At 62.4% G+C, this 56,237-nt stretch carries 55 protein-coding genes and 1 pseudogene (2 of these 56 only partly in view); 27 read left to right on the top strand and 29 right to left on the bottom strand.

Going from position 1 to position 56,237, the window contains the following annotated elements:
* The 5 genes from CO666_RS10580 to CO666_RS10560 form a co-directional block, all read right to left on the bottom strand.
* Positions 1–560, bottom strand: the 5' portion of a protein-coding gene (locus CO666_RS10580; RefSeq protein WP_097612024.1) for an ABC transporter ATP-binding protein. It extends 211 nt beyond the left edge of the window; 560 of the gene's 771 nt are visible here — the first part of the coding sequence; its start codon is at positions 558–560; its stop codon lies off the left edge, out of view.
* Between the two features lie 9 nt (positions 561–569).
* On the bottom strand, positions 570–1,553 hold the full coding sequence (locus CO666_RS10575) for an ABC transporter substrate-binding protein (protein WP_097612023.1): 984 nt from the start codon (positions 1,551–1,553) through the stop codon (positions 570–572).
* Between the two features lie 36 nt (positions 1,554–1,589).
* Positions 1,590–2,441: an ABC transporter permease gene (locus CO666_RS10570; protein ID WP_097612022.1), complete on the bottom strand. Its 852-nt coding sequence runs from the start codon at positions 2,439–2,441 to the stop codon at positions 1,590–1,592.
* A gap of 10 nt (positions 2,442–2,451) precedes the next feature.
* Positions 2,452–3,804, bottom strand: a complete 1,353-nt coding sequence (locus CO666_RS10565; RefSeq protein ID WP_097612021.1) for an LLM class flavin-dependent oxidoreductase — start codon at positions 3,802–3,804, stop codon at positions 2,452–2,454.
* 377 nt (positions 3,805–4,181) lie between these two features.
* Positions 4,182–4,967, bottom strand: a complete 786-nt coding sequence (locus CO666_RS10560; RefSeq protein ID WP_097612020.1) for an IclR family transcriptional regulator — start codon at positions 4,965–4,967, stop codon at positions 4,182–4,184.
* A gap of 221 nt (positions 4,968–5,188) precedes the next feature.
* Between CO666_RS10560 and CO666_RS10555 the strand changes: the two genes are divergently transcribed.
* Genes CO666_RS10555 through CO666_RS10520 form a run of 8 tightly spaced genes read left to right on the top strand, consistent with a single transcriptional unit; the run spans position 5,189 to position 13,389 of the window.
* The gene (locus CO666_RS10555) at positions 5,189–6,259 is read left to right on the top strand and encodes an ABC transporter substrate-binding protein (protein ID WP_097612238.1); all 1,071 of its coding nucleotides are present in this window, start codon (positions 5,189–5,191) and stop codon (positions 6,257–6,259) included.
* Between the two features lie 34 nt (positions 6,260–6,293).
* A complete protein-coding gene (locus CO666_RS10550) occupies positions 6,294–7,808 on the top strand; it encodes a sugar ABC transporter ATP-binding protein (RefSeq protein WP_097612019.1) in 1,515 nt (504 codons plus the stop codon).
* Positions 7,805–8,767 carry an ABC transporter permease gene (locus CO666_RS10545; RefSeq protein WP_097612018.1) on the top strand — a complete coding sequence of 321 codons (963 nt, stop codon included), beginning with the start codon at positions 7,805–7,807 and terminating at the stop codon, positions 8,765–8,767. The genes CO666_RS10550 and CO666_RS10545 overlap by 4 nt, the downstream gene beginning before the upstream one ends.
* Positions 8,764–9,705 (top strand): ABC transporter permease, encoded by a 942-nt coding sequence (locus tag CO666_RS10540; protein ID WP_097612241.1) that lies wholly within the window; start codon positions 8,764–8,766, stop codon positions 9,703–9,705. The genes CO666_RS10545 and CO666_RS10540 overlap by 4 nt, the downstream gene beginning before the upstream one ends.
* Positions 9,702–10,658 carry an amidohydrolase family protein gene (locus CO666_RS10535; RefSeq protein ID WP_097612017.1) on the top strand — a complete coding sequence of 319 codons (957 nt, stop codon included), beginning with the start codon at positions 9,702–9,704 and terminating at the stop codon, positions 10,656–10,658. Before CO666_RS10540 ends, CO666_RS10535 begins: the two co-directional genes overlap by 4 nt.
* Complete coding sequence (locus CO666_RS10530; RefSeq protein WP_097612016.1) at positions 10,651–11,961, top strand: alanine racemase; 1,311 nt, start codon at positions 10,651–10,653, stop codon at positions 11,959–11,961. The genes CO666_RS10535 and CO666_RS10530 overlap by 8 nt, the downstream gene beginning before the upstream one ends.
* A gap of 37 nt (positions 11,962–11,998) precedes the next feature.
* Positions 11,999–12,343, top strand: a complete 345-nt coding sequence (locus CO666_RS10525; protein ID WP_097612015.1) for a RidA family protein — start codon at positions 11,999–12,001, stop codon at positions 12,341–12,343.
* Between the two features lie 32 nt (positions 12,344–12,375).
* Complete coding sequence (locus CO666_RS10520) at positions 12,376–13,389, top strand: succinylglutamate desuccinylase/aspartoacylase family protein (protein ID WP_097612014.1); 1,014 nt, start codon at positions 12,376–12,378, stop codon at positions 13,387–13,389.
* A gap of 15 nt (positions 13,390–13,404) precedes the next feature.
* On the opposite strand, the gene CO666_RS10515 is transcribed toward CO666_RS10520, so the two are convergent.
* The 7 genes from CO666_RS10515 to CO666_RS10485 all read right to left on the bottom strand — a co-directional run bounded on the left by CO666_RS10515 (position 13,405) and on the right by CO666_RS10485 (position 19,361).
* Positions 13,405–14,589, bottom strand: coding sequence for a hypothetical protein (locus CO666_RS10515; protein ID WP_097612013.1), 1,185 nt, complete (start codon positions 14,587–14,589; stop codon positions 13,405–13,407).
* A gap of 147 nt (positions 14,590–14,736) precedes the next feature.
* A complete protein-coding gene (locus tag CO666_RS10510; RefSeq protein WP_097612012.1) occupies positions 14,737–15,411 on the bottom strand; it encodes a 4-carboxy-4-hydroxy-2-oxoadipate aldolase/oxaloacetate decarboxylase in 675 nt (224 codons plus the stop codon).
* A gap of 88 nt (positions 15,412–15,499) precedes the next feature.
* On the bottom strand, positions 15,500–16,336 hold the full coding sequence (locus CO666_RS10505) for an ABC transporter substrate-binding protein (RefSeq protein WP_097612011.1): 837 nt from the start codon (positions 16,334–16,336) through the stop codon (positions 15,500–15,502).
* 31 nt (positions 16,337–16,367) lie between these two features.
* Positions 16,368–17,132 carry an amino acid ABC transporter ATP-binding protein gene (locus tag CO666_RS10500; RefSeq protein WP_097612010.1) on the bottom strand — a complete coding sequence of 255 codons (765 nt, stop codon included), beginning with the start codon at positions 17,130–17,132 and terminating at the stop codon, positions 16,368–16,370.
* On the bottom strand, positions 17,129–17,887 hold the full coding sequence (locus tag CO666_RS10495; protein WP_097612009.1) for an amino acid ABC transporter permease: 759 nt from the start codon (positions 17,885–17,887) through the stop codon (positions 17,129–17,131). Before CO666_RS10495 ends, CO666_RS10500 begins: the two co-directional genes overlap by 4 nt.
* The gene (locus tag CO666_RS10490; RefSeq protein WP_097612008.1) at positions 17,884–18,591 is read right to left on the bottom strand and encodes an amino acid ABC transporter permease; all 708 of its coding nucleotides are present in this window, start codon (positions 18,589–18,591) and stop codon (positions 17,884–17,886) included. The genes CO666_RS10495 and CO666_RS10490 overlap by 4 nt, the downstream gene beginning before the upstream one ends.
* A complete protein-coding gene (locus tag CO666_RS10485; protein WP_097612007.1) occupies positions 18,588–19,361 on the bottom strand; it encodes an SDR family oxidoreductase in 774 nt (257 codons plus the stop codon). Before CO666_RS10485 ends, CO666_RS10490 begins: the two co-directional genes overlap by 4 nt.
* Positions 19,362–19,593: 232 nt before the next feature.
* Here CO666_RS10485 and nac point away from each other — a divergent pair, with 232 nt between their 5' ends.
* A complete protein-coding gene (nac, locus tag CO666_RS10480; protein WP_097612234.1) occupies positions 19,594–20,499 on the top strand; it encodes a nitrogen assimilation transcriptional regulator NAC in 906 nt (301 codons plus the stop codon).
* A gap of 11 nt (positions 20,500–20,510) precedes the next feature.
* Here nac and CO666_RS10475 read toward each other — a convergent pair whose 3' ends face one another.
* From CO666_RS10475 to CO666_RS10445, 7 genes are all read right to left on the bottom strand, one after another.
* Complete coding sequence (locus CO666_RS10475) at positions 20,511–21,713, bottom strand: pyridoxal phosphate-dependent aminotransferase (protein WP_097612236.1); 1,203 nt, start codon at positions 21,711–21,713, stop codon at positions 20,511–20,513.
* A 172-nt stretch (positions 21,714–21,885) separates the two neighbouring features.
* Entirely contained in the window at positions 21,886–22,653 is a 768-nt protein-coding gene (locus tag CO666_RS10470) for a 5-oxoprolinase subunit PxpA (protein ID WP_097612006.1), read from the bottom strand.
* 21 nt (positions 22,654–22,674) lie between these two features.
* Complete coding sequence (locus tag CO666_RS10465) at positions 22,675–23,670, bottom strand: 5-oxoprolinase subunit C family protein (protein ID WP_097612005.1); 996 nt, start codon at positions 23,668–23,670, stop codon at positions 22,675–22,677.
* Positions 23,667–24,374, bottom strand: coding sequence for a 5-oxoprolinase subunit PxpB (gene pxpB / locus CO666_RS10460; protein ID WP_097612004.1), 708 nt, complete (start codon positions 24,372–24,374; stop codon positions 23,667–23,669). Before pxpB ends, CO666_RS10465 begins: the two co-directional genes overlap by 4 nt.
* Complete coding sequence (locus CO666_RS10455) at positions 24,371–24,796, bottom strand: biotin/lipoyl attachment domain-containing protein (RefSeq protein WP_097612003.1); 426 nt, start codon at positions 24,794–24,796, stop codon at positions 24,371–24,373. Before CO666_RS10455 ends, pxpB begins: the two co-directional genes overlap by 4 nt.
* On the bottom strand, positions 24,793–26,187 hold the full coding sequence (locus CO666_RS10450; RefSeq protein WP_097612002.1) for an acetyl-CoA carboxylase biotin carboxylase subunit: 1,395 nt from the start codon (positions 26,185–26,187) through the stop codon (positions 24,793–24,795). The genes CO666_RS10455 and CO666_RS10450 overlap by 4 nt, the downstream gene beginning before the upstream one ends.
* A complete protein-coding gene (locus CO666_RS10445) occupies positions 26,187–26,618 on the bottom strand; it encodes an acetyl-CoA carboxylase biotin carboxyl carrier protein (RefSeq protein ID WP_097612001.1) in 432 nt (143 codons plus the stop codon). Before CO666_RS10445 ends, CO666_RS10450 begins: the two co-directional genes overlap by 1 nt.
* 373 nt (positions 26,619–26,991) lie before the next feature.
* Between CO666_RS10445 and CO666_RS10440 the strand changes: the two genes are divergently transcribed.
* Positions 26,992–27,246: a type II toxin-antitoxin system Phd/YefM family antitoxin gene (locus CO666_RS10440; protein WP_097612000.1), complete on the top strand. Its 255-nt coding sequence runs from the start codon at positions 26,992–26,994 to the stop codon at positions 27,244–27,246.
* Complete coding sequence (locus CO666_RS10435) at positions 27,243–27,665, top strand: type II toxin-antitoxin system VapC family toxin (RefSeq protein ID WP_097611999.1); 423 nt, start codon at positions 27,243–27,245, stop codon at positions 27,663–27,665. Before CO666_RS10440 ends, CO666_RS10435 begins: the two co-directional genes overlap by 4 nt.
* Before the next feature lie 144 nt (positions 27,666–27,809).
* Here the strand turns inward: CO666_RS10435 and CO666_RS10430 are convergent, their stop codons facing one another.
* From CO666_RS10430 to CO666_RS10405, 6 genes are all read right to left on the bottom strand, one after another.
* Positions 27,810–28,958 carry a VWA domain-containing protein gene (locus tag CO666_RS10430; protein WP_097611998.1) on the bottom strand — a complete coding sequence of 383 codons (1,149 nt, stop codon included), beginning with the start codon at positions 28,956–28,958 and terminating at the stop codon, positions 27,810–27,812.
* The gene (locus tag CO666_RS10425) at positions 28,955–31,285 is read right to left on the bottom strand and encodes a DUF5682 family protein (RefSeq protein ID WP_097611997.1); all 2,331 of its coding nucleotides are present in this window, start codon (positions 31,283–31,285) and stop codon (positions 28,955–28,957) included. The genes CO666_RS10430 and CO666_RS10425 overlap by 4 nt, the downstream gene beginning before the upstream one ends.
* A 3-nt stretch (positions 31,286–31,288) precedes the next feature.
* A complete protein-coding gene (locus tag CO666_RS10420) occupies positions 31,289–32,371 on the bottom strand; it encodes an ATP-binding protein (RefSeq protein WP_097611996.1) in 1,083 nt (360 codons plus the stop codon).
* Positions 32,364–33,776: a DUF5691 domain-containing protein gene (locus CO666_RS10415; protein ID WP_097611995.1), complete on the bottom strand. Its 1,413-nt coding sequence runs from the start codon at positions 33,774–33,776 to the stop codon at positions 32,364–32,366. Before CO666_RS10415 ends, CO666_RS10420 begins: the two co-directional genes overlap by 8 nt.
* Complete coding sequence (locus CO666_RS10410) at positions 33,773–35,152, bottom strand: SWIM zinc finger family protein (protein WP_097611994.1); 1,380 nt, start codon at positions 35,150–35,152, stop codon at positions 33,773–33,775. Before CO666_RS10410 ends, CO666_RS10415 begins: the two co-directional genes overlap by 4 nt.
* Before the next feature lie 167 nt (positions 35,153–35,319).
* Positions 35,320–36,390: a LacI family DNA-binding transcriptional regulator gene (locus CO666_RS10405; RefSeq protein ID WP_097611993.1), complete on the bottom strand. Its 1,071-nt coding sequence runs from the start codon at positions 36,388–36,390 to the stop codon at positions 35,320–35,322.
* Positions 36,391–36,613: 223 nt separating this feature from the next.
* Between CO666_RS10405 and CO666_RS10400 the strand changes: the two genes are divergently transcribed.
* The 11 genes from CO666_RS10400 (at position 36,614) to CO666_RS10350 (ending at position 49,799) form a co-directional block, all read left to right on the top strand.
* Positions 36,614–37,567 (top strand): sugar phosphate isomerase/epimerase family protein, encoded by a 954-nt coding sequence (locus CO666_RS10400; RefSeq protein WP_097611992.1) that lies wholly within the window; start codon positions 36,614–36,616, stop codon positions 37,565–37,567.
* Between the two features lie 58 nt (positions 37,568–37,625).
* Positions 37,626–38,858 (top strand): ABC transporter substrate-binding protein, encoded by a 1,233-nt coding sequence (locus CO666_RS10395; protein WP_097611991.1) that lies wholly within the window; start codon positions 37,626–37,628, stop codon positions 38,856–38,858.
* A 100-nt stretch (positions 38,859–38,958) separates the two neighbouring features.
* Complete coding sequence (locus CO666_RS10390) at positions 38,959–39,846, top strand: carbohydrate ABC transporter permease (RefSeq protein WP_097612233.1); 888 nt, start codon at positions 38,959–38,961, stop codon at positions 39,844–39,846.
* Positions 39,846–40,730, top strand: coding sequence for a carbohydrate ABC transporter permease (locus CO666_RS10385; RefSeq protein WP_097611990.1), 885 nt, complete (start codon positions 39,846–39,848; stop codon positions 40,728–40,730). The genes CO666_RS10390 and CO666_RS10385 overlap by 1 nt, the downstream gene beginning before the upstream one ends.
* Before the next feature lie 7 nt (positions 40,731–40,737).
* Positions 40,738–41,820, top strand: a complete 1,083-nt coding sequence (locus CO666_RS10380; protein WP_097611989.1) for an ABC transporter ATP-binding protein — start codon at positions 40,738–40,740, stop codon at positions 41,818–41,820.
* Between the two features lie 84 nt (positions 41,821–41,904).
* Entirely contained in the window at positions 41,905–43,557 is a 1,653-nt protein-coding gene (locus CO666_RS10375; RefSeq protein ID WP_097611988.1) for a GMC oxidoreductase, read from the top strand.
* 749 nt (positions 43,558–44,306) lie between these two features.
* Entirely contained in the window at positions 44,307–47,462 is a 3,156-nt protein-coding gene (locus CO666_RS10370) for a putative Ig domain-containing protein (protein WP_179869655.1), read from the top strand.
* Positions 47,463–47,531: 69 nt separating this feature from the next.
* Positions 47,532–48,101, top strand: a complete 570-nt coding sequence (locus tag CO666_RS10365; protein ID WP_245436767.1) for a phage tail protein — start codon at positions 47,532–47,534, stop codon at positions 48,099–48,101.
* 36 nt (positions 48,102–48,137) lie between these two features.
* A complete protein-coding gene (locus tag CO666_RS10360; protein ID WP_097611986.1) occupies positions 48,138–48,665 on the top strand; it encodes a phage tail protein in 528 nt (175 codons plus the stop codon).
* A 28-nt stretch (positions 48,666–48,693) separates the two neighbouring features.
* Positions 48,694–49,227: a phage tail protein gene (locus CO666_RS10355; RefSeq protein ID WP_097611985.1), complete on the top strand. Its 534-nt coding sequence runs from the start codon at positions 48,694–48,696 to the stop codon at positions 49,225–49,227.
* A complete protein-coding gene (locus tag CO666_RS10350; protein WP_097611984.1) occupies positions 49,227–49,799 on the top strand; it encodes a GNAT family N-acetyltransferase in 573 nt (190 codons plus the stop codon). The genes CO666_RS10355 and CO666_RS10350 overlap by 1 nt, the downstream gene beginning before the upstream one ends.
* On the opposite strand, the gene CO666_RS10345 is transcribed toward CO666_RS10350, so the two are convergent.
* Positions 49,792–50,175: a DUF6916 family protein gene (locus CO666_RS10345; protein ID WP_245436766.1), complete on the bottom strand. Its 384-nt coding sequence runs from the start codon at positions 50,173–50,175 to the stop codon at positions 49,792–49,794. The genes CO666_RS10350 and CO666_RS10345 overlap by 8 nt on opposite strands.
* 122 nt (positions 50,176–50,297) lie before the next feature.
* Here CO666_RS10345 and ppk2 point away from each other — a divergent pair, with 122 nt between their 5' ends.
* A complete protein-coding gene (gene ppk2 / locus CO666_RS10340; protein WP_097611983.1) occupies positions 50,298–51,212 on the top strand; it encodes a polyphosphate kinase 2 in 915 nt (304 codons plus the stop codon).
* 109 nt (positions 51,213–51,321) lie between these two features.
* On the opposite strand, the gene CO666_RS10335 is transcribed toward ppk2, so the two are convergent.
* On the bottom strand, positions 51,322–52,197 hold the full coding sequence (locus CO666_RS10335) for an aldo/keto reductase family oxidoreductase (RefSeq protein WP_097611982.1): 876 nt from the start codon (positions 52,195–52,197) through the stop codon (positions 51,322–51,324).
* Positions 52,198–52,293: 96 nt separating this feature from the next.
* Between CO666_RS10335 and CO666_RS10330 the strand changes: the two genes are divergently transcribed.
* Positions 52,294–53,205: a LysR family transcriptional regulator gene (locus CO666_RS10330; RefSeq protein WP_097611981.1), complete on the top strand. Its 912-nt coding sequence runs from the start codon at positions 52,294–52,296 to the stop codon at positions 53,203–53,205.
* Between the two features lie 62 nt (positions 53,206–53,267).
* Here CO666_RS10330 and CO666_RS10325 read toward each other — a convergent pair whose 3' ends face one another.
* Positions 53,268–53,462: a hypothetical protein gene (locus CO666_RS10325; RefSeq protein ID WP_097611980.1), complete on the bottom strand. Its 195-nt coding sequence runs from the start codon at positions 53,460–53,462 to the stop codon at positions 53,268–53,270.
* A 58-nt stretch (positions 53,463–53,520) separates the two neighbouring features.
* Positions 53,521–53,610, bottom strand: a pseudogene (locus CO666_RS34525) (30S ribosomal protein S21); the annotation flags it as partial.
* Between the two features lie 413 nt (positions 53,611–54,023).
* Between CO666_RS34525 and rapA2 the strand changes: the two are divergent.
* The 3 genes from rapA2 to CO666_RS10305 form a co-directional block, all read left to right on the top strand.
* Positions 54,024–54,740, top strand: coding sequence for a calcium-binding lectin RapA2 (gene rapA2 / locus CO666_RS10320; RefSeq protein WP_097611979.1), 717 nt, complete (start codon positions 54,024–54,026; stop codon positions 54,738–54,740).
* Between the two features lie 184 nt (positions 54,741–54,924).
* Complete coding sequence (locus tag CO666_RS10315; RefSeq protein WP_097611978.1) at positions 54,925–55,113, top strand: hypothetical protein; 189 nt, start codon at positions 54,925–54,927, stop codon at positions 55,111–55,113.
* A gap of 574 nt (positions 55,114–55,687) precedes the next feature.
* Positions 55,688–56,237: the 5' end (the start) of a DUF4153 domain-containing protein gene (locus CO666_RS10305; protein ID WP_097611976.1), read on the top strand. Its footprint extends 947 nt past the window's final position; only the first 550 of its 1,497 coding nucleotides appear in the window; its start codon is at positions 55,688–55,690; its stop codon lies beyond the right edge, outside the window.

Below are 56,237 nucleotides of genomic sequence, written 5' to 3'. Positions count from 1 at the left end.
CGGGCGAGTTCCTGCTGCATGCCGATCTTGGTCATCGCGTCGAGGGCGCCGAGCGGCTCGTCGAGCAGCAGGATTTCCGGCTGGACGGCAAGTGCCCGGGCGATGCCGACACGCTGCGCCATGCCGCCGGAGAGCTGTCGGGGATAGGCGGTCTCGAACTGCTGCAGGCCGACGAGCTTGACATAGTGGCGCGCCCGTCCCCTCGCCTGCTCGCGCGACAGGCCCCTGGTTTCCAGCCCGAAGGCGACATTGTCGAGCACATCAAGCCAGGGCAGAAGCCGCGGCTCCTGGAAGATGACGGCGCGCTCGGCGCTGACGCCGCGTATCGCCTTGCCGTCAACGAGGACGTCTCCGCTATCGGAATCCTCCAGCCCGGCGAGAACCCTGAGCAGGGTCGTCTTGCCCGAACCGCTGGCGCCGACGATGGCGAGGCTTTCGCCAGAGCGGATATGGAGATTGATATCCTTCAGAACCTGCAGCGGCTTGCCGTTCAGCCTGTAGGATTTGGAGAGGCGACGGATCGTCACCTCCCCGCGGCGAATGTCCTCAGCGACGCTCATCACGCTTCCTCAATTGCTCGCCGGTTTGGCGTCGGCGGTAAACAGGATATCCTTGGCCGCCAACTGGCCCTGCTTCAGCTTGCCTTCGCGAACCAGGACGTCGATCCAGAACTGGATATCACGCTCGACCGGCAGACCGCCGGCGCGCACGCCATAGCCACGGAAATACTGTGCGATATCAGCGTTCTCGCCACGTTCGGCGAGCGCTTTGGCGAAAATCTTCTTGGTTTCTTCGGGATGCTCACGGGCATAGTCGAGGGCGCGAGCCGACTGCTCGACGAAGATTTTCGACGCTTCCGGATGCTGTTTGATGAAATCGCGGCGCAGGACCACGAAGCCGCCGGCGATGTCGCCAAGCACGTCGGTATCATCGAAAACCGCACGCAGGCCGCCATTCTTGAGCGCCGCGCCCTCGAAGGTCGTCTGCCAATAGCCGAAGGCGGCAATATCGACCTGCTTGGAGCGCAGCACCTGCTCGAGCTGCGGTCCCGGAACGACGACCTGGTTGGCGGAGTCGCTCGGCAGGCCGACGGAATGCAGGGCCTCGCGGATGGTGTAGTCGAGATGCGCACCGAGCGTGTTGACCGCGATGCTCTTGCCGACAATGTCCTTGATGCTTTTGATCGGGCTGTCTTCCAGCACGTAGAAGGTCGACTGCACCTCATCATTGATGCCGTTCGACGGATAGGCGGCGACGAAGTCGTTGCCGCCGATGATCGAATTCAAGACGGCTGAGGTGGCGGCGCTGCCGATCTCGACATCGCCGGAGGCCAGGGCGATCAGAGAGGCCGGGCCGCCCTGGGCATAGCCGACATTCTCCAGCGTGATGCCGGTGTCCTTGAAGTAACCGAGTTCCTCGGCAAGCTCATGGGCGGCAAGGCCGCCTTGGCTGGCGAGGTAGCGCAGCTTCACCGTGTCGGCGGCTGCGGCCGGCGTGGCAAGACCGAGAGCGATCGCGGCCGGCAGGAAAAGATTGCGGAGATGGAATGTCATGGGGGAGTCCTTTCAGAGGAAAATTGGTGGAGGCAGTCAGCGGCTCGGCTGGGACCAGCGGCAGAGACGGCGCTGCAGAAGAACGAGCAAGGCATTGGCGGCAAGCCCGAGGAAGGCGAGCAGCAGGATCGCCGCAAACATCAGCGGGATCTGGAAATTGTACTGGGCGTTCATGACCTGGAAGCCGATGCCCTTGTTGGCGCCGATCATCTCGGCGGCGATCAGCAGCAGAAGCGCTGTTGTGGCCGAAAGACGCAGGCCGACGAAGATCGCGGGGACGGATGCCGGCAGAATGACGCGGCGGAAGACGGTGAGCGGCCCGGCGCCATAGGTGCGGGCCATCTCGATGAGCTTCTGGTCCACCTCCTTAACGCCGCTGATCGTGGCGAGCAGGACCGGAAACAGCGTCGCCCAGAAGATAACGAAGATCTTCGATGTTTCGCCGAGGCCGAGCAGCAGGATGAAAACCGGATAGAGCGCCAGCGCCGATGTCTGGCGGAAGAGCTGCAGGATAGGATCGAGCGCCTGCTCGACCAGGCGAAACTGACCCATGAACAGGCCAAGCGGAATGCCGATCACGACGGCAAAGGCGAAGGCGGTTCCGGCTCGCTGCAGGCTGATGGCAATGTCATCGAGCAGCGCGCCGTTGGCAAGGTTGGTCCAGAGAGTGGACAGGATCACGTTCAAGGGTGGGAAGACGGCAGGATTGACCCAGCCCCTGGTGCTCGACACCTGCCAGAGCACCAGGAAGCTGATGAGCAGGCCGTAGCGCGGCAAAAGCGATGCGAGCACGCCGCGCAGCTGGAGTGCGAGAAGGAAAGTCGTGCTTTCGCCGTTTTTCAGGCGGCCGAAGCTTCTCGGAAGGGTCTGGTTGATTTCATAGGCCATGGTCCGCTCCTCACTCTGCTGCCTGGAGAGCTGCATGTCCTGCAGCCCATCGATTGCTCGGGAAAGGCAGGCCGAGGTTTTCCCTCAGCGTCTTGCCCTCATAGGCCGTGCGGAACAGGCCGCGGCGCTGCAGTTCCGGAATGACCAGATCGACAAAATCGTCGAGCGCCGTCGGCAGCCAGGGCGGCAGAATGTTGAAGCCGTCGGCCGCCTCGTTCTCGAACCATGTCTGCAGCGTGTCGGCAATCTGCTCGGCCGTGCCGACGATGGTGTAGTGGCCACGGGCCGATGCGATCCACTGATAGAGCTGGCGGATGGTGAAGTTGTTTTCGTCGGCGATCTGGCGGATCAGCGCCTGGCGGCTCTTCATGCCTTCGGTCGGCGGTGCGGGCGGAAGGGGCCCGTCCAGATCATAGCCGTGCAGGTCGAGCGTGCCGCCGGTCAGGCCGTTGAGCAGGCCGATCCCGTCTTCTTCGACGATCAGCGAGGTCAGGCGGTCGTATTTCTCGCGTGCCTCGGCTTCGGTCCTGCCGACGAAAGCGGAGACGCCGGGCATGACCAGGATGTGATCGGGGTTGCGGCCGAGACCGCGGGCGCGCGCCTTGATATCCCGGTAGAATTCCTGGGCGGTTTCGAGATGCTGATGGGCGGTGAAGATGACTTCGGCCGTTGCCGCGGCGAGCCCGCGTCCGTCCTCGGACTGACCGGCCTGGACGATGACGGGATGGCCCTGCGGCGAGCGCGAGACGTTGAGCGGGCCACGCACGCTGAAATGTTCGCCGCGATGGTCGGTGTCGTGCAGCTTCGCCGGATCGAAGAACACGCCCGTTTCCTTGTCGCGGATGAAGGCGTCGTCCTCGAAGCTTTCCCAGAGTTTGCGGACGACGTCGACATGCTCGGCGGCACGGCGATAGCGCTCGGCATGCGGCAGCTGGGTATCGCGGTTGAAATTCTGCGCCGTGAGGTCGCCGGTCGTGGTCACGACGTTCCAGCCGGCGCGGCCGTCTGAGATCAGGTCCAGCGAGGCGAACTTGCGGGCGGTCGTGTAAGGCTCCTCATAGGTGGTCGAGGACGTCGCGATGAAGCCGAGATGCGTAGTCAGAGGCGCAAGGGCGGAGAATAATGTCACGGGCTCGAAGCCGGCGACACGGGCATTGCCGCCTTCGCGTGCCCCGCCGAAACCGACAGCCAGTCCGTCGGCCAGGAAATAGGCGTCGAAGAGGCCGCGCTCGGCCGTCAGCGCCAGCTGCTTGTGAAATTCGAAACTGGTGGCGCCGTCGGCCGGTTGGTCGGGATGGCGCCATGAGGCGACATGCTGTCCGCCACCGGGAAGAAATGCTCCAAGCCTGATTTTCCGTGTCATCTGGCGTCCTCTCCGTTTGCCTCAACAGCCCCGCTCCTCCACGAGGGCAGGTATAAATTCGTCTATCGAGCCGTCAGGATAGGTTCTCCATAGATTTTATAGAGAAACTTAATTTCATAGTTTGGGGAGAAGAGTGAATAGATTTTCGAGATCGGGAGAAAATTGGAAATCAACGATGGCGCTCGCCAACCGGCGGGCAACTGGTCTTGCGCCTGATCGCCGATGTCTTTGATCGGGCCGGCGGATACGCAGCACCCGCCAGGCCCGGCGAAAAGCCGGGCGAGCGTGCCACGATTTGAGGGAGCATGCCGGGGGATGACCGGTTCAGGCACGACGTCCGTGCCGCCGGGATCGATGCCTGGGTTTCTACCGGGGCGTCAGCCCCGTTTTGGCCGGGCCGGGGCATGCTCCAGGCCGGCGGCGGCCTTTCTCAGGCAGTCGAGATAGCGATCGCGGTTGGCAATGCCGTCATCGCGGGGCGTGACAAGGCAGAGCGTTGCGGCGGCATGGCCTTCCTCGCCGCGCACCGGCACGGCAAAACAATGGGTGAAGCTGTCGACGATGCTGTTGAAGGTGAAGAGACCTTCACGCTCGGCTTGGCGCACCTCGGCGATGAACGTTTGCGGATCGAGCCATTCGCCCCCCGGCAGGCGGAAATCCTGCGGCGGAATGAAGTTCAGGATCTCCTGGTCCGACAGATGCGCGACGAGCAGGCGGCCCGACGCCGTCCACGGGATCGGCACCGACTGGCCGACATCCGTCGAAATGCGAAAGGGCCGCGCACCTTCGCGCATGCGCACCACCGTGTACCTGTTTCCATCCAGCATGCAGAACTGCGCCGTTTCCCGCGTCTCGTCGGCAAGCTGTTCCAGCGCCGCCTCGCATTCGCGGGTGAAATCGAAATGATTTTCATAGGCGGCGCCGAGGAAATAGAGTTTGCGGCCGAGATAGACCCGCCCGTCGCCGCCGGTGAATTCGAGAATGCCGTTGCTCAGCAGCAGGTTGACGAGTTCGTAAACCGACGAGCGCGGCGCGCCGATCTGCGCGGCGATTTCGTTCGGCTTCAGGGCCTGGCGCTTCTGGCGCAGGAAATCGAGGATTTCGAAGGCGCGGTCGAGCCCGCGGGCGCGTTTGCCGGCTGCTTCGTCCTGAACTGCATCCATTGCTGTCGATCCCAATTTCTGTTCGGCCAAGCTTTTCAAATCCTCCGTCGCATCTGTCAACCGACCTCCGTCATTCCCAGCGGACGAAATTTTTTTTCATCCCTCTTGCGAGGCTGAAAAATCGGCATAAGATCACTTCGTCCGGTATACGGATCATATGTACATTATATTGGACATTGATGGCAAGCCTTCAAGGCTGCCGCACAAAAAAGGGGATCGACATGAAGAATTTTGACAGCAGCATTTCCGCTTCACTGCGCCGCCGCCTTCTTGCCGGCGCCGCCGCCGCCGCGGCCCTCCTCGTCTTTTCCGCGGGCACGGCCTCGGCCGCTGCCAATTGCATCAAGGGCGACAGGAAAGCGCCCTACACGATCGGCTGGGCGAACATCTACTCGGTACCGACCTGGATGAAGCAGACCGAAGGCACCATCAGCGCTGAGGTGGAGGAGCTGAAGAAGGCGGGCCTGGTGAAAAACCTGATGATCACGGACGCGCAGGGCAATGCCCAGACGCAGATCCAGCATATCCAGTCGATGATCGACGCCAATGTCGACGCCATCGTCGTCATCGCCGGCTCCTCCAACGCGCTCGACCGCGTCATATCGGATGCCTGCGACAAGGGTATCGCGGTCGTCAATTTCGACAGCCTCGTCAACACCGACAAGGTGACGGCGAAGATCAACACCGATTCCAGTCAATGGGGTGCAACCGCAGCCAAATGGATGGTCGCCCAGCTTGGCGGCAAGGGCAAGATCATCATCATGAACGGCCCGGCCGGCATTTCGGTGAGCGACGACCGCCGCAAGGGCGCCCAGCCGGTCCTCGATGCCAATCCGGGTCTCCAGGTGATCACCGAGACGAACACCGAATATAACGTCGCGCCGGCACAGGAAGCGATGACCAGCCTGCTCTTCGCCAACCCCGAAATCGACGGCGTTCTGTCGCTCGGCGGCGCGCTGTCGGCCGGCTCCGTCCTCGCCTTCGAGCGCCAGGGCCGCGACCAGGTGCCGACAACAGGCGAAAACGCCAGGCAGTTCCTGGAACTCTGGAAGGAGAAGGGCCTGAAGGGCTGGGCGACGATGCAGCCCAACTGGCTCGGCGCGCTTTCCGTCTATACCGCCGTGCAGGCGCTGCAAGGCAAGGACGTGCCCGCTTTCGTCAAGGTGCCGCTGCCCGTTATCGACGACAGCACCATCGGCAGCTACCTCGCCCGCGCCGACAAGTTCCCGGCTGACGGCTATATCTACTCGGATTACGACCAGGCGCTCTTCGACAAGCTGCTTGCCAAGTAATCCACCTAAGTAGTCTCGGGCTGAGGAAACCGTCATGACGGAAGAACGGCCCCTGCTGGAAGCCCGGCAGGTGTTCAAGGGATTTTTCGGCAATCCCGTTTTGAAGGGCGTCGACATTGCCCTTCTGCCGGGCAGGGTTCACGCCCTGCTCGGTGAAAACGGCGCCGGCAAGTCGACGCTGATCAATCTTCTGTCCGGCGCGCTCCACCCGGACAGCGGGTCCATCCTCGTCGACGGCAGGCCCGTCGGGCGTTTCAGTCCGGCGGCGGCGCGTTCGGCCGGCATCGCCGTGGTTCAGCAGGAACTCAGCCTGACGGCCAGCCTGTCGATTGCCGAAAACATCGGAACCGGCGCCTTTCCGCGCCGGTTCGGCCTCATCGATTACAGAGCGCTTCACCGCGGCGTGCGTGAGGTCTGCGACATGGTCGGGCTCACCGAACCGCTCGACATGCCGGTCGCCGATCTCGCGCTCGGCCGCCGTCAGATGGTGGAGATCGCCAAGGCGCTGTTCCGCAAGCCGCGCGTGCTGATCCTGGACGAGCCGACCTCGTCGCTTTCCGCCCACGAAGCCGGCATCCTTGCTCGCCTGATCGAAACGCTCAAGGGGCGCGGCACCGCCCTTCTCTATATTTCCCACCGCCTGAACGAGGTGCAGGCGCTCTGCTCGCATGTCACGGTGCTGAAAGACGGCTTGGTCACCGCCGACCAGTCGTTGTCGGGCATCGACGGCGAGGGCCTGGTGCGGCTGATGGTCGGCCGCGAGACCGGCGACCTGTTCCCGCCGCGCGCCGCTACGAAGCCCGGCGAAACACGCATCAGCGTCGAGGGTTTCTCCGCCGGCATGGTGCGCGACATCGGCTTTTCCGCCCGCGCCGGCGAGATCGTCGGCATCGGCGGGCTCGTCGGGCAAGGCCAGGAAGACCTGCTGCTCGGCCTCTACGGTGCGATTCCAGCCTCGGCCGCCCGTGCGGAAGTATCCGGCAAGTCAGGCCTGCCGGCTAATGTCGGTGCGGCGAATGCCGCCGGTATCGTCTATGTCCCGGCCGACCGCAAGCACGAGGGGCTGGTGCTGTCCCACTCCATCGCCTCCAATCTCACCCTTCCCTCGCTCGGCCGGCTCGCTCGCAAGGGCTTTCGCGACCGGCTGACAGAAAGCGGCCTGGTCGCCGATCTCGCACGCCGGCTGACGATCAAGGGTGATACCGCTCGTCCGGTGCAGGCGCTGTCCGGCGGCAACCAGCAGAAGGTGGCGCTCGCCAAATGGCTGCCGCTCGATCCGTCGGTGCTGTTGCTCAACGACCCGACGCGCGGTGTCGACATCGAGACCAAACGGGAGATCTATCTGATGCTGCGCGCCTTTGCCGCCGAGGGGCGGCTCGTCATTCTCGCCAGTTCCGATACGCCGGAGCTCGTGCATCTCTGCGACCGCGTCGTGGTTCTGCGCGAGGGGCGCATCGCGGCAACACTCTCGCAGGATGCCATCAGCGAAGGGGCGATCGTCGGCGCGGCCATGGGCATAACAGCCGCGACGCAGGGAGAGGCGGCATGAGCACGATTTCGTCACCCCGGCTCTACGGCTCGATCCAGCTCCGCCGCAACCGCGGCCTTGCCGGCCTCTATCTGGTCGTCGCCGCCTTTCTCATCCTCTATGCGCTGCTCTTTCCCGGCATCCTTTCGATCGGCGGCTTCTCCAAGTTCACGCAGAACTGGTTCCCGCTCGCGCTCGTCACCATGGCGCAGGCGCTGCTGATGCTGAATGGCGGCATCACGCTGGCGATCGGCCCGCTCGTCAGCCTTGGCGCGGTGATCGCGGCGACGACGATGCAAGGGGCGCTCGGCGTGCCGGGCGGTATTCTTGCGGTCGCACTCGCCGGCCTTGCGATCGGCGCCGTCATCGGCGCGATTGTCACGCATCTCAGATTGCCGGCGATCATCGTCACGCTTGCCGGCTCCTTCATCATCGGCGGGGTGGCGCTCATTCTGCTGCCGCGGCCGGGCGGGTTCATTCCCGACTGGCTGTCGACGGCGCTTGCCGGCCACACGCCCGTCGCCTTCCTGCTGCTCGTCGTGATCCTCGTGCTCTGGAAGGTCTTTCTCGCCACGCCGCTCGGCCTCGGCATCTATGCGGCCGGCGACAATCCGGTCGGCGCATTTCGCTCCGGTGTCCCGGTCGAACGGGTAAAGGTCGCAGCCTTTGCGCTCTCCGGTCTGCTTGCAACGCTGACCGGCCTTTTCGTCGCGGCGCAGACCGGCTCGGGGGATCCGGTGATCGGCACGCCCTTCACACTGAACTCGATCGCCGCCGCCGTGCTCGGCGGCGTGGGTTTTCTCGGCGGCAAGGGCACGATGCGCGGGGCGATCTGCGGCAGCCTGCTGCTCTCTGTCATGATCAACGTCATGTTCTTCCTCGGTTTTCCGCCGGTCGCGCAATATGTCGCGCAGGGGCTGATCATCGTCGGCGCAGTCGCCGTTCCGGAACTTCTCGGGCAATGGAGGGCAAGGCGATGAATATGATCAGGTCCGCCTTCCGCAATCCGCCGCTGCTGACCTTGCTTCTGGTCGCGCTCGTCTGGATCGTCGCAAGCGTCATGCTGCGCGGTTTCGGCGCCTATGGCCACCTGCGCTATCTGCTCGAACTCGCCGCAGTGATCGGCATTGTCGCCGCCGGGCAGACGCTCGTCATCCTGATGGGCGGCATCGATCTGTCGGTCGGTGCTGTGATCACCGTCACGGCGATCCTGCTGCCGTTGATTTCGCCGGCCTGGGACCCGACCGGCCTCGCCGGCATCGCGGCGGCGCTTGCCATCGCCACCGGCATCGGCCTGATGAACGGCGCGGGTGCTGCCTATCTTCGTGTGCCGCCGATCATCATGACGCTTGCCATGGCGACCTTCCTGCAGGGCCTGCTCGTCATCGTCGCCGGCGGCAGCGCGGTCACCGTCAGCAATCCGGCGGTGATCCTGCTCGGGCAGGCGCGGCCGTTCGGCATTCCCTCGGGTATCCTGCTGTGGCTCGTCGTCGCAATCGTCGTCCTGCTGCTCGTCCACCGCATGCCGATCGGCGCCCGTTTCCTGGCGCTCGGGGCAAACCCGCTGGCGGCCCGGCTGTCCGGCGTCAGCGTCACCCGCAACACGCTGGTCGCCCATACCCTGTCGGGTTTTTTCGCCGGTCTTGCCGGTATTCTCGTGCTCGGCATGAACCGGCAGGGCTATGTCGGCATCGGCGACCCCTATCTCTTGACCTCGATCGCCGCCGTCGTGCTGGGCGGCACCTCGATCCTCGGCGGTCGCGGCACCTATGCCGGGACCATTCCCGGGGCGATCCTGCTCGTCACCACAACGGCGCTGATCACCGTCGTCAATGCCTCGCCAGGCTGGCGGTCGATCATGTTCGGCACGCTGATCCTTGCCCTGCTGCTCGTTTCCGGCCGCGAGGCGCGCCGATGACGGAGCGCTATGACGGGCCGGTGATCGACCCGCACCATCATCTCTGGGACCTCAAGCTGCAACGCCACCCCTGGCTTCAGAAGGCGCGGACATCCGGCGAGGAGATGGTGTTCGGCAGCCTGGCGCCGATCCTGCGCGACTACGGCATCGACGATTATCGCGCCGACGCCGCGCGCCAGAACGTGGTTGCGACGGTGCATGTGGAGGCCGGCTGGTCCGTTGCCTACCCGCTGGAAGAGAGCCGCTGGCTGGATGGCCTCGACCGCAGCTCCGGCGTGGCGCGCCGTTATGTCGCCCGCGTTCCCCTCGACGGGCCGGATGCCCGGCGCCTGCTCGAAGCCGAAGCTGAAAATCCCAACGTCGTCGGTATCCGCGATATTCTGAGCTGGCATCCCGATGCGGCGAAGCGTTTTGCACCGCGCCCGGATCGCATGGGCGATCCCGCCTGGCGGGCGGGGCTTGCCCATGCCACGCAGCTCGGGCTGGTCTTCGACCTGATGCTCTATCCCTGGCAGATGGTCGAGGCGCTCGATCTGGTGCAGGCCTTTCCCGAAACGCTTTTCGTGCTCAACCACGGCGGCAGCCCTGCCGACCGGACGAAGGACGGCATAGCGCTCTGGCACCGCGGCCTGCGGGCGCTCGGCGGCGCGCCCAACGTGCGCGTGAAGATTTCCGATCTCGTTGCCTATGACCATGCGTGGACGCTCGAAAGCCTGCGGCCGGTGATCGAGCATTGCCTCGATTGTTTCGGTCCTGAACGTTCGATGTTTGCGAGCGACTTTCCGGTCGCGGGCCTGCATGCGTCGTTCGACGAGGTCTATCAGGTTTTTCGCGCGGTCGCCTCGCGGCTCTCTTACGACGAACAACGGGCTTTGTTCTTTGCCACCGCCAACGACACCTATCGCCTCGGTTTGGCCGATCCGGCCGGGATCGGGAGAGGCCGCCATGTCTGACCTTCATGCCGCAGCGGAAAATGGGCTGATCGACGAGCGGGTGCGCGGCTTCCCACCAGGCCACCCGCCGCTGCCGCTTGCGGAGATCGGCCAACAGGGATGGAGACCTTATGACGGCAGGATGGCCCTGCCGCTGATCTCGCTCGACCGGCAGGCCTTCGCCTGTAATGTCGACCTGATGATGGCCTATGTCAAAAGCCATGGCGCCGAAATCGCACCGCACGCCAAGACCCCGATGTCGACGGCGCTGTCGGACGCGCTTCTTTCGGCCGGCGCCTGGGGCACGACGGTTGCCGACATCCGCCAGGCAGCCGTGCTGCTCAAGGCGGGACAGCGCCGGTTGATCCTCGCCAACGAGATCGGCGGGATCGCCGCCGCCCGCCGGCTTGCGGCTCTGCTCGGCCATTATCCCGACGTGGAATTGCATGTCTTCGTGGATTCGACGGCGCTCGTTGCGGCGCTTCGCTCCGCCTGGCAGGAGCGCTCGGATTTGCCGCCTCTCGGCCTGCTGCTGGAGTTCGGTGCCGGCCGCGCCGGTATTCGCAGCGCCGAAACCGCGGCGGCAATTCTCGACGCGATCCTGGCGGTGGAGACGCCGGCCTTCCGGCTGACCGGCATCGCCGCCTATGAGGGTGCGGCCGCAACCGGTAACGCTGATGAGACGATGCTTCGCATCGACGCTTTGATGGCGATGACATCGGATTTTCTGCCGAAGATACGCGCCCGCATCGGCCAGGAGCGTCCGCTTCTCGTCACGGCGGGCGGTTCGGTCTTTTTCGACGTCGTGGTGGCGCGACTTTCACCCGCCGTCGCGGCCGATCCCACCTGCCGGCTGGTGCTGCGCAGTGGCGCGATCTTCTTCCACGATCACGGCATCTACGAGCGCGGCCTTGCCGGCCTCGATGCGCGCGGCGGCTTGCGCATCGCCGGCAAGACGGTTTCGGCGGCGGCCGGTTTCCGGCCGGCGCTGCGGGTCTGGGCCGAGGTTCTCTCCCGGCCGGAGCCGCGGCTTGCGATCTCAGGCATGGGCATGCGTGACGTAGCGATGGACCAGGGCCTGCCGCGGCCGTTGGCCATCTATCGCAATGGCGTGCATTTTGCCGACCTCGGGGGCGCCGAAGTTTTTCGCCTCAACGATCAGCACGCCTTCGTCGCCCTTGCCGAGTGCAGCGACGTTTCGGTCGGCGACGTCATCGAGTATGGCATCTCGCACCCCTGCACCTGCCTCGACCGGCATGCCATCCTCTACGGCCTCGATCCGGACCACGTGGTGACGGCGGCCTATCTCACCAGCTTCGGCTGACCTCTCCCTCCAAAAGCAAGAAAAGGAAAACCCGCTTATGATCCAGCGTTACCAGAAGGGCTCGCGTATGAGCCAGGCCGTCAGCTATGGCGGTCTCGTCTATATTGCCGGCCAGGTCGCGGAAAATCGCAAGGCTGGCATCGAGGAGCAAACCCGCGATGTGCTCGCCAAGATCGACACCCTTTTGAAGGAAGCCGGCACGGACCGCTCGCGCCTCCTCGCCGTCGACGTCTTCCTGCCGGCAATTACCGATTTCGAGGCGATGAACGGCGTCTACGACAGCTGGATCGACATCGACAATCCGCCGGCTCGCGCCTGCACCGAAGCACGCCTCGCCGATCCCGATCTGCGCGTCGAAATGACCGCGGTCGCGGCGCTCTAAACGGCACGGCAACCGCCGGCACTGGAGAGATCATGCACAGCGGCCTCATCAACCCGATCGACTTTTCGCGCGAGGGCCGGCAGGCCGGCCACCTCGCCATTCCCTATTCGATCGACCGTTCGCCCTATCATCAGATCCGTATTCCGATCCTTCGCCTGCAGAATGGCGAGGGACCGTCCTTGCTACTGATGGCCGGCAATCATGGCGATGAATATGAAGGCGAACTGCAGCTCGGCCGGCTGATGCGGCTGCTGGAGGTCGCCGACATCCGCGGCGCCGTCACCATCCTGCCGATGGCGAACCTGCCGGCGGTGATGGCGGCCAAACGCTGCTCGCCTTTCGACGGCGGCAATCTCAACCGGGCCTTTCCCGGCGATCCCATGGGGTCGCCGACGGCGCGGATGGCGCATTTCCTCGAGCACGAACTCTTGTCCCGCCATGACGCCGTGCTCGACCTGCATTCGGGCGGCACGTCGATGGCGCACCTGCCTTGCACGCTGATCGAGCGGCAGGCCGATGCCGCCCGCTTCGAACGGTCCATCTCGCTGATGCGCGCCATGGGCGCGGCACATGCCTTCATTGCCGATAACGGGCCGACGGCGCCGACATCGATGGGCGCCGCGGCACGGGCGGGGATCATCGGACTTTCCGGCGAATTCGGCGGTGGCGGCACCGTCACGCCCGAGACGATGGATTTCACCGCGGCGGCGATCGACCGGCTGCTCGTCACACTCGGTATCATCGAACGTCCGGTTCTGTCGCGTCGACCGCTTCCCGAGCCCGGGCCGTTGCAACTGCTGTCGCTATCCCGGCACAGCCAGGGCATCTATGCCAACCGCAGAGGCTGGTTCGAGCCGGCCGCAGCCCTCGGCGCCACCGTTGCCGCCGGCGACCTGGCCGGATGGTATCATGATCTGGAACGCCTGGAACAGCCGGAGGAAGATCTGCGTTTTGCCGAGAGCGGCATCGTCATTTCCCGCCGGCTGCATTGCGACAGCCAAGCCGGCGACTGCCTGATCCAGGTCGCCGAACCTATCGCATCGTGAGAAGCACCGATCGCGTCAAGTGATGGCGTCGACCGCTGCCTTGACCCAGTCGAGGCGCTTGGCCGGGATGAGACCGTAATTGTAGAAGTTCACGCCGTCGGCGCCGGCATCGACGGCGGCCCTGGCGCGGGCCGCCAGCACCGCGGGCGCACTGACTTCGGGATAGAAGACGCGCAGGCCGACCCCGAGGAATTTGTCCGGCCCGATTGCCGCCCGGCCGGTGCGGATGACATCGCCGACGGCATCGGGCGCCATATCGTAGCAGCAGAGGATGGCGCCGTCGCAGAGTTTACCGACGGCTGAGAGATCGACGCCGCCGAGCCAGCCGTCCTTCAGGTCGATCAGCACAATGCGGGTCGCCGGATCGGCGGCCGCCTTGATCTCGCCGATCAGGCTGGTCACCGGTTCGCTGCGCCAGGCGAGATAGGCATGGAGATCGGGATGGTCGCGGAAGGCCTCGACGCCGGCTGCCGGAAAGTCCGGGAATTGCCGTTCCGGCACTGCCCGTTCGCAGAGTTCGGCGATGAAGCGCGCGACCGACCGGCGCGCACCTTCGACCGGCACGCCGGCCTTTGCGGCGCGTGCCGTGCAATGGTCGCAGAAGCAGAGCGACAGCAGGAAATCGTCCTCGGCATTCAGGCCGACGCCGTCTTTCTCGTGATGGTATTCATGTGCGAAGCCCATGAAGTTCGGGCTCTCGAGCTCCACCATGTCGGGCCGGTAATTCACCGTGATGTCGCGCACGAGGGTGACGGCATAGTCCCGCGCCGCCGGGCTGGAGGGGCAGAGATTATAATAGTTGGCATTGCCGAAGGCGTTGCGCGTCACGTGGTCGGGATGCAGCATGCCGAGGCGGCTGTTGTGCAGGCAGACCGTCCAGCAGGAGACCTTGAGACCGGTCGTCTCACGTTCTCCAACGAGCGCTTCGAGCATGTCGCCGCGCTCGGCGACATTTCCCGCCATCAGCGGCCGGATCGGCTTGTCCTGCCAGAGGCTTTCATCCGGCCGGAAATAGACCGTCCCGTCCTCGGGAAAGTAGGCCTTCTGCTGCGGGCTGCGCGGCTGCAGGAACCGGCCGGCATGATAGGAGGTCGCCAGGCTGACCGCTGTCAGGCCCGCCCGGCCGGCAAGCTCGGCAGCAAAGGCGTCGAGCCCCTGGTCCTGGATGTCCCAGGGATAAGTCCACATGGAAAGATGCATGGCGCGCCCCGTCGAATCTGTCCACTTTATAGAACATGTGTCCATAATAGTGTCCATATCGATTTTCTGCTCGCAGGAAGCCTTTGCCGGAAGACCGCGAGGTCCGATCCGCCAGCCGGTCTGACGCCCCAGCTGTCAGGGAGCGTCTCAGATATCGACGACGAGGCCCTTGGCTTTCAGCACCGCTTCCAGATTGCTGACCTCGATGACCGATTTTCCCGCCTTGTAGGCGGCGACATAGCCGGCCTCGGCATCTTCGCGGGCCTGCGAGAGCCGTGCGGCTTCTTGCGCTTCCTGCCTGCGGACGACCACCAGCCCGTCGGCATCGCCGACGATGATGTCGCCGGGATGGATGATTTCGCCGCCGACGATGATCGTGTCGTTCACCGCCGCGATGGTTTCCTTCACCGTGCCCTTGATGCAGACGCTGAGCGAGAAGACCGGGAAACCGAGTTCTCTCAGCTGCAGGGTGTCGCGCACGCCGGTATCGGTGACCAGGCCGCCGATGCCCTTGGCGAGGCAGGCATTGGCAAGCACGTCGCCGAAGGATCCGGCCTCTTCGTATTCGCCGGCAGAGACGACGATGATATCGCCGGGCTTGGCGTAGTTGATGGCCAGCTGCAGCATGATGTTGTCGCGCGGCGCGCATTTCACGGTGAATGCCGGGCCGCACAGTTTCATGCGGTAGTCGACCGGCTTGAGGCGGGAGGAGAGCGCGCCGCGACGCCCCTGGGCTTCGTGGATGGTCGCGGGCGAAAATTTGGAAACGGCCTCGATGTCAGCTTTGCTGGGCCGTTCAGCGATGTCTTTTATATGAATCATGGATGCCTCACATCGTTGGTAGACGGCGGGCATATCCCGCCGTCTTATCTCGGTTGATTGTCATCGGGAGGTTCCGAGACCGGTTGGCCTACGGGATCGGGTCGAACTTCAGCTGCGCAAGCGGCACGACCTTGTCGGTGCGGGTCATCTTGTATTCGGTGTTCGGGCCGAGCCACTTGTCCCAGATCTTGTTGATCTCGCCGGACTCGTCGAGCTTGTGCAGGATCTCGTTGACCTTGGCGGTCAGCGCCGGCTGATCCTTGGCCATGCCGATGCCGATCGGCTGATAGAGCATCGGCTCCTCGATCATCCGCATCGGCTTGCCCTTGCTCTTCGATTCATTGACGAACTTGGTCGTCGTCATGGTGTTGGCGACCATGCCGCGCGCCTTGCCCTGCTGAACGGCGAGATAGGCGGAAGCCGTGTCCTGGAAGGTCAGCGGGTCTGATTTGTTGAGCTTGATCGACATTTCCGAGGTCGAGCCCTTGGTCGAGGCGATGCGCTGGCCGGCAAAATCGGCCTTCGTCTTGCCGGCATCGTCCGCCGGCACGATCAGCATTTCCTTGGCAAGATAATAGGGATCGCTGAACTGGATCTGTTCGGCGCGGCTCAGCGTATAGGCGAGGTTGGCAACGGTGATGTCGACGCGGCCGAGCTTGACTTCAGGCACGCGGGCCTCGACCGAAACCGGCTTGATCTCCGCCTTGACGCCCAATTCCTTGGCGATGGCACCGCAGAGATCGACGTCGAAGCCGGCCATTTCGCGGGTCTTCGGATCGGGAGAAGCGAAAGGGGGAACGTCGGCAAATGTCGCGCAGCGCAGGGTTTTCGCCGACATGATGGTGTCGAGCTGATCGGCCTTTGCCGGCACGGCGGCCGCCAGGCCGGCAAATGCGGCGGTGAGGGTCAGGTATTTCCAGTTCATTGCTGTTCTCCTTTGTTTTTGGTGGTTGGTATCAGTGCCTGAGATCAGCGAGGAAACGCTGAGCCCGGGGATGGCGCGGATTGCTGAAGAATTCCTCGGGGGTCGCCATTTCGATGATCTGGCCGGCATCGATGAACCAGATCCGATCCGCGACATCGCGGGCAAAACCCATTTCGTGGGTGACGCAGAGCATGGTCATGCCTTCGGACGCCAGGCTCTTCATCACCGCCAGCACTTCGCCGACCATCTCGGGATCGAGCGCGCTCGTCGGTTCGTCGAACAGCATCACCGGCGGTTCCATGGCGAGAGCACGGGCGATTGCCACCCGCTGCTGCTGGCCGCCCGACAACTGACCGGGATAGGCCCGGGCCTTGTCGGCGAGGCCGACACGATCGAGGAGCTTGAGAGCCTTTTCGTGCGCGACGTCGGGCGCCACGCCCTTCACCCGGATCGGCGACATCGATACGTTTTCGGCGACCGAAAGATGCGGAAACAGGTTGAAGTTCTGGAAGACGAAGCCGATCCGGCTGCGCATCGCGTTGAGTTCCCCAGCCCGCATGGCGGCATGAATGTTTTGCCCGTCGAGCGTAATCGACCCGCTGTTGATCTCCTCGAGGCGATTGATCGTGCGGATCAGCGTCGATTTTCCCGAGCCGGACGGGCCGCAGATGACCACGACCTCGCCGCGCGCCACCTGCGCATCGATATCCTTCAGGACCGGATAGTCGCCATAGCTCTTGCAGACCTGCGAAAGCCGGATCGTCTGCGATTCCTGTGCTGAAACCGACATTGTCATAGCTGCTCCGATACGATTTTCGACGGCGTGACTACGGAGGCGGCGGGAAGACCGGACAGTCCGGCACGCCGCCGCGTAATGCGTCGCTCGAGGCGATTTGCGAAGTAGGTGAGCGTCCAGCAGATGATGAAGTAGACGATCGCCAGGATGAGGAAGACCTGGAAGGGCTGCGTCAGGAGCTGGTTGTTGACCTGGCTTGCCGCGAAGGTCAGGTCCGGCACGTTGATCACATAGCCGAGCGTCGTGTCCTTGATCGTCGAGACGAAGGTGGAGAGAATGCTCGGGATCATGTTGTAGAGCGCCTGCGGCAGGATGACGAAGCGCATCGCGCCCATATAGCCGTGGCCGAGCGCCCGCGCCGCATCCATCTGGCCCGGTCCGAGCGCCACGATGCCCGCACGGACGACTTCGCTGAGAAACGCGCTCTGATAAACCACCAGCGTCGTCAGCATGGTGACGAAGCTCGGAACATCGGCACCGGTCAGGAGCGGCACCAGGAAATAGCTCCACAGGATGAGCATCAGGAGCGGCACGCCCCTGGTGAAATAGACGAGTGCCGTCACCGGCCAGCGCAGCAGCCGCGACTTGGAGAGCCGCGCCATTGCGAAGAGGATGCTGGCCGGAAAAGCGAGAATGATGCTGAGCGCCGAGAGGATCAGCGTATTGGCGAGCCCGCCGAGCGGCCCGTTCGGGTATTGGCCGATCAAGAGCAGCAGCCAGTAGTCGCGGACGATGGCGATCATGTCCTGGATCATGCGCGCGCACTCCTGGCAGGATCGGCGCGCATCGACAGATAGGCGCCGATGCTCATGATCACGAGCGAGAAGAAGAGGTAAAGAACCGTGCCGATCAGGTAGATCTCGAAGGTGCGGAAGCTGAGGTTTTCGATTTCCTTGACGGCATGCGTCAGTTCCGACGCGCCGATGACGACGGCGAGACTGCTGTTCTTGAACAGGGAGACGCTGTGATTGATCAGCGGCGGCAGCGCGTTGCGCACGCCCTGCGGCATGATGACGAAACGCATCGCCGAGACGTAGCCATGGCCCAGCGCACGGGCGGCCTGCATCTGGCCGGGACCGACCGAGCGCACGCCCGAACGAAGATCTTCGCTGAAATAGGCAGCCTGGCAGAGCCCGAGTCCGATCACCGCGAAGATCGCCTCGGCATTATGGCTGGCGAGCCATGTCGCGACGCCGTTCGGCATCAGGGTGAAAATCCCGAAATACCACAGCATCAGCTGCACCAGAGTCGGGACGTTGCGGTGATAGGATACGTAAGCGGCGACCAACGGATCGCCGAAGCGAAAGGGCGACAGGCGTATGCCGAGCAGCAGCAGTGCCAGCGTCATCGCCAGCGTCCAGGACCCGGCATAGATGATGAAGGTCATCTCGATGCCATGCAGCAGCATGGCGGCATATTCGGGATTTCCCAGGATTGCCGAAAGGTCGAAACCGCTCACGGAGTTGGCTCCCCGGATGGATCTGTCTTCGGCTGCGGTCTTGCGGTCTGCAGACCGCCCATCACCTGCAGTGTCGGCGTAATTTCCATATGTCCGATGTTGACGGCGACGGGAGCCGATATGGCGAAGGCGATCGCGTCGGCGATATCGGTGGCTTGCGGCAGTTCGAATCCGTCGATGAACCGTTCGCGAATGCTGGGATCATTGCCGTGGACGTGATTGAAAATATCCGTGGCGACCCGGCCGGGGCAGATTTCCGTGACCCGCACCCGCTTGCCGAAAGCGTCGATGCGCAGCTGGTTGGACAGCATGCTCACGCCTGCCTTGGTGGCGTGATAGGATGAATTGCCGCCGAAATTATAGGCGCCGGCGATCGACGAGATGTTGATGACATGGCCGCGGTCGCGCGCCACCATGCCCGGCACGACCAGGCGGCAGAGATGCAGGACCGCCCGGAGATTGACGTCGACGAGGAGATCGATATCGCCCTCGTCGGCTTCCAGAAACTTCTTCGGCCGGTCGACGCCGGCATTGTTGACGAGAATGTCGAATTCCACCCGACGCGCGAGCTCGGCGATCGCCGGCCGATCGGTCACATCGATAGCGTGGGCGATGCAGCCCGTACGCTCGGCCAGTTGCTGCAGCGCCTCGGCGCTGCGGGCAACGGCATGGACTTCAATGTTCTCCCGACGCAGCCGCTCAACCACGGCTGCGCCGATCCCGGAGGAGGCGCCGGTCACCAGTGCGGTCTTGTAGTCGGAGAATGGCATTGTCGTTCCCTTGTTGTTGTCAGAGACAGTAGCGAAGCTTTAACCCCTTGCCTAAGACCGATTATCTCTGGAGCAATAAGCAACGGTTATGGAGTAGGTGCGGCCTGCAGAAGAAGAGAAAGCGGCTGCCCCGGCATTGCCTCGCAGCCTCGTCTCGGGCCGCCTCGCGTTGCAAAAGCAAGGCGCGTCTGCAAACATGTCCTTCGCAGATCAGAACGGTACCCCGATCCCCATGGACATCAGACGCCTCAAATCTTTCATCGTGATCGTCGACAGCGGCAGCATCACGCGAGCGGCGGATCTTTTGCATATCGCCCAACCGGCTCTGAGCCAGCAGCTGGCGGCGCTGGAAGAGCATTTCGGCCACAAGCTGCTGATCCGCAGCCAGCAGGGCGTCAGCATGACGGATGCCGGACACGCGGTATATCGCCATGCGCAGATTATCCTGAGGCAGATGGAGCAGGCGCAGGCCGATGCATCGGCTGCCGGCAATTCGCTGGCCGGGCGCGTGTCCGTCGGTCTCGTGCCGTTCAGCAGCGCGGCGACCCTCTCGGTCGACCTGCTGGCGGAAACCCGCAAACGCCATCCCGGCATTCTCTTACATCTGACCGAAAGCGTCGGCCAGACCTATAGCCAGATGATCATGAACGGCCGGCTGGAGATGGCGCTTCTGCATGGCACCGGGCCGATCAAGGGCGTGCGGTTCGAGCCGATCCTCAGCGAAGAGTTTTTCCTGGTCGCCCATCGCGACTTTGCCATTGAAGCGGACGCGAAACCCGTATCCGTCAACGCGCTTGACGGAATACCGCTGCTCTTGCCGCCGGCTTATAATTTCGTCCGCCGCGCCGTCGATACCGCCTTCACCCGCACCCGCACCAATCTGAAGGTCGTGGCGGAGGTCGAAATCGTCCGCACGCTCGCCCGCGCGGTCGGCAGCGGTCTCGGCGCGACCGTCATGCCGAAAGCCATCGCCGACCGCATCGTCTCGGAATCGAGCGAGCCGCTGATCTGCCGGCTCGTCTCGCCGCGGATCGAGGAAACCCTGTCGCTTTGCGTTTCCGACCAGAACCCGCTGTCGGAACCGGCGCTTGCCGTCCGAGATATTCTTCTCGAACTGACGGCGCGGCTGAAGGGTTAACGGCTGCCCGGTCAGCGCATATCCTTGCAGAACTCGGCGATGCGGGCGCAGCCTTCGCCGAGTTTTTCCATGCTGGTTGCATAGGAAATGCGGAAGAAGGGGCTCATTCCGTAAGCAGCACCTTGCACGGTCGCGACGTGATGCTCCTCGACGAGCGCCATGACGAAATCGACATCGGTCTCGATTTTGCGGCCGCCCTTGCTGGTCTTGCCGATCAGCCCCGATATGTTGGGATAGATATAGAAGGCGCCTTCGGGCTTGTGGCAGCGCAGTCCTTCCACCTCGGACAATTTGCCGAGGACGAAATCGCGTCGTTCCTTGTAGATCGCCGCACGCTCCTTCAAGAGATCCTGAGGTCCGTCGAGGGCCGCGGTTGCCGCGGCCTGCGTGAGTGTGGCGATGCCGCCGCCATTCTGGCCGTTGACGTTGCTGACGGCCGAGATCAGGTCTTTCGGCCCGGCGCAAAAACCGAGCCGCCAGCCGGTCATCGCATAGGCCTTGGAGACGCCGTTCATCGTCAGGACGCGATCGTACAATCTCGGCTCGACTTCCGCGATCGTGCAGAACTGGAAGTCGTCATAAACAAGGTGCTCGTAGATGTCGTCGGTCATGATCCAGACATTGGGATGGCGCAGCATGACCTCGGCGATGGCGGCCATCTCCGCCCGGGAGCAGGCTGCCCCGGTCGGATTGTTCGGGAAATTCAGGAAGAGCCATTTGGTGCGCGGCGTGATCGCCGCCTCCAGATCCTCTGCACGCAATTTGAAGCCGGTCTCTTCGTGGCAGGGGACCGCCACCGGGACGCCGCCGGCGAATTTGACGATGTCGGCATAGCTGACCCAGGAGGGCGTGGGAATGACGACCTCGTCGCCCGGATTGCAGGTTGCCAGCATGGCATTGAAGATCACCTGCTTGCCGCCGCCCGAGACGACGATCTGGCTGGCATCGTAGTCGAGATTATTGTCGCGCTTGAACTTCCGGATGATCGCGGCTTTCAGCGCCGGCGTGCCGTCCATCGGCGGGTATTTCGTATCGCCGGCAAGTGCCGCCGCATGGGCCGCCTCGATCGCATGCGCCGGCGTGGGGAAATCCGGCTCGCCGGATGAGAGGCTGACGACCTTGATGCCCTTGGCGGCCAGTTCCCTGGCGCGCTGGGTCATGGCGGCGGATGCGGAGATGGAGACGTTTTTCAGGCGGTCGGCTTTGATGGACATCGACATGGTCCTTCGATGAGGGATGGGAATGGGTGATCGCCGCAGGCGATCGGGATTACGTCAGAGCATGATGCCGAAAAGTGTGGGCGGTTTTCGGACGACATCATGCTCTAACTATTTAATCTAGAACGGGATTTAGATTTTAGGCCAAGCGGCCTAAAATCATCCTGTTCTAGTCTGCGAGTTCGGCGGCGGGCGCGAGCGCAGCACCCGTGGCTTCGATCTCGCCGCGTACGATGCCGGCAAGCTCCAGCGCGCCGGGCGTGTCGCTGTGGACGAGAATGGAGCGCGCCGGCATCGCGATCACGGCGCCATCGATCGTCGTGACTGTTCCTTCGAGGAGGAATTGTCGTACGCGGGCGCGGACTGCGGCTTCGTCCTTGACGAGGGCGCCGGTGAGCCCACGGGCGACAAGTCTACCCTCGGCGTCATAGGCCCGGTCGGCAAGGAAAAGCGCTAGCGTCTTCAGGCGGGCACGTTTGGCCGCCCGCTCGATCTCGCTGCCCGACGTGACGAAGACGACAAGATTGGCGTCGACGGTGGCGATCGCATCCATCATCAAGTCGGCAAGCACGGGGTCGCGGTTGACCATGTTGCCCATGGCTGCGTGGAAGCTGATATGCGAGACGGTGACCCGCTCGGCTCTGGCGATCGCCATCAACGCGCCGAGCTGGTAGAGCATCTGCTGGCGAAGCTCGTCCGCCGAAAACGGTATTTCGCGCCGGCCGAAGCCTAGCCGGTCGGGCAGGCCGGGATGGGCGCCGATGCCGACGCCGTTCTGTTTCGCCAACCGCACCATGCGCCCCATCGTATCCGGGTCGCCGCCGTGGAAACCGCAGGCGATATTGGCCGACGAGACGATTTTCATCATCGCTTCGTCGTCGCACAGCCGGTAGGGACCAAATCCTTCGCCCATATCGGAATTCAGATCGATCTTCATCAGTTCCTCCTTTCGACAGCCTTAGGCCATCGCCTTCAGGGCGCGTTTGACCATCCCGGATGTTTGCCTGACGTCTTCGACATAGCGGGCTACAGCCTGTTCCACGATGCGCGCTTGCGCATGCGTCGATCGGACGAATTTCAGGCGGGCGCCGATGCGGGCCTGCCCGAGTCGCCAGAGGTCGCACTCGATCACGCCGGCAATCTTCGGATATCCGCCGGCGGTGTTCGCATCGCTCATCTGCACGATCGGTTCGCCGCCGGGCGGAACCTGGATCACGCCGGGCACGACGCCGTGAGAGCGCATCTCGATCGACGCCGTCGGCGTGATCGGCTCGCCCGATAGACGGTAGCCCGTGCGGTCGCTTCGCGAGGAAATCCGCCAGGTCTGGCTCCAGAAGGCTTCGCCGTCTCCGGCGAAAAGATTGTGCTCGCCGGCCGGCAGGGCACGGATCGGCAAGGCGCCGTCTATGGAAGCCGGGAAGACCTCGCGCAATGCCACGGCCGGCTCGACGACGGCGAGGCCTGTGGCCGGCAGCATGGCAATCTCCAAGTCCTCGCCGAGCGCAATCCGATCGCCCTTCGCCAGAGGCCGGCCGGCATTGCCGCCGAAGCCGCCGCGCAGCGACGTGCTGCGCGAACCCATGACAACGGGGATATCCAGCCCGCCTCCGACCGAAATATAAGCCCGCGCGAGCCGCGGCGGCTGCCGCAGCTCGAGAACCTGTCCGGGTTCGGCCGTATAGGCGCACCAGGGGATGAGGTCCGATCCATCGAGACTGACATGGCCGTCGGCGCCGGTCACGGCAAAGACGCTGCGCCGCTCGAAATGCAGTCGGAACGGGAAGGTCTGCACCTCGATCACCGCTGTATTCTCGTCATTGCCGACGAGAATATTGCCGATCCTGACCGCAAGCGGATCCATGGCGCCGCTCGCCGATACGCCGATGTCGCGATAGCCGGGGCGCCCCAGATCCTGCACCGTGTTGAAAGGGCCGCTATCCAAGATTTCGATCATAGCTCGATCCTTGCCGGCAGGAACCGCACCGTATCTCCCGGCGCCATCATGGCGGGGGTCGGCGAGGTTGGGTCGAACATCTCAAGCGTCGCGAAGCCGATGGAATTCCAGCCATTGGGGCCGGTCAGCATGGCGACGCCGGTCTGCATGCCGCCGATGGTCACGCAGCCCTTCGGCATCTTCAGCGACGGCACGGTCTTTCGCGGCATGTAGATGCGCGGATCGAGGCCATGCAGATAGCCGAAACCCGGTGCGCTGCCCAAGGCGAAGACACGATAGGTGGCCTCATGATGGATGCGGACGACCTCGCGGTCGCTAAGCCCCGAGAGATCGCAAAGGGCCGGAAGATCGGTCGCATGTTCGCCGCCGTAATGGACGGGGATCTCGATGGTCTTGCCGTTGAGATCGATGCTGCGGGCATTCTCCCATGCCTCAAGCAGCCGGGCGACCACCGCATCGGGATCTTCGGGCGTCTCCTTGAAGATCACCAGCAGATTGGTCATCCCCGGAATGTCTTCCGAAAGCTCCGCCCAGCCTTTCACCGTCTGGGATAGAGCCCAGATCCGCCGCTGCGCGATGAGATCGAAATCGCCTGGCGCTTCGAGCAGGAAGGACCTGGCGCCGATCGCGGAAACCCGCGCCCGGCTTTGGGTGGCCGGAACGATTTCGCGTTGCGAAGCATGTCTGTTCGTCGTGGCGATCATGATGGCAGCTCGATTTCGAACAGAGGGTCGCCGAAGCCGATCAGGGCGCCGGGCTCGGCGAGCAGCCTGGTCAGAACACCCGACCGGCCGGCGCGAAGGGGAAGCAGCACATGCCCTATCCTGACGAAGCCGAGAATATCGGTATCCGATACGGAGCGCGGCAGATTTCCGGACACGGTCGGGACGGCCGGATGTTCGGCGCAGAAATGTCCGGCCACCGGCGCCTTCACGACGACAGGTGCGGCGCCTGGAGCGCGGGCTGCGGCTTCGTGGGCGCCGATCTGGGCACCGCCCTCCCCTGAAACGACGATGCGAAGCTGCCCTTCCGGCCGAGAGATTTCCAGGCCCGCCACTCCGGCAGCCGTCAGCGCGTCGGTGAGCAAAGCGATGGTTGCGGGATCGCTGAAATCAATCGCGCTCATGCCGCCGCCCTCCGCAGCTTCAGCCATTGCTCGAGATAGTGGATGTCGGTCTCGCCGCGCGCGAATGCGTGATCCTCGAACAGGGCGCGCAGGAAGGGGATGTTGGTGGCGATGCCGTCGATCTCGGTGCCGGCAAGCGCCTCGCACATTTTGGCCATCGCTTTCGCCCGCGTCGGCGCATGGACGATCAGCTTGGCGATCAGCGAGTCGTAATAGGACGAGACCCGGTAACCGGGATGAATATGCGTATCGACGCGGATGCCCGGCCCCTGCGGCAAGACCAGATGGGTGACGACACCGGCCGACGGCAGGAAGGTGTCGGGATCCTCGGCATTGATGCGGCATTCGAAAGAGTGGCCGTCGCAGGTCACCTCGCTTTGGGTGAGGTGGAGAAAGTCACCCTGGGCCGCCCTTATCTGCGCCTGGACGATATCGACCCCGCTCGTCAGCTCGGTGACGGGATGCTCGACCTGAAGCCGTGTGTTCATTTCAATGAAATAAAAGGCGCCGTCCTCATAGAGGAATTCGAAGGTGCCGACGCCGCGGTAGCCGTTCTGACGGCAGGCCTCGACGCAAGCCATGCCGACCGGCTCGATGATCTCGGGCGCGATCCCCGGCGCCGGCGCCTCTTCCACCACTTTCTGATGGCGGCGCTGCATCGAGCAATCCCGGTGACCCAGCCACACGGCATTGCCGTGGTCGTCGCAAATGACCTGGATCTCGATATGGCGCGGGTGCTGTAAGAATTTCTCCATGTAGAGCGAGGGCGAGCCGAAAGCCTTGCGCGCCTCCTCCCGTGTCAGCGCGATCGCTTCATGCAACTGGCCGGCCTCCGGCACGACGCGCATGCCGCGCCCGCCGCCGCCGCCCGACGCCTTGACGATGACGGGATAACCGATCTCCCGCGCGATGCGCTCGATTGCGGCCGGATCGTCGGGCAGCGCGCTATCTGGGCCGGGAACGCAGGGGACGCCGGCCGCCATCATCGCCCGCTTTGCCGCGATCTTGTCGCCCATGGTGGCGATCGATGAAGCCGTCGGGCCGATGAAGACCAGCCCGGCCTTTTCAACGGCGCCGGCGAATGCGGCGTTTTCCGACAGAAAACCGTAACCGGGATGGATGGCGCCCGCGCCGGTCAGGCGGGCGGCGAGAAGAATGGCATCCTGATTGAGATAGCTCTTGCCGGCAGTCGGCGGACCGATGCAGAGAAAACTGTCTGCGGTCTTGATATAAGGCGCCTGCCTGTCCGCCTCGGAGCAGATGGCAACCGTCTTCAGGCCGAGTTCGCGGCAGGCGCGCTGAATCCGGGCGGCGATCTCGCCGCGATTGGCGATGAGGACGGTATCGAAACGGCGCCCTGCGGCAGCGGATTGTTCTGGTGCTTCCGGCATCAGGCGATCTCCGCCAGCAGGTCGCCGGTCTCGACCTCACCATTGTCGATAGGGGTCAGGTGCGTGATGCGCCCGGATCGCGGCGCGGCGATGGTGTTGAAGACCTTCATTGCCTCGATGATGAAGAGCGTCTGCCCCTCCTCCACCGCGTCACCGATCGCGACGAATGGCGGCTCGCCGGGCGCCGGGGCCTTGTGCAGCACGCCGAAGACGGGCGCCTTCACCGCATGGGAGGTTTTCTCGATGGTCGAAGGCGCATCAGTGACAGGGCTTGTCGTCGATTCCGGCTTTGGCGATGGCTCGGCAACAGCTGCCTCTCCCGGCGCAGTGCGGAAAATCCGCACCGTCACGTCCTTCTCCGTCACGGTCAGCTCGGTAATATTAGATCGTCCGACAAAGTCGATCAGCGTCTTGATCTTCGAGAGGTCCATATGCGTGCTCGGAATTTCAAAAATTCCACCGTGCAGACCTGAAGTTTGACGTCGCCCGGTGTCGTGATTTTCGTAGCACGATGCGTCGACTGATGGGGTCAGACGAAGTTTTGATGGAGCGCAATCTGCGCCCTATGGGCGTGACGCCGAGCGCGTGCGAATTTCCCTCGACGGCAGCTGGTGGCGGCCGGAAATCGCTGGCAAGGGAGCGAAGGATCGCGGCCTCGGAAAGATTGCCCGTGGCATTCGGGTGTGGGGCAATTCGTCGTCAGCTCCCCGAGTTGAAAGCCATTTTCGATCTCATTGCTCCTGCGGCGCTTGTTCTGCCGGCCGGCAGTGTTATATGTAGGTAAATACCTACATGGAGTGTGCCATGACGATTACGACACTTTCGAGCCGTGAACTCAATCACGATGTCAGCAATGCGAAGAAAGCTGCCAGAAAAGGGCCGGTCATCATCACTGACCGCGGCAAGCCTTCCCATGTCCTTCTGACATATGAGGAATTCGAGCGTCTTTCCGGCAGGCGTCAAAGCCTGGTCGATGGGCTTTCCATGCCGGGCCTTTCGGAAATCGATTTCATGCCATCGCGGGTCGACATCAAAACCCGCGGAGTCGACCTGTCTTGAGCTATCTGCTGGATACGAATGTCATTTCCGAACTGCGCAAGATTGGTGACGGCAAGGCCGATCCTCAAGTCGTGGCATGGATCGAAGCGGCAAACGTTTCGGACTTCTATCTCTCTGCAATTACCATTCTCGAATTGGAGCGGGGCGTGCTTGCCGTCCAACGGCGAGATGCTCGGCAAGGTTCACGCCTGCGTGCATGGCTGGACGACCATGTGCGTCCGCAGTTTGCCGGCCGGATACTGCCGATCGATGATGACATCGCGACGCGCTGTGCGCATCTGCATATTCCCGACCGCCGCAACGAGGCAGATGCGTTGATTGCTGCGACCGCACTCGTTCACAGTCTTACCGTGGTCACGCGAAACGTGAGAGATTTCGACGGCACCGGTGTCGTCATCATCGATCCCTGGCAGGGTTGAGCAATGTGGACGCCTTTATCGATTTGAGCTGGCGTCCGATTTGACCGCTCGGCGCTTCTGTCCAAGGTGCCCAGCCGCCGCTTGCTCGTCAATCCTTCGGAGGAGCGATGCTCTCCCGCAGGATGAGCTGGCTGCGAACGACATCTAGACACCCCGCACGAGCTCGATGCCGTTTGCGCTCGCCCACTGTCCAATATCCTGCTTCGTCAAGGCGGTCGCCATCAGATCCGGAAACTGATCCGGCGTGCAGGCAAAGACAGGACAATCCATCGCGGCGATCGCACCGGCATGACGCACGTCGTAGCTCGGCCGGCCATCGTCGGAAAGTGCCAGCAGAACGATGACGTTGACGCCGGACTGCTTGAGCGCGGCGACGCGCGCCAGCATGGAGGCGGAATCACCGCCTTCATAAAGGTCGGTGACGAGAACGAGATGTGTCTTGCCTGGCCGATCGATCTTAGTCTCGCAATAGGCGAGCGCCGCATTGATATCAGTGCCTCCTCCCAGTTGCACCCCGAAGAGAACCTTGACCGGATCGGATAGATCCTCCGTCAGATCCACGATTGCGGTGTCGAAACAGACGAGTTTCGTCGACAGAACCGGAATGGACGCCATGACGGCCGCGAAGATCGACGAGTAGACGACCGAAGATGCCATCGAGCCCGACTGGTCGACGCAGAGCATGACGTGATCGAGATCTGCGCGTGTCCTGGTTTTGCGTGCAAAACCGATCAGGGTCTCCGGCACGACTGTTTTGAAGTCCTGCTGATAGTGGCGAAGGTTGGCGCGGATCGTCCGCGGCCAATCGATATCGGCGTGACGGGGCCGGTGGGTCCGCTGAGAGCGGTTCACTGCGCCGGTCAGCCGCTCTACCGTCTTGGACTGCAGCCGTTTCATCAGGTCATCGACGACCTTGTTGACCACCATGCGGGCAGTTTCCATCGTCTTTTCGGGCATTGCGCCGCGAAGCGAGATGAGATCCGCGACGAGATGCACATCCGCTTCCAGCGTCTCAAGAAACTCCGGCTCCAACATCAGCGCCTTGAGATTGAGGCGCTCGAACGCATCCTTCTGGATGATCTGCACGACAGGCGTTGGAAAGAACTCGCGAATGTCACCGAGCCAGCGCGAGACCTTGGGCGAGGAAGCGCCGAGGCCGCCGCGCCCCTTGCGGCCCTCGGTTTCATAGAGAGCCGAAAGCGCCCGGCTTAGCCGCTGGTCGCGCTCACCGAGACCATCCATGTCGTCGTCGCCAAGTGCCAGCTTCCAGCGGCGGGTGCGTTCGGAAGTCATGCGTCCATTCCCAGTATCTGTTTCAGCAAAGGTAGTGCGCGTTCGAAAGCAGGGTTGTGCTTGACCGCATCGGCGGCGACTGGCCTTTGCTTTTTTCCACCTGCGATCCGCTCCAAGATCCGTTTCCGGCCAACCGTGTCGAAACCGGCGAACGCGCGGCGCAAAAGTGGCAGGTTGTTGATGAACAGGGTTTCGTCCAGCCCGCAAAGCCATTCGTCGATCAGGAAGAGCAGTGTCTGATCCTGGATGAGCACTTCAGCCGCCCCAGAGAGAAAGGCCTCGATGAAGGAGCCAGCCCGGTCAGGCATCTCGCCGAGGATCTGCCGCGAAAAGGCGGCTGCTATTTGCGCCTCATCCCAAAGACCGAGATCGTGCAGCCGGCGAAGGCTGAAACCGACTACCGGCGCGACCGCCTGTTCATCATCGACCATGAGAGCGAGTTGGCGCCGCCATTCCTCAAGCAGCGCTGCATCGCCGAAAAGGCCGAGAGCCTCGTCGTAAGCGCGCATAGCGCTCACGCGCTGGGACGTCGCGTCATCGTTCAACTGGCGAGAGCCGATCCGGATGCCAGCATTCACTTCAGCGCTCAGCGCCCTGACGAGCGCTTGCAGTTCGAGTTCGGGCAGCTTGCGGGCGGTTCCGTAGCGGACGATGCGTACGAGCGGCGCCACCGCATTCATCAGATCGGTAATGTCATTATTGTGCACGGCTGCGGATTGCAGAAGATCGATGCAGACGCCTGCCGCCTCCGGAAGATCGGCAACCAGTGCGCCACGCACGAGATCTGAGAGCGGCGCGATGCCGTTTGCCTTGCGACCCCGATCGATCGTCGCGGCGGCTGCCGCTTGTTCGATCGTCAACCCCCAGACAAGGGCTTCTGCCAAGCCGACGGTCATGTCCGGAGACCATGCAAGGCGCCAGATCTCGCGGTATGTCCCCCGACCCGCTTCCGCGTCGGTCAGGCGGCCCCAATGGATGCCGATCAGGTTGAGCCGGTGCAGGAAGGTCGATTTCAGGAGGCCAGCCTCGCTGCGCAAATCGAGTTTGACCTCGCCTGCCGCCTCTTCCGGTTTCAGGCGCGTCTTTCGGCACCAGAGTTCGAAATCCTTGGCGAGCGGCATCTGCGGAACCGCCTCGTCGATCTCGCCGATCCTGTCGCCGATATAGAGCTTCCGTTCGATCATCGCGAGCTTCACATGGTCGCCATGGCAGAGGGACGAAAGCGCAGCATCCTGCATTTCGGCGAGCCCGGGCACGCCGAGACCCCTCATGCTGGCAAGTCCAAGTGCGAGCCGCGCAGCCTCGATTGCGGAAGCCGTGGAGGCATCGAACCCTTCCTCTCGCAACAAAGCCGCAGTCCGCGCCTGCCAGATGGCAGCAAAGGCTTCCGGTCCCTCGTGGCGGTGACTTGAATAGAGGCTCCACAGATGCCGGTACCAGCCGGGTGAAATGACACCCGCGCCGTAGCCGGAGGCATAGCTCAGCCGTCCATCACTCCAAGGCGCCCAGGTCGCCTCCACCTTGATCTTCCGCAAGTCCTTGATGATCGCCCGATCCTCGGCAATCGTCGTCTCCGCACGAAGCCCGCCGATGTGCCAGGCGCCGACCACGACCGCGACCTCGCCTTCATGCTGTTTCAGCGCCTCCCGGATGTGCCCCCGCATGAAGGCTTCGCGTCGCTCTTCGCGCAGCCACCGGGCCTCACTGATGCCTCCGGCACCTGCCTGATGTTGACGCGTTTCGGTCATGGCTGTTTCTATGGCGGCAAAGATTTCGAGCGGCGACTGACCGCCACCATGCTGTTCGATCAACCCGTTCCAAAAGGTCTCGCCGTCACCATATCCGGCGGCCGCAGCGAGCATGTCCAGAGGATCGAGATCAACCGGTGGGGTCTCCACCGCCGTCATATCCGGACTTTCGGCCAGGTCATCTTCGTCGACGTCCGGTACTTCCGGCTGGTTCTTCTCCACGGCGGCAAGCGTCTCTTCCCCGGTAATCCTGGTGAGTGCCAGAGACACGGCCGCCGGCCAGTCGATGAAACGTACCGGGCGGTCGTGCGAGAGCGCCCATTGCATGGCAACCCACTCCGGAGAGAATTCCGCAAAGGGTGCAAAGACGGCGTTGGCGGCCTCGTCGGCCGCATAGAACAGCATCGCCAGCGGCGGTTTCATACCCGGCAGCGCGGCATGCCGGATCAGCGCGTCGCCCTCCGGCGATCCCTCGATCAGCACACAGGCAGGATTGAGCGCGTCGAGTGCGCCCTTCAAGAGCGCCGCCGAACCCGGCCCATGATGCCGGATGCCGAAAAGATGCGCCTTCCGCTTCATCGCTCAGATCACCTCGCGGATGGCCTCATAGAGATCGCTCCAGCCGTCACGCGTGCGCACCACAGTTTCAAGATATTCCGCAAGTGCGACACTGTCTTGCACCGGATCCTTGACCACCGCGCCGACGATGTTCGTGGCAAGCGCATTGGCATCGATACGACCGTCGCCGAAATGGGCGGCTTCCGCCCACGCCGAGACGCCGACGGAAATCGCCTCCGCGGTCGAAAGCGTACCGGTCGACGTCTTCAGCTTCGTCTTGCCGTTCAGTGTCTTGCCGTCGCGGATTTCGCGGAAAAGGGTGACGACGCGGGCGAGTTCCTTGTCGGCAGGCTGGATCGGCGGCAGGCTGAGATTGGTGCCGATCTCGCCGACGCGCTTCACGACGATCTGGGTTTCCTCTTCCAGCGTGCTTGGCGAAGGCAGCACAACAACGTTGAAGCGGCGTTTCAGCGCCGAGGACAGGTCGTTGACGCCTTTGTCGCGATTGTTGGCCGTGGCGATAATGTTGAAGCCACGTTCGGCATCGATTGCGATATCGAGTTCAGGCACCGGCAAGGTCTTTTCCGAGAGGACGGTGATCAGCGTATCCTGCACATCAGAGCCCATGCGGGTCAGTTCTTCGAGCCTGAGGAGCGTACCCTCTTCCATCGCCCGCACCAGCGGCGTCTTGACCAGCGCTTCTGGCGACGGCCCCTTTGCAAGCAGAAGGGCATAATTCCAGCCGTAGCGAATCTGGTTCTCGTCCGTGCCCGCGGTGCATTGGATCAGACGCTGCGATGAACCGGAAATCGCGGCCGCCAGATGTTCGGACACCCAGGATTTAGCCGTGCCCGGCAGGCCGAGCAGCAATAGTGCCCGGTCGGTGGCAAGTGTCGCAACCGCAGTCTCGATCAGCCGGCGGTTTCCGACATATTTCGCCGATATTGCAGTTCCGTCAGATGCCTTGCCACCAAGAAGATAGGTGACGACCGCCTGCGGGGAGAGCCGCCAGTTAGCGGGTCTTGGACGGTCGTCGCTCTCCGCAAGTGCGGCCAGTTCGCTCGCATAGTTCTGTTCTGCAGGGCGACGAAGATGGGCTTCAGGCATGTGCGGTCTCCAGGCTATCCATGAGATCGAGGAAAAGGACGGCATTCCCGCTCTTGGCGGGTTCGAGTGCGGCAAGTTCAGCACGCAGCGTCGGACGCATCGATGAGGGAGACATGACGGCCATGCTGTCGAGAATGTCGGCCTCATAGCGCCCATTGTCCTTGCGCAGCGAGTGCCACGGCTTGGATTGCAAGATCGCGCTGAAGAGGTTTTCGGTTGCCTGGCCGTCGAGCCATTGCGCCATCTGGCGGATCGTCCACGGCGATGTGTCGACGGCCCATCTGTCGGGGCGAAAGATATGCTCGACCCAGAGCCGTCGCATATCGGGGCTGTAATCCGCCAGCATTTGGGCATCGAATTGGGAAAAGGCTTCCCAGCTGTCGCGAAGATGGCGGTCGGTGATCGTTCTCACGACATCCAGCCGCCTGTCTCGCGTCGCCATGAAAAGGAAGGCCGCCAGCAGATCGCTCTGCTTCTCGGCCGCGGCCACCATGTCATCGACCGGCAGCGACAAGGCCTCCGCCAGGGTTTCCAGACCGACCGGGCCGAAGGTCTCGTTGAGCCAGGCCATCTTGGTGAAGTCCCTGACGGTCGCCGGCAATTCGAGCGTGAGCGCAGTTCTCTTGAAGATCAGTCCGGCTTTCGAAAGCTTGATGCGCTCGAGGGCTGCGCGCAGATTCGGGTCATCTCCGTCGAAGCCGGGCAATCGGACGAGCAGTCTCTGAGCCAGCTCGCGAACGCGTGGCGCGCGATCCTTTTCCAGTCCTTTGAGAAAGAGCGTATCTTTTTCGGACAGTGCTTCCCGAAAAGCTTCGAGAAGACGCAGGCGGCTATCGGCACTTTCCGATGTCCAGACTGCCTCGACCATTGCCCGAGCCGCATCGGGATCGGAGGCTCTGCGGCTCCTGACATAGCCGGCTTTCACCGCAGGCGAGGCGAGCATCCAGTTGTCGTCATTCAGCCGCTCGGGCGCGAAATAGTTCTGCTTTTGCGCTACCGGCGTTTCGCGTTGCGAAAAGGCAAGCGCTTCGGCACCAAGGCTTTCCGCGTGAGCCTTCACGAAGGGTTCGAGCTTGGGGAGGTCGAACGGGTGCAGCCGAAACTTTCTTTCGGCAAGCGTTCGAACGATCGCCGCAGCCAACGGGCCTGACGCCGGATTCTTGCCCGAAAGCAGGAGGAGCATCAGCTTTCTTGCCGCATCCGGCAGGATTGCTCGGTGATCGACAACGGATTCTTCGACTTGAAACTGCTCCGGACGCTGTGGGCGGTCGAAGCGCAAGGCCTGCCCGGTCAGCGCCAGTGCCTGCAGGCAATCCGTCGCACCGATGGCATCCAGCGGAAGGCCGTCCCGGACGCCGGAGAGCAGTTTCGGCAGGATCACATTCTTCAGATCCGGCACATTCATGCGGTCCACCGCCCCAGTGCGGTTTCCGACCAGCACAATATCAGTTCATTGCCGTCCCAGAGACCTGCGCCATCGATTTCCTCGAATTGCAAGAGCGGCCAAATTGCCGCCGACTGCGCCTTCGCCACCGGCAGGCTGATCTCACCGCCGCTGAGATAGATGTTTTCGCCCGAGCGCATCAGTCGTGCCCCACGAAACATCATCGGATAATCGCCAAGCCACGGTTTTTCGATCAGCGCCTCTTCGTAGCTGACGTAAGCCGATGCGAGGTCTTCATCAGGAAAAGTCAATGGAGTGTCGGACGGCTCGGTGCCGCTGCTCTGCCGGACAATTGCCGCGCGAAGCGGCACGCTTGACGGATAGAAGGCGAGTTCGGCTTCAAAGGTATCGCCAACACTGTAGCCGCTTGAAGAGGCGCCCGTCGAAACCGGGACATATTCGGTCAACACGGCATTCCGGTCGCTGCCATGAAGCCATGTTTCAAGCCGCCGCAGCTTATCAGCCTGCACCTCGCTTCGGACCGCCCAAACGCGCCAGCGACCCGAGATGCGCAATGCGTGCTCATCGGCGAGCAATGCCTCCCGGGTGACGTTCCAGCCGATCATCTGCCGGATGTCGTGACGCAATGGGGCGGGCAGGCCGCCTTGCCGGCGATAGGTGTTTGCCAGAAGGTAGAGCATCCCGAGTTCCTGGACCGCGGTAGAGGGACGCATCGCTTCCGAAAGCGCGAAAAGCCGAGCCGGAATGGTATCCACGCGAATGGCCAGGCCGGAAGCCTTGGCATCGAATAGGTGCTGTGCCATCACCCGGCATGCGGCCGTTGCCTTGGCCGGAAAGGCGGCGAGCCCCGCGTCCAGCTGATCGGCAAGCCAGATATCAAGTTCATCGAGGCCGGCGGCGATGGAAGTCTCGCGCTCGAGCCGGTTGCGCTCCCGGGCTGCGGCGGCACGAGCCTCCCCCTTCGGATCGGCTTCGACCCGGCTGTCCTCAACTGCCGCGATCGAGGCCTTCGGCCTGTCGGTATCGGCTGCAGAGACCGCGGATGGGCCACGTCGGCGCGACAGCCAATCGGTCACCCAATTCGGGGCGGTGCCGGCGGCGAATTCGACCTTGCCCTCGACGCGCATCCACATCAGGGCAATCGAATGCTTGCAGGGAAACTTGCGGCTAGGGCAACTGCATTTGTAGCCGGCATCGGCCTCGGTGACGGAAATCCTATAGGGCGTGGCACCGGATCCCTGGCATTCGCCCCAGATGACGCCTGATCCGTCGTCGGCGAGCGTCGGCCAATTCGAGGGTTTCAGCAGTGTCTTGGCCGCGGCAAGCGAGCCTTGATCGGGTGCAAGCTCTTCGATCTTTGCAAGACTCAAACTCAATGGAACCCTCGACTCGGCTACATCCCACGATGGTGGATTTTCTGGCATGGCATAGCCGAATGTGCAACGCCAACTTGAAGAAGCAAAACAGATCCCGGGGTGCGCTCCGCCATACGATTGCACGCTTGATCGCGTTCAGGTGGCGCGTTCAGGTGGTTGGTTGATCGTCAGCGCTTCGGTGCGGCGACGCTCTCCCGCAGGATAAGCCTGCTGCGGATGACGGTGCGGATTTCCGCCGCCTTTTGCCGCTGGTCGATGGCGTCGAGCAGGAGGTCGACCGCGGCGCGTCCCATCTCTTCCACCGGCTGCTCGATCGTCGAGAGCGGCGGCGAGGAGAATTCGCAGACCGGCGAGCCGTCGAAGGAAACGACGGACAGATCCTCGGGAATGCGCAAGCCGCTCCGCTGGATGCAACTGACAAATGAGATGGCCATGTCATCGCTGGTGGCGATAACGGCCGTCGGCTTCTCGGTCAGCTGCGCGAAATCCTCTGCCGCCCGAACGCCGATGTCGAAGCCGCGCTGATAGCCGAGTTCACCGCCCGAGCGGCGCACCAGCGCCTCGGACAATCCGGCCGCCGCGAGCGCTTCGAGCACGCCGGCATAACGTTCGACATCGTGGTAATTGCCTTCCGGTCCGGCCAGATAGAAGAACCGTCGATGGCCCAGCCGGATCAGTTCGGCGGTGACGTCGCGGACAGCCTCGCGGTCGTTGGTCACCACGCTCTGCAGCCCCGCATCGCTCATGTCGAGCAGCATCGACACGATCGGCAGGCCGGAACCCGCCAGCGAGCGCCCGTCCACCTCCGGAAGCTTCGACGACAGGATGATGGCGCCGCGCACGCTGCCGCCGAAGGCGAGGTCGAGAATATGCCGTTCGGAAATCTCGTCGCGATCGAGGTTGGCGATCATCAGATTATAGCCGCCCTGGATCAGCGACTTGTTGATGCTCTGCAGCACCTGCGGAATGATCTGGGAGACGCCGTAATAGAGCGATCCCGGCAGGATGATCATGATGATGTTGGATTTGCCGACCCTGAGGCCGCGCGCCATGGCGTTCGGCGTATAGCCGAGCTGCCGGGCGGCGGCATTGATCTTGGTGCGCGTCTTTTCGTTGACCCGTCCGGGATTGGCGAGCGCCCGGCTGACCGTCGATATCGCCACGCCGGCAAGCTTGGCAACGTCGGCCATCAACGCGCCCGATGGCTCCTCCCCAATCACATCATTGTTTTTATTCATTTTTATTGCGCTCTCCCGGATGCTTCGATTTGCAACTCTAAGGCAGGCGGCGATTTATAGCAAACGTTTGCCAAAAATCGCTTGCTTAAAAAACCAGCTTGATTATCATCTAGGCATGGCAAACGATTGCCATTCCTTAATGCGTTGAAAATCCATGGCTTATTGGATGCGGAACTCTCGTTCTGCACGCGGGTAGGTCATGCCTTTGAGAAATGGATAGGTTATGGCTACCGGCGACAGGCTGCGCTTCGGCGTCGATCTCGTGACATTCTTCCATCCCGGCTTCTGGGGCGTCGACAGCCATGACGCGATCGTCGATCATGCGCGCGCCGAGCCGCGCGCCTTCTGGGACAAGATCCTCGACAGCGTCCAGGCCTCGGGCGTGACCGGCGTCGAGCTGACCTTCTCTCCCTTCAACTGGCAGGACGCCATCAAGACCTATGGTTCCATCGATGCTTTTGCGGCCCAACTGGCCAGGCGCGGCCTGACGCTGTGCAGCGGCTTCTTCGCGGAACTGGAGGCGGCCGGCGATTTCGCCGAGCCCGAAGCCCAGCGCGCGCTGATCGACAAGGCGGAGCGCTATGCCGACTTCCTGAACGCCTGCGGCAGCGACATCATGGTGATCGGCGCGCCGCTCCGCCAGACGCTCGGCGCCCAGCCGGTACGGTTCCATGATTTCGACCGTGCCAAGGTGATCGCCGATTTCCTCAACCGGCTCGGCGCGACGCTTTATGCCAAGGGCGTGCGGCTGGCGCTGCACACCGAGGCGCATTCGATCTTTGCCGCCGCCCGCGACGTCGATCTGATGATGCTTTTGACCGACCCGGCCTATGTGCATATGTGCCCGGACACCGCCCATATCATCGTTGCCGGTTCCGATCCCGTCCAGCTCGTCGATCGCCATCACGAGCGCATGATCATCGCCCACTGGAAGGATGCGATCGGCCCGATGCCCGCCGACACGCCGATCGACAGGCACATTCATGAACGCCACCAGCCCTATTTCTGCGGCTTCGGCCTCGGGCGCGTCGACTGGCCGGCCTGGATCCGGCTGCTGCGCGACCGCGCCTATGAAGGCTGGGCGATCCTCGAACTCGATGCCGCGCCGGATCCCGTCCGCGACATCGCCAACGGGCTCACGCTCGTCCGGCAGGCGCTCCTGCCGATCTATCGCTGATATTTATTCCGAAGACGACAAACGCCCCGCAAAGAGGGCATTTTCAAGAGGTGGAACTATGAAGACCATGATGAAGCTTTTTCTTGCCGGCGTCGCATTCGCCGGTCTCCTGACCTCGGCGCATGCCGAAGACAAACCGACGATCGAGATCATGTCGTCTTGGACGTCGGGCGGCGAAGCCGCAGCCCTCAACGTCATCAAGACCGAGTTCGAAAAGCGCGGCGGCGTCTGGAAGGATTCCTCGATCGCCGGTTTCGGCGCTGCCGATGCCGCCTTCCAGAACCGTATCGTTGCGGGTGACGCGCCGGGCGCCAAGCAGGGCGTCATTGGCCTTGCCGCCGCCGATTTCGTCAGCCAGGGCCTGTTCAATCCGATCGACGATGTGGCTGCCGCCGGCAAATGGGCCGATGCCCTGCCGAAATCGATCCACGATCTCATTTCCTATGACGGCAAGGTCTATCTCGCTCCAACCGGCGCCCATGGCGAAAGCTGGGTCTTCTATTCCAAGGAAGCCTTCGGCAAGGCCGGCATCGCGCAAGAGCCCAAGACCTGGGACGAGTTCTTCGCCGATCTCGACAAGCTGAAGGCCGCCGGCATCGTTCCGGTCGCCTGGGGCGGCCAGCCTTGGCAGCAGACCAAGGTCTTCAACATGATCCTGCTCTCGCAGGTCGGGATCGACGGTTTCCTGAAGATCTATGTCGACAAGGACAAGAGCCAGGCATCCGTCGACGGCGTGAAGAAGACCCTTGCAATTCTCAGCAAGCTGCGCGGCTATGTCGATGCCGGTGCCGCCGGCCGCAACTGGAACGACGCGACCGCCATGCTGATCACCGCCAAGGCCGGCGTGCAGTTCATGGGCGACTGGGCAAAAGGCGAATTCACCGTCGCCGGCAAGGAGCCGGGCAAGGATTACGGCTGCATGATCGCGCCGGAGTCGAAGGGCATGGTCTATATCGCCGACTCCCTCTGGTTCCCCAAAACAGGCAATGCCGCGACCGACAAGGCGCAGAAGCTGCTTGCCGAAGTCGTCATGGACCCGGCCATCCAGGTCGAATTCGCTCTCAAGAAGGGCTCGGTTCCGATGCGCTCCGACGTCGACAAGTCGAAGCTTGATGTCTGCGCCCAGAAGGGTCTCGAACTGATGAGCGCCGGCGCCATCGTACCGGACCAGGCGATCGTGCTGACACCCCAGCAGGTCGGCGCGCTCGACGATTTCGTCGACGAATATTGGAGCGGCGGTTCCAACGATGCGGGTGCCGCGGCCGGAAACTTCTTCGCCATCTTCGAGTAGGATCGTGCCCGTGGCGTCGGCTGATGTCGACGCCATGGCTGCCGGCCGCCGCGCTCGACGCGGCGGTGCGGCCTCGCTTTTCAAGTCAACGAGCTGGCCGATGTCCATCAAACGCAAGCCCAATCTTTCCGCCACCATCGCGCTGCTGCCGACGTGGTTCGTCGCGGTCGTGGTCTTCATCGGAACCATGGCCTGGTCGATCCGCCTGTCATTCACCAATTCGACGCTCTTTCCGTCCTCGACCTATGTCGGCTTGGCGCAATATTCGAAGCTGTTTTCTTCCGCCAAATGGCTGGCATCGTTGCAAAACGTGCTGATCTTCGGCGTGCTTTACGTCGCGGGCTGCCTGGTGCTCGGCTTCCTGCTGGCCGCGGCACTCGACCGCAAGATTCGTTTCGAAAGCGCCTTCAGGACCATCTTTCTCTATCCCTACGCCATGTCCTTCGTGGTGACCGGGCTGATCTGGCAATGGATGCTCAATCCCACACTCGGCATTCAGGCAAGCGTGCGCTCGCTCGGCTGGGACAGCTTCGTTCTCGACTGGGTGGTCAATCGCGACATGGCGATCTATGCGCTGGTGCTGGCCGGCGTCTGGCAGGGCGCGGGGCTGGTCATGGTCATTGCGCTTGCCGGCATGCGCGGCATCGAGGCCGAGCAATGGAAGGCGGCACGGATCGATGGCATTCCCGTCTGGCGGATCTATCTCTCGATCATCCTGCCACAGCTCGGGCCGGCGCTCGCCGCCGCCGGCATGCTGCTCGCCATGGGCGTGATCAAGACCTATGACATCGTCGTCGCCATGACCAATGGCGGCCCCGGCAATGCGACGGAGGTGCCGGCAAAATTCATCATGGACAATCTGTTCGGGCGCCAGAACCTCGGCCTCGCCACAGCCGGCGCGACGGTGCTTGTCCTCGGCGTGATCGTCGCCGTCGCCCCCTTCCGCTATGCGATGCACATGCGTGACAAAGCAAAGGGGGCGGCGTGATGACCCAGCCTCATCCGAACGGGCCGAAGCCGGCACGGATCACCGCCGGGCGCATCGGCCTCTATGCCTTCCTTGTCGTCGCAACTCTGTTCTTCCTGCTGCCGCTCTACACCATGGTCGTCACCTCGCTGAAGTCCATGGACGAAATCCGGCTTGGGCAGATCTTTGCCCTGCCGACGACGCTTGATTTCTCCGCCTGGGTGACCGCCTGGTCGGGCGCCTGCATGGGAACCGTCTGCGTCGGCATTCGCAGCGGTTTCTGGAATTCGGTGGCGATCACCCTTCCCGCGGTCGCGCTCTCGGTTTTCGCAGGCGCCGTCAACGGCTATGCGCTGTCGCTCTGGCGGCCACGCGGGGCAAACCTGCTGTTCGGCCTGCTGATGGCCGGCGGCCTCATCCCCTACCAGATCTTCCTCTATCCGATGGTCCGGGCGATGGCGAATATCGATCTCTACAATTCGCTGGCCGGCATCATTCTTGTCCATGTCATCTTCGGCCTGCCGCTGGTGACGCTGCTGTTCCGCAACTATTTCGTCAGCGTGCCGGAGGAACTCTGCAAGGCGGCACGCGTCGATGGCGCCGGCTTCTGGCGCATCTTCTTCGAGATCATGCTGCCGATCGCCGTGCCGATGGTCGTGGTGGTCTCGATGCTGCAGTTCACCGGCATCTGGAACGACTTCCTGCTCGGCCTCGTCTTTGCCGGGCGCGACAACCTGCCGATGACGGTGCAGCTCAACAATATCGTCAACACCACGATGGGCGAGCGCACCTACAACGTGAACATGGCGGCGACGATCCTGACCGCCATCGTTCCGCTCGCCATTTATTTCCTGTCCGGCCGCTGGTTCGTGCGCGGTATCGCCGCCGGCGCAGTCAAGGGGTAACGCTTCCATGCAATCTGCCGTCTCCGTCAAGGACCTGAAGATCGCCTATGGCGACCATACGGTGATCGAGAAGATGTCGATCGATATCGCGCCGCGCGAATTCCTGGTGCTGCTCGGCCCCTCCGGCTGCGGCAAGTCCACGCTGCTGAACGCCATTGCCGGGCTGCAGGACATTACAGCAGGCGAGGTCTGGATCTCCGGCAAGAATGTCAGCTGGGAGGAGCCGAAGGACCGCGGCATCGGCATGGTCTTCCAGTCCTACGCGCTCTATCCGCGCATGTCGGTGCGCAAAAACCTCTCCTTCGGCCTGCGCGTCGCCGGCCTGCCGAAGACGGAGATCGAGGCGCGTGTTGCCCGCACCGCCGCCCTTCTCCACCTCGACACGCTGCTTGACCGGCGCCCTGCCGCACTGTCGGGCGGCCAGCGCCAGCGTGTTGCCATCGGCCGGGCGCTGGTGCGCGAAGTCGATGTCTTCCTGTTCGACGAGCCGCTGTCGAACCTCGACGCCAAGCTGCGCAACGAATTGCGTGTCGAGATCAAGAAGCTGCATCAGCGCCTCGGCAACACGATGATCTACGTCACCCACGACCAGGTCGAGGCGCTGACGCTTGCCGACCGCATCGCCATCATGCGCGACGGCGTGATCCAGCAGCTCGCCTCGCCGGCCGAGATCTACCGCCGTCCGGCCAATCTCTTCGTTGCCGGCTTCATCGGCGCTCCGGCGATGAATTTCATCGAGGGCCGGATCGAGCGCGGCGACGCGGCGCCGGTCTTCCGGAGCAACGGGCTGACCATCGACCTCTCCGGCTATTCCTTCCGTGCCGTTGCAGTTGAAGGGCCGGCGACGCTCGGCTTTCGCCCGGAGCATCTTGTGCTCGACGGTGCTGCAAGCAGCCTTCCTACCATTCCTGGCCGCGTTTCGGTGGTCGAGCCGATGGGTTCGGACGCCGTTATCTGGTTCGACTGGGCGGACCAGAGCCTCTCGCTCCGGCTGATGGGCGATGTCACCCTCGAGCCCGGCGATGCGGTCGCGCCCGGACTCGATATCGCCAAGGCTTCCCTCTTCGGTGCCGACGGATCGCGGCTGTGAGGCGCCGTCCCTTTGTTTTCCCGCAATTCCCGACGCGCTTCGCGCCGGCCTGAGGAATTGCTCCAGGACAGGATTTGAAAAGACATGTCTGAGATCGTCTATGATGCGCTGGTGATCGGCTCCGGCGCGGCGGGTTCCTTCGCGGTCAAAGAACTGACGGCGCAGGGGCTGTCGGTGCTGCTGCTTGAGGCCGGCCCTGCCGTCGGGCCTGCGGATTTCGACCCCGCCCGCAAGAAGGCGCCGGCCAGCAGCATCAATATCTGGGAGCGGGCGCGGGCCACAATCAAGGGGCAGCCGATCCAGGCACGCGCGGCGTTTTTCACCGAGCGTTTCAGCCACTTCTTCGTCAACGACCGCAAGAACCCCTATACGACGCCGAAGGGTGAGCCCTTCTTGTGGATCCGCGGACGCCAGGGCGGCGGGCGGCTCCACAGTTTCGGCCGGGTGCTGCTGCGCTGGACCGATGACGATTTCAAGATCCGCTCGCGCACGGGGAAAGGCGTCGACTGGCCGGTCTGCTATGACGAACTGACGCCTTTCTACGACGAGGTGGAGAGCTATCTCGGGCTCTACGGCAACAAGGACAATGTGCCGACGCTGCCGGACGGCATCTATGCGAAGCCGGCCAGCCTGACGCCGGCCGAGCAGATCTTCAAGCAGGCGGTGGAAAGCCGCTGGCCGGAACGCAATGTCGTCTCCTGGCGCTATATCGCGCCCGATGCCGACCGCATGCCGCGGCCGCTGCGCCAGGCAAAGGCGACCGGCCGGCTGACCGTCCGCTACGATGCCGTCGTTCGCCGCATCACCACCGACGACAAAACCGGTCGCGCCACCGGCGCGGAATTCATCGATCGCAACACCGGCGAGGTATCGACGGCGCGCGCCGCAACGGTGGTGCTTTCGGCCTCGCCGATCGAGAGCGTGCGGCTGCTCCTGAATTCGGCATCGGCAAGACATCCGGATGGGCTCGGCAACAGCTCAGGCGCGCTCGGGCGCTATTTCATGGACCAGCTTCCCTGCCTCGCCTTCGGTTCCTTTTCGAAGGCGAAGGGCTGGGCGCCTGATGAATCTGCTCCGACCGATCCGTTCTACAATCCGTCGGGCGGGATCTTCATTCCCCGCTTCGGCGCGGGCGACGCCGCCCGTGGCGATTTCGATTACCAGGGCAGCGTCGGCCGCGCGCCGGTCTCCGGAGACACCGATGCTCGTCTGGCCTTCTTCGGCTTCGGCCGCATGCTGCCCTATGCCGACAATCGCATTACGCTCGATGTCAGGCGCAGGGATGCCTGGAACATTCCCGTGCCGCATATCCGCTGCACCATGCGGGAGGAGGAGCAGGCGCTGCTTCGCCGGCAGGAAGAAACGCTGATCGCCATGATCAAGGAGGTTGGCGGCGATCTGGAATTCATCGGCTCGCCGACCGGCCTCAAGGAGATGGGCAAGGGTGCGTTCCCCGAAGCCGACGCCTTCAGCCGCTTCATGTTCCGCACATGGTTTCGCAAGACCATGTGCATGGGCGCGGCGATCCATGAAACCGGTGGCGCGCGCATGGGCGAAAGCCCGAAGGCGTCGGTCCTCAACCCCTACAACCAGGTCTGGGATGTCCCGAACCTCATCGTCACCGACGCCAGCGCCTTCCCCGGCAGCGGCATCGCCGGCACGACGCTCACCGTCATGGCGCTGACGGTCCGCGCCTGTCGCAACCTTGTCGACCGCTACCGGGCGGGGCAGCTGTAGATGCATTATCGCTTGTGGTGCCCGCGCGGGCGATGCCAGGTTAACTTTTCCGTATAGGCTGTGCGGCGCGCCGGGTTCCGGCAGGGGGCTCTGGAACGAGCCGTCGCCCGGCATCCCGCTCAAATCAACTGCGTCTTCGTTTTGACCGCCGCCGATCTGAGCGATGCCTGCCACAAGCTTCAGCTCCCTTGCGGCGGACTCGGATCCTGTTGGAACAGACGCAATCCGCGATGTTGCTAATCTACAACATGAAATTGAATAATAATTTCTGATCAACCGAAATCACATGATTTACGGCGGCAGAAAATTGCCTTTCAAGATGCTTCCACTACTACTGTAAATGCGTATGTCGGCGTCAGCTGCAATGCAGGCGGGCAAGCACAAGCGCAGCTTCCTGCTTTTTGCAGTGGAGTGCGCTCGGTCTTCGGGTTGGGCAAATGACAAGTGGCGAACAGCTGGACATCGGACTTTCCGGAAGAGAATCCTCGCCTGGGAACGTGAGCGGCATCTCACAAAACGACCTGATCAGAGGCCGGCCGCGCTACAGGATGCGGAAGGCGGGGCAGGCCTTTAAAACAGATAGGAGATCAATCGCTGCCGGCACGCTCGCTTGCAGGCTACTGTTGAAGATAGCGCTGCTCGTTACTTTGATCTGTGCTGGTTTATCGCTGGCAAGCCCGGGTGTGGCTTATGCTGCTTGTACCGTCTTCAACTTCCCTGATGCGAACACGACGCCATCGACAAGTCCAATGGCCGCTGGCGGGTCGATTGATGTCAACATCGGTACCCAGTGCGATCCCGTTGGCCTCAACCCCCTCAACGACCCAAGCGCAACCGCTCCGCAGCATGGCTCGATAACGAACTACAACGCCGCCGCGGGGACGTTTACATACACAAACAATGGCGACGGAGCCACCAGCGACAACTTCATCCTGGTCGATGCCAGCGCCAATCCTTTCACGATCAATATTGCGATTGCGGCAAGTGTGGCGCCACCGGTTGCCGGGCCGGCCAGTGCAACAGTCAGCCATGGAAGCAGTTCGAATCCGATTACGTTGAATCTGTCGGGGGGAGCGGCCACATCGGTGGCTGTCGGCACGCAGGCGGCTCACGGCACAGCCTCGGCAAGCGGCACGTCGATCACCTATACGCCGACGGCAAGCTATGCCGGTCCGGACAGTTTCACCTATACCGCGACCAATGCCGGCGGTACTTCCGCACCGGCAACGGTAACGATAACCGTCAGTTCGCCGACGATCTCGCTCAGCCCAGCGACATTGCCATCCGGCGCAACCGGGACGGCCTATGGCCAGATCGTCACGGCCTCCGGCGGCACGGCCCCCTACTCCTATGCGATCACCGCCGGCGCTCTTCCGCCCGGTTTGAGCCTGTCGGCCGCGACGGGCGCGCTCGCCGGTACACCGACGGCGGGAGGTACATTCAACTTCACTATCAGCGTGACCGACAGCTCGACGGGGGTTGGACCGTTCACCAGTTCGAGGCCCTACAGCATAACCGTTGCCGCACCGACGATCGCGATCAACCCTTCCTCTTTGCCGGCCGCGACGACCGGAACCGCCTATAGCCAGACCATCACCGCCTCGGGCGGAACAAGCCCCTACAGCTATACGGTGACGGCAGGCACGCTTCCGTCCGGCCTGACCCTGTCATCGGGTGGTGTTCTCTCCGGCACTCCGACGGTATCGGGCACATTCAATATCACGATCACCGCGACGGACAGTTCGAGCGGCACGGGACCCTTTACCGGCTCCAGGGCCTATACCCTGACAACCAACATCCAGCCTCCGGTCGCGGGTGGCGTTACGGCAACCATTGCCGCCAACTCGTCGAACAATCCCATCACGCTCAACGTCACGGGCGGAGCGGCGAGCTCGGTTGCGATCGCGACCGGAGCCGTTAATGGCACGGCGATCGCATCGGGAACGTCCATCACCTATACGCCGACGTCAGGCTACAGCGGATCCGACAGCTTCACCTATACCGCAACCAATGGCTCCGGTACCTCGGCGCCGGCAACGGTCACCATCACCGTCAGTCCGCCGACGTTGGCATTCTCGCCGCCGAGCGGCGCCCTGCCGAATGGTGCAGTCGGCACCGCCTACAGCCAGACAGTCACCGCTTCGGGTGGCACCAGTCCTTACAGCTACGGCATTACCGGCTCGCTGCCGGCTGGGCTGACGCTCAATCCGTCGACGGGGGCGATCACCGGCACGCCGACGACGCCAGGCAATTATGGTTTCTCCATCACGGCCACCGATGCCAACAGCGCTGCCACGTCGGCCGCCTATACGATCGCAATTCCAGTGCCCACGAGTTTTGTCTTCTCGCCGGCCGATGGTGCGCTGCCCGAAGCCATGGCGGGCGAAGCCTATAGCCAGCAGATCTCGGCGACCGGCGGGGTCGGCACGAAGATCTACAGTCTAGCCTCCGGCAGTTTGCCGAACGGGCTGGTTCTCAACATCTCGACCGGACAGCTAACCGGCCCGCTGGCGACCGGCACGGAAGGCGATTACAGCTTCACGATCGAGGTCCGCGACGGCAACGGCGCAACTGGAACAGCCTCCTATACGCTGAAGGTGAAGACCCGCACCGTCACTGTCCAGGACATGGTCGTCGACGTGCCGGCCGGTTCGACGCCTCCCGACGTCTACCTCAATCGCGGCGCAACCGGCGGTCCGTTCACCGCTGCGGCCCTCGCATTCGTAGAGCCCGCCAATGCGGCCACCGCGACGATCATCCGGGGTCAGCTGGCCCAGGCCGGTCCGGCGACCCCGGCCGGCTGGTATCTGCACCTTACGCTGAACCCAGCCTATTCCGGTCAGGTCCGCGTCGGCTACAGGCTCGTCAGCGCACTCGGAACCTCCAATACAGCCACGGTCACCTATAATGTCAGCTATGACGCCGGCAAGGTGGCCGAGGATATCGACAAGCTCGTGCATGACTTCGTGCAATCCCGACAGAACATGATCGCCAACACGATCAAGGTTCCGGGACTCCTGCAGCGCCGGCAGATGCAGGAGGCGACCGATCCGATCACCGCGCGCATGATGCCTTCCGAAGAAGGGATGACGTTCGGCTTCGCCACCAGCCTGTCGCAGATTCGCGCAGCCGGTGGTGATGCGGATGCGGCCTCGGCACCCTTCAACGTCTGGATCGACGGCGCCTTCCTGGCCCATGACGACAGGAATAGGGACGACGGCGCCGGCAAGTGGGGCGGCTTTGCCATGATCAATATGGGAGCGGATTATCTGCTCTCCGACAAGGCGTTGATCGGGCTGTCCTTCCACTATGACCGCATGACCGATCCGACCGATCAGGATGCCGAGCTGACGGGCAATGGCTGGCTTGCGGGACCCTATGCCTCGCTGGAAATCGGCAGGGGCGTATTCTGGAACGGTAGCCTGCGCTATGGCGGTTCCAGCAACGCCATCGACACAGAGTTCTGGGACGGTGATTTCGAGACGACGCGGTGGATGGCCGATACGTCAATCGAAGGATTGTGGAATCTCGACGATGAAACCACGATCGCGCCAAAACTGCGGGCGATCTACTTCTCGGAAAAGGTCGACGATTATACCGTCAAGAACAGTTCCGGCGATGCCATCATCATCGACGGCTTCAACGACGACCAGTTCCGGGTCAGCCTGGGTGCCGAAATCGCCCGGTCCTTCCTGCTGGAGAGCGGAGCGAAGCTCACTCCGAAGCTCGGCCTTACCGGCGGCTTCTCCGGACTGGACGGGTCAGGTGCCTTCGCTTCTCTTACCGCCGGGCTGACGATGCAGACCGTAAACTTCTGGATGCTCGACACAAGTCTGCTCTTCGACGTCGAGGGCGACGGGGAGCAATCCGTTGGCGCCAGAGTCGCTGCGTCAAGGAAGTTTTAGAAGCTGCCTCAATTTACTACACTTAAGATAGCAAATTGCTATTGCATTTAACGCATTGATTGAGTGAAGATGCTCTTCAATATCGTTGGTATATTCGGGGGTATGGGTATGTCGGAATTCTTTCTCGGCCAGATCATGCTCACAGGGTTTCCGTTCGCGCCCAGAGGCTTTGCCCTGTGCGACGGCCAGCTCCTGAGCATGAACCAGAACCAGGCCTTGTTCTCACTCTTGGGCACGCATTACGGTGGTGATGGGCAGACGACATTCGCCTTGCCCAATATGCAGAGCCGTACGCCGGTGGGATTTGGATCATCCTACGATCCCACATGGCAGCCTTCGCCCTATGGGATTGGCGCAACCGGCGGCGTCGAAAGTGTGACTTTGCTGCAGCAACAATTGCCTCAGCACATTCACCTGGCGACAGGAACCACGAGCAGCGGCACCGTGCGAAATCCGAGCGATGCGCTCTACGGAACCAACAGCGCGGAAATTTACGGCGCTTCCGGTGGTGATCAGGTCATGCTGTCGAGCCAGACTGTGATGCCCGCCGGTAATGGCCAGCCTCATGAGAATAGGCAGCCCTATGACGTGATCAGCTTTTGCATTGCGCTGTCGGGGATTTTTCCGTCCTCCAATTGAACAGCGCTTGTCAACCCATTGCTTGGAGGATCAATCATGAGCACTCCCTTCGTCGGAGAAATCCGGTTATTTGGCTTTTCCCGAGTGCCCAGCGGGTGGTTGCCCTGCAACAATTCCTTACAACCCATTTCCGAATATGAGTACCTGTTCACGCTTATCGGGACGACGTATGGCGGCGATGGAGAGACAACGTTTGCGACCCCCAATCTTTGCGGGCGCGTACCGGTGCATCAGGGCAGCGGGCCGAACTTGTCGACCTATGTGATCGGTCAATTCGCCGGTAGCGAGAACGTCACGCTTCTGCCTACACAAATGCCATCACACACGCATCCGTATCTTGCCACCACCGGCCTCGCGGAAACGACATTGGTAAGCTCGTCCGAACTCGCCGCGCTGAGCGGCGACACGATGTATGCCACCGATATCAGCGGCGCCACTCCGATCACGGCATCACAGGCGGCAATACAGGCAACCGGATCGACGGTCATGCATGACAATACGATGCCGACGTTGACGGTGCAGTATTGCATCGCATGGGCCGGTATCTTTCCCTCATCCCGATGAGCCCGCTTCATCCATCAAGGACATTGCCATGACACAACCTTATCTCGGCGAGATCCAACTGTTCGGTTTCGATTTTGCTCCCCGCGGCTGGGCATCGTGCAACGGTGCATTGCTCCTCATCCAGCAGAATTCCGAACTTTTTTCCCTGCTCGGCACCCAATATGGCGGCAATGGCAAGAGCACGTTCCAGTTGCCCAACTTTGCCAACCGGGCAGGCTGCAACCAAGGTCAAGGCGTAGGTTTGACGCCACGCATCATCGGCAGCAGCTTTGGCAGCAACGACATAACGCTGACGCAGGCGGAGATGCCGGCACACACGCATTCCTTGACCATCTACAATCAAGGCGATGCGTCCAAGCGCGCCGCCTCGCCCAGTGAAGGCAATGCCCTGAGCCTGCCGAATTCGAGCAGTCCGTTTCTTCCCGATGCCCAGCCGAATACCCAGTTTGCCCCGAACGTCATCGGCATTGCAGGCGGGAGCCAGCCGCATGAAAACCGTCAGCCTTTTCTTGCCGTCAACTTCTGCATCGCGCTGGTCGGCGTTTATCCATCCTTCGATTGATGATCGGCCCGCTACTAGAGTTTCCTGCGCGAACGATCCGTTATCGGCTTTGTGTTCCGGCCTGCATCCTGCGTCCGGCAAAGCCGGACGATCTCCCCTTTCTCCGTCAGCTTTACCATTCGTTCCGGAGGGATGAACTGGCTCGGATCCCGTGGTCGCAAGAAGACAAGCAGGCATTCCTCGATCAGCAATTTGATTTTCAACATTGCTACTACGTCGCCGCATTCCCGCAAACGGACTTCCTGATCATCGAGAAGGACGGCACCGCCATCGGCCGCCTCTACATCGATTGCGACGCTGATATCTGGCATATTGTCGATATCGGCTTCCTCCCCGAATGGCGTAATCTGGGCTTCGGCTCCGGGACACTGAAAGCCATTCAACATGCGGCAGCGATAGGGGGAATCCCGGGAATCGTATTGCATGTCGATCGAAACAACAGGCGCGCATACGACCTTTATATGGCCTTGGGCTTCATGGTCGTTGAAACGACCGTTACCCACGCTCGTATGGAATGGCGCTCGCACCGGCTCCTGCCAGAAACGGCGGATGAGCCGTCAGGCGTTAATTGAAGATGGCCTGATAGATGATCCCGTCTTTATCCCTGGCGACCGGTACAAGGAAAATATCGAGAATCCCAAGTGTGGCGTTGCGCAGCCTGTAAATCTGTTGTGGCAACAGCACCTTTGACGCGCTGCGGAACAGCAGTGAAAACGGCGCTCTCACCATCTCCGCAAAGCCCCGCTCGGGCAAGGGCCGTGCCTCGGTCAGCGTAAAAACAAGGAGCCCTGTCCCCATATCGACTTCGAAGCCTTCCCCGACACAGCGCGCGAAATGATCCAGCGTTACGATCGCCATCCGAACCCCACTTGCCTGCTCCCTCTTTGCTTGCAAATACCAGTGCTTCATGCCCTGGTTGAAGCTTATCAAGAGATTGGAGTGACGCAAGCCGCTCTCCCAGCAGGCCGGCGCGTTAAAGCCCAATCGGGATCCAGCTCTCGGTTGGCCAAACCGTCACACAAACTTCGCACTGACATGCTCCTGTCAAAAGAAGCAGAAGGAAAAAGGCCATGTCGCAATCACATCAGGACCAGCTCGACCGTATAAAGGCCGAAATCGCCGACAGCTTCGATGAAGAGCTGGAAATGCAGATGGAGGAGGATCGGCTGGACGACCTGGTCGCCGAAGGGATGTCGGAACCGGCCGAGCAGACGCTCGAGCGAAAGATCTACTTCCGGGAACTCTTCCAGCTGCAGCACGAACTGGTGCGCCTGCAGGATTGGGTTCAGCATAAGAAGCTGAAGGTGGTGGTGCTGTTCGAAGGCCGGGATTCGGCCGGCAAAGGTGGGGCGATCAAGCGCGTGACCCAGAGGCTCAATCCGCGCGTCTGCCGGACAGTCGCACTGCCCGCCCCGACCGAGCGGGAGCGCCATCAATGGTATTTCCAGCGTTACGTCCCGCATCTTCCCACGGCCGGCGAAATGGTGCTCTTCGACCGCAGCTGGTATAACCGCGCCGGCGTCGAGCGGGTGATGGGTTTCTGCACCCCGGAAGAACTCGACGAATTCTTCCGCTCAGTGCCTGAATTCGAACGTATGCTGGTCCGTTCCGGGATCGTGCTGATCAAATACTGGTTTTCGATCACCGACGAGGAGCAGGAATTCCGCTTCAAGATGCGCATCCACGATCCGCTGAAGCAGTGGAAGCTTTCACCGATGGATATGGAAAGCCGTGTCCATTGGGAGGAATACACCAAGGCCAAGGAAGAAATGCTGGCGCGCACGCACACCAAGGAAGCGCCTTGGTGGGTGGTGCAGGCGGTGGACAAGAAGCGGGCGCGGCTCAACTGCATCGCGCATCTCCTCGAGCAGATTCCTTACGAGGATGTTCCGAAGCCCGAAATCCAGCTGCCGGACCGCATCCGCCACGCCGACTATACCCGGGCGCCGGTGCCCCCTGAAATGTGCGTACCGGAGCGTTATTGAAGCAATGGCCCACCAGGATATCATAGCTGAAGACCACGGCCCCACATGGCGCGGAAACGCTAAGTGAGGCCGTGGCGTTGCGGTTGAATCGCCGCCGGTTCGCCTGCCCTCAGGTGGCGATGCCGGCCATATGGTTCAACTCCTCGACAGCCTCGTCCGGCAGGACCAGCTCGGCGGCGGCGAGGTTCTCCCTGAGATGGCCGATGGACGAGGTGCCGGGGATCAGCAGGATGTTGGGCGCCCGACGCAGCAGCCAGGCAAGCGCCACTTGCATGGGCGTCGCATCAAGGCGTGCGGCGACGTCGGACAGGGTGGAAGACTGCAGCGGGGTGAAACCGCCGAGCGGGAAGAAGGGCACATAGGCGGTGCCGTCGCGCGCAAGCGCGTCGATCAGGCGATCGTCGGCCCGATGCGCCAGATTATACTGGTTCTGTACGCAGACGATCTCGGTGATCCCGCGCCCTTCGGCGATCTGCTTAGATGTGGCATTGCTCAAACCCACGTGACGTACAAGGCCCCGCCGCTGGAGATCGGCAAGCACGGACAGAGGCGCTTCTATCGACCCTTCGGCAGGGCCATGCAGGTCGAAGGCGATCCTGAAGTTGACGACATCGAGCACATCCAGGCCGAGATTGCGAAGGTTGTCGTGGACGGCCGCCGTCAGTTCTTCAGGCGAGAAGGCCGGAATCCAGGATCCGTCCGTGCCGCGCCGTGCACCGATCTTGGTGACGATGACGAGATCGTCGCGATAGGGGTGGAGCGCTCCGCGGATGATCCGGTTGGTGACGTGCGGACCATAGAAATCGCTGGTGTCGATGTGGTTGACGCCTGATGCAACTGCCTCGCGCAGCACGGCCAGGGCCGCGCCATGGTCTTTGGGCGGACCGAATACGCCGGGGCCGGCAAGCTGCATGGCACCGTAGCCGAGCCGCTTCACGCTGCGGTCGCCGAGTTTGAAATTTCCGGACTGATCGATGGTGGGCATGATCTCACTCCTTTCAAGAGCTGACACCAAGATAGGCGTTGTTGGCGCGTATGATAATCGGGTATAATCCGCACGGGCCGTGCGGAGTGGCGAACAGTGAAAACAGATCTGGGAGATCTCAACGCCTTTGTTGCCGTGGCGCGGGCCGGCGGTTTTCGCGAGGGCGCGCGTGTCAGCGGCAACAGCGCCTCCTTTCTCAGCGAAGCGGTGCGTCGCCTCGAAGCTACGCTCGGTGTCAGGCTGCTCAACCGCACCACACGCAGCGTCGTCCCGACCGAAGCGGGCAAGGGCCTGCTGGAGCGGCTCGGCCCGGCTTTGACCGAGGTGGAGGCGGCGCTGGACGTCGTCAATGGATTTCGCGACAGGCCGGCCGGCGCGTTGCGGCTCAACGTGCCGGTCAGCGCGGCGCGGCTGGTGCTGCCTTCCATCGTTCCGCCGTTCCTCGCCGCCTATCCCGACATTCGCCTCGAGGTGATTGCCGAGGAGAGTTTCGTCGACGTGCTTGCCGCCGGCTGCGACGCCGGCATCCGCTACGACGAGCGGCTGGAGCAGGATATGATCGCCGTGCCGATCGGGCCGCGTGTCCAGCGTTTTGCCACCGCAGCCTCCCCCGAGTATCTCGACCGCCACGGCCGCCCGCAACATCCGAGCGAACTCCTCGATCACGCCTGCCTGCTGGGCCGCTTTGCCAGCGGCGCGCTGACGACACCATGGGAATACGAACGGGATGGCGAGGTGGTGCGGGTCGAAACTTCAGGACCACTGATCGTCAGGGTCGGCGGGGCGACCGATCTTACCGTCGACGCAGCAATAGCGGGCACAGGGATCATCTGCGTTTTCGAGGATTGGCTGCGCCCGTATCTCGACAGCGGCGTGCTCGAGCCGATCCTCGAACCCTGGTGGCAGCGTTTCTCCGGGCCGTTCCTCTATTATCCCGGACGGCGTCTGGTGCCGGCCCCGCTCCGGGCATTCATCGATTTCATCAAGGGGCCGGCTCGGCAGGCTTGAGCAAGGTGAGAGTCGGCCTCGATATCGTCGTCGGAATTTCCTGATCTTCTTGTGCTCGTTCCTCAATGCACGCTTGGGGTTTCCATGATCATTGCGAAGTCCTCGGCGACAAGTTCGCTGACGGCAATGAGGATTTCCTCGCGGGAAAAGCCTGAGGTCAATGCGCGCTGGATCAGATCCTCAAGATCCGGCTCCACGACATCGCGGCAATCGTCAAGGCGTTCTTCCGAAACAGTGAGGCTGTTGAGTTCGTCCATGGTCTGTCCTTTCGAGGGAATGAAACCGCCGAAACGCGGGAAGGCCGGTCGGGATGGGTGATGCTACTCGTGTTGGCCCAGCGAACAGGCCTTCACGCTGTATCTTCCTGCGTGCAGCCTTGTGCTGCCGACTGATCGCCCGGGCCTTTGTTTGCGGGGTTCCCCATCGCGTTGCCTCTAAGGGCACGCCGATGCACAAGTGTCTCGTTCAAAGCGGCGCAACAACCCCGATCTCCGCTTGGAACGGGAACAAACCCAAAATAGGTCTTGAGAAGCGTGATTGTGACGGATGCCCGAGATAACAGGCGTCGGCATCCTCAATCGCCTTGAGATATACTTGATCCGATTTTATTCAAGTTATCCGGGTGTAATTTGAGCCGATTTTTCTAAGGTTTGACTCAAATGTGACATTATTCCGCAGCAAGGGAAGCAACGCGGAGATCAACAACCAAATTAACCTTCTGTTAAATAGGCCATTGACTTATAGTATTAATAGGTTGTTAAAGGAGCCGCTCGCTGAGGTCGAAATGACCCGTTGATAAACAATTTGGAGAGAGAGCAATGGCTTCGCCGATACACGCAACTGATGATAGTGCAACATTCCTTGAAACTGATGTTATTTCCGGAAATTTGCTTTCCAACGATTCCTCCGATAACGGCCACCTGTACCTGCGCGCCTTCGACGGCGAGACTGTCGGCGCCAAGCAAGGCAACAGCCAGGTCACTGAGATCCATGGCGATTACGGCACGTTCTTCGTCAAGCCGGACGGCAGCTACACCTATGTCCTGAGCGACGCTGCCAAGATCGGTTTTGCCAACGGCGAATCGTACCAGGAGAGGGTCTCCTACAAGATCTCCGACGGTAGCGGTCACACCGACGTCGGCGTCTTCACGCTGAACATTCAGGGCGTCACCCAGGTCAAGCCGGTCGCGGTCGACGATACCTTCCACTTCACCGAAGGCAGCGCCATCGCAGGCAACGTTCTGGACAACGACATTGCCGGCGACAACGGCAAGATGTTCCTCCGTCAGTTCCTGACCACGAAGGTAGACGGCAACACCGACGCCGTTACCGACGTCGCCGGCACTTACGGCACGTTCCACGTCAAGTCGGACGGCTCGTTCACCTATGATCTGAACACCGATCTGACCGACGGTCAGACCTACACTGAAGTTCTTCGCTACTACAAGATCTCCGATGGCGAAGGCCACACCGATACTGCCAAGGTGACGCTCAACATCACCGGCACGGCTTTTGACGCTACCCATATTTCTTGATCAAGCGCATTAGATCAGTGAGACACGACGCCCGCCGCGCAATCGGCGGGCGTTTTCGTCTGTTCGCTTGTTTGACGGGAGGCCTGAGATCCGATCACATTCGCTTGAATCCGCGAATAATTCTTTTTAGCTAGTTCTTATAAACGCCGGGGAGCGCTAGTCTCGATGTTCGGAGGATACGCCGTTGACCGAACACATCGAACCCAGCCAAATCGAAACAGACGATCTGACCAAAGTCTGGTCCGTGACCGAGTTCTGCGCTCGTCACCGTATAGATGCCGAGCAACAAGCGCGGTTGCTTAAACTTTTCGGGCCGTTCGCGACCGCCTGCGAACTGCTGCACAATGCCAAGCGTGCCCCAAGATTCCGATGAGGCTTCCCTCTCATTCTTCTACGATCTTCTGACAAATCCCGGCAATTGGCTCGGTGAACAAGACAGCGCAAGACGTCACGTGATCGCGCGACGCCCGCTGTCTTGCCTCTCCGTGGACTGTCTGCGGGGACCCAAATGTCGCGATCGTTGCAATTGGCGGAACCGTCGTCGTGAAGACGAGGTGCCCAGATGGATCATGTCGATATTATTGATGCTGCCTGTCAGGCCCCCCCGATGGCCAAGGCGGCTCGCTGATCCCCGGCCATCATAAATCCAATACCACTTTCATCGCCGATTGACCTGCAGAGCACTCTTCAAGGCCTGGCCGACCAGGCCGATTTTCCTGAATTGCTGCTCACTCTCTGCACAAAATCTGCAATCCGGCGCGGCATCTTCCCGCCATGAGCAAGAACGACATCCCGCCCTGCGGCACCCCACCCGCCTTACCGGATAGCCTGCGCAATGACGGATGGTGGCTGGCCGCGTCAAGCGGGCGTCCAGGCACGCCCGCCGTGGTGAACCCGGTTTACAGGCTCATCCTGATCGAAAAGCCGCATCTGCGAGAGGAGCAGCAATGGACACAACCGATACCCTGACGGAGCCGATGCCCATCAAACGTGGCCGCGGCCGGATTGCCGCCCTGCTGGCGCTTGTCGCGCTTGCCGATTTTCTGATCTTCGGCTCCGCCCCTGGGATCAATCTTTTTCTCTTTGGCTTCGCCGTCTGTGTCGCCATTCTGCTCTCGGCTCGGAAGAAGCCATCGCCTTTGACGGCGGCTTTCCTGCTGATTTTTTTGTTCCTGGCTTCGGCGCCCTTGCTGGAGGCGCCCTCGTTGACGGGCCTTGCCCTTTGTTTCGGCGCGCTGATGGCGGTTGCTTTGGTCAGCGCCGGGCTCGTGCCCCGTCGCCTCACCGGCCTGCCCCTGGTGTTTTTTCGCTTTGCCCTTGTCATTCCCCTGCGGCTTGCGGCGGATTGCAGGAAATATCTGGCGACGCCGGCCAAACATTTCTCCTTTGTCGGCTTCCGCCAAAGTGTCGGCCTTTGGCTCATGCCGCTTGTTCTCGCGGCGGTCTTCGTGTCTCTCTTTGCCGCGGCAAACCCGCTGATCGAGATCGCGCTGCGCA

Source organism: Rhizobium chutanense, assembly GCF_002531935.1.
Classification (GTDB): Bacteria; Pseudomonadota; Alphaproteobacteria; order Rhizobiales; family Rhizobiaceae; genus Rhizobium; species Rhizobium chutanense.
This window is presented reverse-complemented; position numbering and strand designations above follow the sequence as displayed.

What these genes read in the sequence shown, in the direction of transcription:
- CO666_RS10575 (WP_097612023.1), bottom strand. Translation starts at nt 1,553, where the DNA reads ATGACATTCCATCTCCGCAATCTTTTCCTGCCGGCCGCGATCGCTCTC.
- CO666_RS10570 (WP_097612022.1), bottom strand. Translation starts at nt 2,441, where the DNA reads ATGGCCTATGAAATCAACCAGACCCTTCCGAGAAGCTTCGGCCGCCTG.
- CO666_RS10565 (WP_097612021.1), bottom strand. Translation starts at nt 3,804, where the DNA reads ATGACACGGAAAATCAGGCTTGGAGCATTTCTTCCCGGTGGCGGACAG.
- CO666_RS10560 (WP_097612020.1), bottom strand. Translation starts at nt 4,967, where the DNA reads ATGGATGCAGTTCAGGACGAAGCAGCCGGCAAACGCGCCCGCGGGCTC.
- CO666_RS10555 (WP_097612238.1), top strand. Translation starts at nt 5,189, where the DNA reads ATGAAGAATTTTGACAGCAGCATTTCCGCTTCACTGCGCCGCCGCCTT.
- CO666_RS10550 (WP_097612019.1), top strand. Translation starts at nt 6,294, where the DNA reads ATGACGGAAGAACGGCCCCTGCTGGAAGCCCGGCAGGTGTTCAAGGGA.
- CO666_RS10545 (WP_097612018.1), top strand. Translation starts at nt 7,805, where the DNA reads ATGAGCACGATTTCGTCACCCCGGCTCTACGGCTCGATCCAGCTCCGC.
- CO666_RS10540 (WP_097612241.1), top strand. Translation starts at nt 8,764, where the DNA reads ATGAATATGATCAGGTCCGCCTTCCGCAATCCGCCGCTGCTGACCTTG.
- CO666_RS10535 (WP_097612017.1), top strand. Translation starts at nt 9,702, where the DNA reads ATGACGGAGCGCTATGACGGGCCGGTGATCGACCCGCACCATCATCTC.
- CO666_RS10530 (WP_097612016.1), top strand. Translation starts at nt 10,651, where the DNA reads ATGTCTGACCTTCATGCCGCAGCGGAAAATGGGCTGATCGACGAGCGG.
- CO666_RS10525 (WP_097612015.1), top strand. Translation starts at nt 11,999, where the DNA reads ATGATCCAGCGTTACCAGAAGGGCTCGCGTATGAGCCAGGCCGTCAGC.
- CO666_RS10520 (WP_097612014.1), top strand. Translation starts at nt 12,376, where the DNA reads ATGCACAGCGGCCTCATCAACCCGATCGACTTTTCGCGCGAGGGCCGG.
- CO666_RS10515 (WP_097612013.1), bottom strand. Translation starts at nt 14,589, where the DNA reads ATGCATCTTTCCATGTGGACTTATCCCTGGGACATCCAGGACCAGGGG.
- CO666_RS10510 (WP_097612012.1), bottom strand. Translation starts at nt 15,411, where the DNA reads ATGATTCATATAAAAGACATCGCTGAACGGCCCAGCAAAGCTGACATC.
- CO666_RS10505 (WP_097612011.1), bottom strand. Translation starts at nt 16,336, where the DNA reads ATGAACTGGAAATACCTGACCCTCACCGCCGCATTTGCCGGCCTGGCG.
- CO666_RS10500 (WP_097612010.1), bottom strand. Translation starts at nt 17,132, where the DNA reads ATGACAATGTCGGTTTCAGCACAGGAATCGCAGACGATCCGGCTTTCG.
- CO666_RS10495 (WP_097612009.1), bottom strand. Translation starts at nt 17,887, where the DNA reads ATGATCCAGGACATGATCGCCATCGTCCGCGACTACTGGCTGCTGCTC.
- CO666_RS10485 (WP_097612007.1), bottom strand. Translation starts at nt 19,361, where the DNA reads ATGCCATTCTCCGACTACAAGACCGCACTGGTGACCGGCGCCTCCTCC.
- nac (WP_097612234.1), top strand. Translation starts at nt 19,594, where the DNA reads ATGGACATCAGACGCCTCAAATCTTTCATCGTGATCGTCGACAGCGGC.
- CO666_RS10475 (WP_097612236.1), bottom strand. Translation starts at nt 21,713, where the DNA reads ATGTCCATCAAAGCCGACCGCCTGAAAAACGTCTCCATCTCCGCATCC.
- CO666_RS10470 (WP_097612006.1), bottom strand. Translation starts at nt 22,653, where the DNA reads ATGAAGATCGATCTGAATTCCGATATGGGCGAAGGATTTGGTCCCTAC.
- CO666_RS10465 (WP_097612005.1), bottom strand. Translation starts at nt 23,670, where the DNA reads ATGATCGAAATCTTGGATAGCGGCCCTTTCAACACGGTGCAGGATCTG.
- pxpB (WP_097612004.1), bottom strand. Translation starts at nt 24,374, where the DNA reads ATGATCGCCACGACGAACAGACATGCTTCGCAACGCGAAATCGTTCCG.
- CO666_RS10455 (WP_097612003.1), bottom strand. Translation starts at nt 24,796, where the DNA reads ATGAGCGCGATTGATTTCAGCGATCCCGCAACCATCGCTTTGCTCACC.
- CO666_RS10450 (WP_097612002.1), bottom strand. Translation starts at nt 26,187, where the DNA reads ATGCCGGAAGCACCAGAACAATCCGCTGCCGCAGGGCGCCGTTTCGAT.
- CO666_RS10445 (WP_097612001.1), bottom strand. Translation starts at nt 26,618, where the DNA reads ATGGACCTCTCGAAGATCAAGACGCTGATCGACTTTGTCGGACGATCT.
- CO666_RS10440 (WP_097612000.1), top strand. Translation starts at nt 26,992, where the DNA reads ATGACGATTACGACACTTTCGAGCCGTGAACTCAATCACGATGTCAGC.
- CO666_RS10430 (WP_097611998.1), bottom strand. Translation starts at nt 28,958, where the DNA reads ATGACTTCCGAACGCACCCGCCGCTGGAAGCTGGCACTTGGCGACGAC.
- CO666_RS10425 (WP_097611997.1), bottom strand. Translation starts at nt 31,285, where the DNA reads ATGAAGCGGAAGGCGCATCTTTTCGGCATCCGGCATCATGGGCCGGGT.
- CO666_RS10420 (WP_097611996.1), bottom strand. Translation starts at nt 32,371, where the DNA reads ATGCCTGAAGCCCATCTTCGTCGCCCTGCAGAACAGAACTATGCGAGC.
- CO666_RS10415 (WP_097611995.1), bottom strand. Translation starts at nt 33,776, where the DNA reads ATGAATGTGCCGGATCTGAAGAATGTGATCCTGCCGAAACTGCTCTCC.
- CO666_RS10405 (WP_097611993.1), bottom strand. Translation starts at nt 36,390, where the DNA reads ATGAATAAAAACAATGATGTGATTGGGGAGGAGCCATCGGGCGCGTTG.
- CO666_RS10400 (WP_097611992.1), top strand. Translation starts at nt 36,614, where the DNA reads ATGGCTACCGGCGACAGGCTGCGCTTCGGCGTCGATCTCGTGACATTC.
- CO666_RS10395 (WP_097611991.1), top strand. Translation starts at nt 37,626, where the DNA reads ATGAAGACCATGATGAAGCTTTTTCTTGCCGGCGTCGCATTCGCCGGT.
- CO666_RS10390 (WP_097612233.1), top strand. Translation starts at nt 38,959, where the DNA reads ATGTCCATCAAACGCAAGCCCAATCTTTCCGCCACCATCGCGCTGCTG.
- CO666_RS10385 (WP_097611990.1), top strand. Translation starts at nt 39,846, where the DNA reads ATGACCCAGCCTCATCCGAACGGGCCGAAGCCGGCACGGATCACCGCC.
- CO666_RS10380 (WP_097611989.1), top strand. Translation starts at nt 40,738, where the DNA reads ATGCAATCTGCCGTCTCCGTCAAGGACCTGAAGATCGCCTATGGCGAC.
- CO666_RS10375 (WP_097611988.1), top strand. Translation starts at nt 41,905, where the DNA reads ATGTCTGAGATCGTCTATGATGCGCTGGTGATCGGCTCCGGCGCGGCG.
- CO666_RS10370 (WP_179869655.1), top strand. Translation starts at nt 44,307, where the DNA reads ATGGCCGCTGGCGGGTCGATTGATGTCAACATCGGTACCCAGTGCGAT.
- CO666_RS10365 (WP_245436767.1), top strand. Translation starts at nt 47,532, where the DNA reads ATGCTCTTCAATATCGTTGGTATATTCGGGGGTATGGGTATGTCGGAA.
- CO666_RS10360 (WP_097611986.1), top strand. Translation starts at nt 48,138, where the DNA reads ATGAGCACTCCCTTCGTCGGAGAAATCCGGTTATTTGGCTTTTCCCGA.
- CO666_RS10355 (WP_097611985.1), top strand. Translation starts at nt 48,694, where the DNA reads ATGACACAACCTTATCTCGGCGAGATCCAACTGTTCGGTTTCGATTTT.
- CO666_RS10350 (WP_097611984.1), top strand. Translation starts at nt 49,227, where the DNA reads ATGATCGGCCCGCTACTAGAGTTTCCTGCGCGAACGATCCGTTATCGG.
- ppk2 (WP_097611983.1), top strand. Translation starts at nt 50,298, where the DNA reads ATGTCGCAATCACATCAGGACCAGCTCGACCGTATAAAGGCCGAAATC.
- CO666_RS10335 (WP_097611982.1), bottom strand. Translation starts at nt 52,197, where the DNA reads ATGCCCACCATCGATCAGTCCGGAAATTTCAAACTCGGCGACCGCAGC.
- CO666_RS10325 (WP_097611980.1), bottom strand. Translation starts at nt 53,462, where the DNA reads ATGGACGAACTCAACAGCCTCACTGTTTCGGAAGAACGCCTTGACGAT.
- rapA2 (WP_097611979.1), top strand. Translation starts at nt 54,024, where the DNA reads ATGGCTTCGCCGATACACGCAACTGATGATAGTGCAACATTCCTTGAA.